Source organism: Marinobacter goseongensis (assembly GCF_023156235.1).
Classification (GTDB): domain Bacteria; phylum Pseudomonadota; class Gammaproteobacteria; order Pseudomonadales; family Oleiphilaceae; genus Marinobacter; species Marinobacter goseongensis.
The window spans coordinates 115,344-172,379 of sequence record NZ_JAKZAI010000003.1; the positions used below are offsets into that span (position 1 = coordinate 115,344).

At 61.0% G+C, this 57,036-nt stretch carries 55 protein-coding genes and 1 other RNA gene (2 of these 56 running past the window's edge); 41 read left to right on the plus strand and 15 right to left on the minus strand.

Annotated features, from left to right (window positions below; genetic code table 11):
• Window positions 1-358: the end of a DUF8198 family protein gene (locus tag MLC70_RS02420; protein ID WP_248181442.1), read on the plus strand. 392 nt of this gene lie to the left of the window's left edge; the window shows 358 of its 750 coding nt (coding positions 393-750); its start codon lies beyond the left edge, outside the window; it ends in the stop codon at window positions 356-358.
• A 24-nt stretch (window positions 359-382) separates the two neighbouring features.
• Here MLC70_RS02420 and MLC70_RS02425 read toward each other — a convergent pair whose 3' ends face one another.
• Window positions 383-661: a polyhydroxyalkanoic acid system family protein gene (locus MLC70_RS02425; RefSeq protein ID WP_248181443.1), complete on the minus strand. Its 279-nt coding sequence runs from the start codon at window positions 659-661 to the stop codon at window positions 383-385.
• A gap of 113 nt (window positions 662-774) precedes the next feature.
• Here MLC70_RS02425 and ubiE point away from each other — a divergent pair, with 113 nt between their 5' ends.
• The 9 genes from ubiE to MLC70_RS02470 all read left to right on the plus strand — a co-directional run bounded on the left by ubiE (window position 775) and on the right by MLC70_RS02470 (window position 6,925).
• On the plus strand, window positions 775-1,614 hold the full coding sequence (gene ubiE, locus MLC70_RS02430; protein WP_248181445.1) for a bifunctional demethylmenaquinone methyltransferase/2-methoxy-6-polyprenyl-1,4-benzoquinol methylase UbiE: 840 nt from the start codon (window positions 775-777) through the stop codon (window positions 1,612-1,614).
• On the plus strand, window positions 1,614-2,273 hold the full coding sequence (locus MLC70_RS02435; RefSeq protein ID WP_248181447.1) for a ubiquinone biosynthesis accessory factor UbiJ: 660 nt from the start codon (window positions 1,614-1,616) through the stop codon (window positions 2,271-2,273). The genes ubiE and MLC70_RS02435 overlap by 1 nt, the downstream gene beginning before the upstream one ends.
• On the plus strand, window positions 2,270-3,913 hold the full coding sequence (gene ubiB / locus MLC70_RS02440; RefSeq protein ID WP_248181448.1) for a ubiquinone biosynthesis regulatory protein kinase UbiB: 1,644 nt from the start codon (window positions 2,270-2,272) through the stop codon (window positions 3,911-3,913). Before MLC70_RS02435 ends, ubiB begins: the two co-directional genes overlap by 4 nt.
• 20 nt (window positions 3,914-3,933) lie before the next feature.
• Window positions 3,934-4,371: a phosphoribosyl-AMP cyclohydrolase gene (gene hisI, locus MLC70_RS02445; RefSeq protein WP_248181450.1), complete on the plus strand. Its 438-nt coding sequence runs from the start codon at window positions 3,934-3,936 to the stop codon at window positions 4,369-4,371.
• Complete coding sequence (locus tag MLC70_RS02450; RefSeq protein WP_248181452.1) at window positions 4,364-4,693, plus strand: phosphoribosyl-ATP diphosphatase; 330 nt, start codon at window positions 4,364-4,366, stop codon at window positions 4,691-4,693. The genes hisI and MLC70_RS02450 overlap by 8 nt, the downstream gene beginning before the upstream one ends.
• A gap of 90 nt (window positions 4,694-4,783) precedes the next feature.
• The gene (tatA, locus tag MLC70_RS02455) at window positions 4,784-5,020 is read left to right on the plus strand and encodes a twin-arginine translocase TatA/TatE family subunit (protein WP_248181454.1); all 237 of its coding nucleotides are present in this window, start codon (window positions 4,784-4,786) and stop codon (window positions 5,018-5,020) included.
• Between the two features lie 11 nt (window positions 5,021-5,031).
• Window positions 5,032-5,421: a Sec-independent protein translocase protein TatB gene (tatB, locus tag MLC70_RS02460; protein ID WP_248181456.1), complete on the plus strand. Its 390-nt coding sequence runs from the start codon at window positions 5,032-5,034 to the stop codon at window positions 5,419-5,421.
• Entirely contained in the window at window positions 5,418-6,209 is a 792-nt protein-coding gene (tatC, locus tag MLC70_RS02465; protein WP_248181457.1) for a twin-arginine translocase subunit TatC, read from the plus strand. Before tatB ends, tatC begins: the two co-directional genes overlap by 4 nt.
• A complete protein-coding gene (locus MLC70_RS02470; protein ID WP_248181459.1) occupies window positions 6,206-6,925 on the plus strand; it encodes a 16S rRNA (uracil(1498)-N(3))-methyltransferase in 720 nt (239 codons plus the stop codon). Before tatC ends, MLC70_RS02470 begins: the two co-directional genes overlap by 4 nt.
• Window positions 6,926-6,950: 25 nt before the next feature.
• Here MLC70_RS02470 and MLC70_RS02475 read toward each other — a convergent pair whose 3' ends face one another.
• From MLC70_RS02475 to MLC70_RS02490, 4 genes are read right to left on the minus strand one after another with little or no spacing between them, the layout of a single operon-like run.
• On the minus strand, window positions 6,951-8,183 hold the full coding sequence (locus tag MLC70_RS02475) for an FAD-dependent monooxygenase (protein WP_248181461.1): 1,233 nt from the start codon (window positions 8,181-8,183) through the stop codon (window positions 6,951-6,953).
• A complete protein-coding gene (ubiH, locus tag MLC70_RS02480; RefSeq protein WP_248181462.1) occupies window positions 8,176-9,456 on the minus strand; it encodes a 2-octaprenyl-6-methoxyphenyl hydroxylase in 1,281 nt (426 codons plus the stop codon). The genes MLC70_RS02475 and ubiH overlap by 8 nt, the downstream gene beginning before the upstream one ends.
• 4 nt (window positions 9,457-9,460) lie before the next feature.
• The gene (pepP, locus tag MLC70_RS02485) at window positions 9,461-10,780 is read right to left on the minus strand and encodes a Xaa-Pro aminopeptidase (RefSeq protein WP_248181463.1); all 1,320 of its coding nucleotides are present in this window, start codon (window positions 10,778-10,780) and stop codon (window positions 9,461-9,463) included.
• A gap of 26 nt (window positions 10,781-10,806) precedes the next feature.
• The gene (locus MLC70_RS02490; RefSeq protein WP_248181465.1) at window positions 10,807-11,406 is read right to left on the minus strand and encodes a UPF0149 family protein; all 600 of its coding nucleotides are present in this window, start codon (window positions 11,404-11,406) and stop codon (window positions 10,807-10,809) included.
• Between the two features lie 141 nt (window positions 11,407-11,547).
• Between MLC70_RS02490 and MLC70_RS02495 the strand changes: the two genes are divergently transcribed.
• Entirely contained in the window at window positions 11,548-12,144 is a 597-nt protein-coding gene (locus MLC70_RS02495) for a ZrgA family zinc uptake protein (RefSeq protein ID WP_248181467.1), read from the plus strand.
• Between the two features lie 17 nt (window positions 12,145-12,161).
• Here MLC70_RS02495 and MLC70_RS02500 read toward each other — a convergent pair whose 3' ends face one another.
• Window positions 12,162-12,698, minus strand: coding sequence for a DUF3299 domain-containing protein (locus MLC70_RS02500; RefSeq protein ID WP_345799527.1), 537 nt, complete (start codon window positions 12,696-12,698; stop codon window positions 12,162-12,164).
• 59 nt (window positions 12,699-12,757) lie between these two features.
• Between MLC70_RS02500 and MLC70_RS02505 the strand changes: the two genes are divergently transcribed.
• From MLC70_RS02505 to MLC70_RS02530, 6 genes are all read left to right on the plus strand, one after another.
• On the plus strand, window positions 12,758-13,459 hold the full coding sequence (locus tag MLC70_RS02505) for an ABC transporter ATP-binding protein (RefSeq protein WP_248181469.1): 702 nt from the start codon (window positions 12,758-12,760) through the stop codon (window positions 13,457-13,459).
• Window positions 13,456-14,730, plus strand: coding sequence for an ABC transporter permease (locus MLC70_RS02510; RefSeq protein ID WP_248181470.1), 1,275 nt, complete (start codon window positions 13,456-13,458; stop codon window positions 14,728-14,730). Before MLC70_RS02505 ends, MLC70_RS02510 begins: the two co-directional genes overlap by 4 nt.
• A 118-nt stretch (window positions 14,731-14,848) precedes the next feature.
• Entirely contained in the window at window positions 14,849-15,055 is a 207-nt protein-coding gene (locus MLC70_RS02515) for a TIGR02449 family protein (protein ID WP_012136985.1), read from the plus strand.
• Window positions 15,055-15,354: a cell division protein ZapA gene (locus MLC70_RS02520; protein ID WP_248181472.1), complete on the plus strand. Its 300-nt coding sequence runs from the start codon at window positions 15,055-15,057 to the stop codon at window positions 15,352-15,354. Before MLC70_RS02515 ends, MLC70_RS02520 begins: the two co-directional genes overlap by 1 nt.
• Window positions 15,355-15,419: 65 nt before the next feature.
• Window positions 15,420-15,599: non-coding RNA, 6S RNA (gene ssrS, locus MLC70_RS02525), on the plus strand.
• A gap of 4 nt (window positions 15,600-15,603) precedes the next feature.
• Complete coding sequence (locus MLC70_RS02530) at window positions 15,604-16,236, plus strand: 5-formyltetrahydrofolate cyclo-ligase (protein ID WP_248181474.1); 633 nt, start codon at window positions 15,604-15,606, stop codon at window positions 16,234-16,236.
• Here the strand turns inward: MLC70_RS02530 and MLC70_RS02535 are convergent.
• Window positions 16,233-16,409, minus strand: coding sequence for a hypothetical protein (locus MLC70_RS02535; RefSeq protein ID WP_248181477.1), 177 nt, complete (start codon window positions 16,407-16,409; stop codon window positions 16,233-16,235). The genes MLC70_RS02530 and MLC70_RS02535 overlap by 4 nt on opposite strands.
• A 244-nt stretch (window positions 16,410-16,653) precedes the next feature.
• Window positions 16,654-18,186, minus strand: a complete 1,533-nt coding sequence (ilvA, locus tag MLC70_RS02540; protein WP_248181479.1) for a threonine ammonia-lyase, biosynthetic — start codon at window positions 18,184-18,186, stop codon at window positions 16,654-16,656.
• 164 nt (window positions 18,187-18,350) lie between these two features.
• Here ilvA and rpiA point away from each other — a divergent pair, with 164 nt between their 5' ends.
• The 3 genes from rpiA (at window position 18,351) to ppa (ending at window position 20,935) form a co-directional block, all read left to right on the plus strand.
• A complete protein-coding gene (rpiA, locus tag MLC70_RS02545; protein ID WP_248181480.1) occupies window positions 18,351-19,031 on the plus strand; it encodes a ribose-5-phosphate isomerase RpiA in 681 nt (226 codons plus the stop codon).
• A 134-nt stretch (window positions 19,032-19,165) separates the two neighbouring features.
• On the plus strand, window positions 19,166-20,305 hold the full coding sequence (locus MLC70_RS02550) for an acyl-CoA dehydrogenase family protein (protein WP_410797533.1): 1,140 nt from the start codon (window positions 19,166-19,168) through the stop codon (window positions 20,303-20,305).
• A 102-nt stretch (window positions 20,306-20,407) separates the two neighbouring features.
• Window positions 20,408-20,935 carry an inorganic diphosphatase gene (gene ppa, locus MLC70_RS02555; RefSeq protein ID WP_248181483.1) on the plus strand — a complete coding sequence of 176 codons (528 nt, stop codon included), beginning with the start codon at window positions 20,408-20,410 and terminating at the stop codon, window positions 20,933-20,935.
• A gap of 83 nt (window positions 20,936-21,018) precedes the next feature.
• Here ppa and MLC70_RS02560 read toward each other — a convergent pair whose 3' ends face one another.
• Window positions 21,019-22,071 (minus strand): DUF2333 family protein, encoded by a 1,053-nt coding sequence (locus tag MLC70_RS02560; protein WP_248181484.1) that lies wholly within the window; start codon window positions 22,069-22,071, stop codon window positions 21,019-21,021.
• 3 nt (window positions 22,072-22,074) lie between these two features.
• Window positions 22,075-24,084, minus strand: a complete 2,010-nt coding sequence (locus MLC70_RS02565) for a bifunctional diguanylate cyclase/phosphodiesterase (RefSeq protein WP_248181486.1) — start codon at window positions 24,082-24,084, stop codon at window positions 22,075-22,077.
• Between the two features lie 216 nt (window positions 24,085-24,300).
• Between MLC70_RS02565 and MLC70_RS02570 the strand changes: the two genes are divergently transcribed.
• The 13 genes from MLC70_RS02570 to MLC70_RS02630 all read left to right on the plus strand — a co-directional run bounded on the left by MLC70_RS02570 (window position 24,301) and on the right by MLC70_RS02630 (window position 38,463).
• Entirely contained in the window at window positions 24,301-25,914 is a 1,614-nt protein-coding gene (locus tag MLC70_RS02570; protein ID WP_248181488.1) for a diguanylate cyclase, read from the plus strand.
• Window positions 25,915-26,177: 263 nt separating this feature from the next.
• Entirely contained in the window at window positions 26,178-26,618 is a 441-nt protein-coding gene (gene aroQ / locus MLC70_RS02575; RefSeq protein WP_248181489.1) for a type II 3-dehydroquinate dehydratase, read from the plus strand.
• A gap of 28 nt (window positions 26,619-26,646) precedes the next feature.
• Complete coding sequence (gene accB / locus MLC70_RS02580) at window positions 26,647-27,111, plus strand: acetyl-CoA carboxylase biotin carboxyl carrier protein (RefSeq protein WP_248181490.1); 465 nt, start codon at window positions 26,647-26,649, stop codon at window positions 27,109-27,111.
• Window positions 27,112-27,129: 18 nt separating this feature from the next.
• Window positions 27,130-28,476 carry an acetyl-CoA carboxylase biotin carboxylase subunit gene (gene accC / locus MLC70_RS02585; protein WP_248181491.1) on the plus strand — a complete coding sequence of 449 codons (1,347 nt, stop codon included), beginning with the start codon at window positions 27,130-27,132 and terminating at the stop codon, window positions 28,474-28,476.
• 7 nt (window positions 28,477-28,483) lie between these two features.
• On the plus strand, window positions 28,484-29,380 hold the full coding sequence (prmA, locus tag MLC70_RS02590; protein ID WP_248181492.1) for a 50S ribosomal protein L11 methyltransferase: 897 nt from the start codon (window positions 28,484-28,486) through the stop codon (window positions 29,378-29,380).
• Window positions 29,381-29,442: 62 nt separating this feature from the next.
• Window positions 29,443-30,714, plus strand: coding sequence for a DUF3426 domain-containing protein (locus tag MLC70_RS02595; RefSeq protein WP_248181493.1), 1,272 nt, complete (start codon window positions 29,443-29,445; stop codon window positions 30,712-30,714).
• Between the two features lie 219 nt (window positions 30,715-30,933).
• Window positions 30,934-31,929 carry a tRNA dihydrouridine synthase DusB gene (gene dusB / locus MLC70_RS02600; RefSeq protein WP_248181716.1) on the plus strand — a complete coding sequence of 332 codons (996 nt, stop codon included), beginning with the start codon at window positions 30,934-30,936 and terminating at the stop codon, window positions 31,927-31,929.
• Window positions 31,926-32,243 (plus strand): DNA-binding transcriptional regulator Fis, encoded by a 318-nt coding sequence (gene fis / locus MLC70_RS02605; protein WP_248181494.1) that lies wholly within the window; start codon window positions 31,926-31,928, stop codon window positions 32,241-32,243. The genes dusB and fis overlap by 4 nt, the downstream gene beginning before the upstream one ends.
• Before the next feature lie 86 nt (window positions 32,244-32,329).
• Window positions 32,330-33,910, plus strand: coding sequence for a bifunctional phosphoribosylaminoimidazolecarboxamide formyltransferase/IMP cyclohydrolase (purH, locus tag MLC70_RS02610; protein WP_248181497.1), 1,581 nt, complete (start codon window positions 32,330-32,332; stop codon window positions 33,908-33,910).
• 12 nt (window positions 33,911-33,922) lie between these two features.
• The gene (purD, locus tag MLC70_RS02615; protein ID WP_248181498.1) at window positions 33,923-35,209 is read left to right on the plus strand and encodes a phosphoribosylamine--glycine ligase; all 1,287 of its coding nucleotides are present in this window, start codon (window positions 33,923-33,925) and stop codon (window positions 35,207-35,209) included.
• 23 nt (window positions 35,210-35,232) lie between these two features.
• A complete protein-coding gene (locus MLC70_RS02620) occupies window positions 35,233-36,171 on the plus strand; it encodes an alpha/beta fold hydrolase (protein WP_248181500.1) in 939 nt (312 codons plus the stop codon).
• A gap of 77 nt (window positions 36,172-36,248) precedes the next feature.
• Window positions 36,249-37,829 (plus strand): cation:proton antiporter family protein, encoded by a 1,581-nt coding sequence (locus MLC70_RS02625; protein WP_248181502.1) that lies wholly within the window; start codon window positions 36,249-36,251, stop codon window positions 37,827-37,829.
• Entirely contained in the window at window positions 37,822-38,463 is a 642-nt protein-coding gene (locus MLC70_RS02630; protein WP_248181503.1) for a methyltransferase domain-containing protein, read from the plus strand. Before MLC70_RS02625 ends, MLC70_RS02630 begins: the two co-directional genes overlap by 8 nt.
• Window position 38,464: 1 nt before the next feature.
• On the opposite strand, the gene MLC70_RS02635 is transcribed toward MLC70_RS02630, so the two are convergent.
• The gene (locus tag MLC70_RS02635) at window positions 38,465-39,208 is read right to left on the minus strand and encodes a putative 4-mercaptohistidine N1-methyltransferase (RefSeq protein WP_248181504.1); all 744 of its coding nucleotides are present in this window, start codon (window positions 39,206-39,208) and stop codon (window positions 38,465-38,467) included.
• Between the two features lie 24 nt (window positions 39,209-39,232).
• The gene (senA, locus tag MLC70_RS02640) at window positions 39,233-40,576 is read right to left on the minus strand and encodes a selenoneine synthase SenA (protein ID WP_248181505.1); all 1,344 of its coding nucleotides are present in this window, start codon (window positions 40,574-40,576) and stop codon (window positions 39,233-39,235) included.
• Between the two features lie 184 nt (window positions 40,577-40,760).
• Between senA and MLC70_RS02645 the strand changes: the two genes are divergently transcribed.
• From MLC70_RS02645 to MLC70_RS02655, 3 genes are all read left to right on the plus strand, one after another.
• On the plus strand, window positions 40,761-42,722 hold the full coding sequence (locus MLC70_RS02645) for a hypothetical protein (RefSeq protein ID WP_248181506.1): 1,962 nt from the start codon (window positions 40,761-40,763) through the stop codon (window positions 42,720-42,722).
• Window positions 42,723-42,845: 123 nt separating this feature from the next.
• On the plus strand, window positions 42,846-45,047 hold the full coding sequence (locus MLC70_RS02650; protein ID WP_248181508.1) for an ATP-binding protein: 2,202 nt from the start codon (window positions 42,846-42,848) through the stop codon (window positions 45,045-45,047).
• Window positions 45,044-45,709: a response regulator transcription factor gene (locus MLC70_RS02655; RefSeq protein ID WP_248181509.1), complete on the plus strand. Its 666-nt coding sequence runs from the start codon at window positions 45,044-45,046 to the stop codon at window positions 45,707-45,709. Before MLC70_RS02650 ends, MLC70_RS02655 begins: the two co-directional genes overlap by 4 nt.
• 3 nt (window positions 45,710-45,712) lie before the next feature.
• Here the strand turns inward: MLC70_RS02655 and MLC70_RS02660 are convergent, their stop codons facing one another.
• Complete coding sequence (locus MLC70_RS02660; RefSeq protein ID WP_248181510.1) at window positions 45,713-47,491, minus strand: SLC13 family permease; 1,779 nt, start codon at window positions 47,489-47,491, stop codon at window positions 45,713-45,715.
• Window positions 47,492-47,691: 200 nt separating this feature from the next.
• On the opposite strand from MLC70_RS02660, the gene MLC70_RS02665 reads away from it, so the two are divergent.
• From MLC70_RS02665 to MLC70_RS02675, 3 genes are all read left to right on the plus strand, one after another.
• Window positions 47,692-48,990: a YjgN family protein gene (locus MLC70_RS02665; RefSeq protein ID WP_248181511.1), complete on the plus strand. Its 1,299-nt coding sequence runs from the start codon at window positions 47,692-47,694 to the stop codon at window positions 48,988-48,990.
• Window positions 48,959-50,038: a M48 family metallopeptidase gene (locus MLC70_RS02670; protein ID WP_248181512.1), complete on the plus strand. Its 1,080-nt coding sequence runs from the start codon at window positions 48,959-48,961 to the stop codon at window positions 50,036-50,038. The genes MLC70_RS02665 and MLC70_RS02670 overlap by 32 nt, the downstream gene beginning before the upstream one ends.
• Before the next feature lie 151 nt (window positions 50,039-50,189).
• Entirely contained in the window at window positions 50,190-51,572 is a 1,383-nt protein-coding gene (locus MLC70_RS02675; RefSeq protein ID WP_248181514.1) for a sigma-54 dependent transcriptional regulator, read from the plus strand.
• A 93-nt stretch (window positions 51,573-51,665) separates the two neighbouring features.
• Here MLC70_RS02675 and MLC70_RS02680 read toward each other — a convergent pair whose 3' ends face one another.
• Both MLC70_RS02680 and MLC70_RS02685 read right to left on the minus strand, forming a co-directional pair.
• Window positions 51,666-53,258 carry an isocitrate lyase gene (locus MLC70_RS02680; protein ID WP_248181516.1) on the minus strand — a complete coding sequence of 531 codons (1,593 nt, stop codon included), beginning with the start codon at window positions 53,256-53,258 and terminating at the stop codon, window positions 51,666-51,668.
• Between the two features lie 252 nt (window positions 53,259-53,510).
• Window positions 53,511-55,457, minus strand: coding sequence for a CASTOR/POLLUX-related putative ion channel (locus MLC70_RS02685; protein WP_248181518.1), 1,947 nt, complete (start codon window positions 55,455-55,457; stop codon window positions 53,511-53,513).
• 74 nt (window positions 55,458-55,531) lie between these two features.
• Between MLC70_RS02685 and MLC70_RS02690 the strand changes: the two genes are divergently transcribed.
• Window positions 55,532-56,776, plus strand: coding sequence for a hypothetical protein (locus MLC70_RS02690; protein ID WP_248181520.1), 1,245 nt, complete (start codon window positions 55,532-55,534; stop codon window positions 56,774-56,776).
• An 85-nt stretch (window positions 56,777-56,861) separates the two neighbouring features.
• Window positions 56,862-57,036, plus strand: the 5' portion of a protein-coding gene (locus MLC70_RS02695; protein WP_248181522.1) for a ChaN family lipoprotein. The gene runs 824 nt beyond the window's last position; only the first 175 of its 999 coding nucleotides appear in the window; it begins with the start codon at window positions 56,862-56,864; its stop codon lies beyond the right edge, outside the window.

Genomic DNA, 57,036 nt, shown 5'->3' on the forward strand with positions numbered 1-57,036 from the left:
TGTGCGCGGCATTGTCATCGAGCGGATGTCGGACGCCGATTACTGCGCCGCGTTCTGTGCCAGCGCACAACTGGCCCGCCGTGAACGCCAGATCCTGCTGGTTGCCGATGTCGGCCGGCAGTTGGATCGCTACGTTCGCAACCGCACGCTGGGCTGGCTTCTGAGCATGACCCGCGGGCCGGCCGAGATTGCAGACCTCAGCGATCTGCACAGTTTCCTGCATCGGGGCTATTCCGCGTTCCGGCAGATGGATGAGGTGGAGGCACTGATCGAGCGACTGGTCACCCGTGAGCAGCAGGTGATGGAGAACATTCTGCAGGGACACCCGCAGCCGTTCCGGCTCCCCGATCACCTGTGACCGGGCGCGGCCGGCACTGGCCAATCAGGCCGAAATGATCTGATCCAGTTGTGAATGAATTTCCTGCTCAATGCGGGATTTGAACGGCCGCAGAAGCATCCCCAGCTCCAGCCGGATATGCAGGTCGTTGTGGGTGATATTGAGCTGTCCTTTTACGCCACTGCGCTTGAAGCGCAGCACGTCGCCCTCCCACTGATAGTTCACATCGAACTGTTTTGACAGGTCTTCGGCCAGTGTTTCAGCCGCCTGGCGAGCGTGTGCCTTATCCATGGAATGGGCGCGATGAACGTCGATGACAGACATGAATCAGCTTTCTCTGAAAAATTGAAAGGTTTTATAGTTTAAGGGGGTAATAAACTTGTAGCTACCCCCCTAACCGTTAGAATACGGGGTTCAGATTCTGACAGGACATCCCCATGAGCGAGCAACCAACGCCGGCCAGCGAGACCATCGCGAGCAGCGATGCCAACACGTCGACCAGCCCGTCGGTCAACAACGCCGCCGGCACCCCGCAGGACGACGTCACTCATTTTGGCTTCCGCAACGTGCCGAAAAGCCAGAAAGCCGGGCAGGTGGCGGAGGTATTCCACAGCGTCGCCGGCAAGTACGACATGATGAACGACCTCATGTCCATGGGCATTCACCGGCTCTGGAAGCGCTTTACCATCGAGCTCAGTGGCGTGCGACCGGGCCATCAGGTGCTGGATATCGCCGGCGGTACCGGCGACCTGACCATGAAATTCTTCGATCTGGTGGGCGCCAGCGGCAAAGTGGTACTGGCGGACATCAACGCCTCCATGCTGCAGGTTGGCCGGGGCCGGCTGGTCGATCGCGGCTACGCCGGCAATATCGAGTACGTTCAGGCCGACGCCGAACACCTGCCGTTTCCGGACAACACCTTCAATGCCGTCTCCATCGCTTTCGGCCTGCGTAACGTCACCGACAAGGATCAGGCGCTGCGGGACATGGAGCGTGTTCTCAAGCCGGGTGGCAAGCTGATGGTGCTGGAATTCTCCAAGCCGACCAATCCGCTGCTGAACAAGGCCTACGACATGTATTCCTTCAACGCGCTGCCATTGATGGGCCAGTTGATCGCAGGCGACAGCGAGAGCTACAAGTACCTGGCCGAGTCCATCCGCATGCACCCGGACCAGGACACCCTCAAGGGTATGATGGAGCAGGCCGGGCTGGTGAACTGCAAGTACTACAACATGACCGGCGGCATCGTTGCCCTGCACGTGGGAATCAAGCCCTGATGTTTCCGGGCCCTACGCTGCTTTCCGCCACGACAGCGGTGATCGAGGCTGCGCTCAACCGCGCCCTCGAGCTCGACCCGGCTGGCCGGAAAGCACTGCTGGGTGCCCTGACCGGGCCGGTGCAGTTCGTCCTGACAGCACCGCTGCCACTGACGTTCACGCTGTTTCCCTGCGGTGAGCGTGTCCAGGTGAGCAGTCAGCCGGCGGATAGCCCGGCCCTGGCGCTGGCCGGCAAACCCATGGCCTTTGCGGCGTTGGCCAGCGGCGACGACCATGTCTTCAAACTGGGGCGCATTGAGGTCACCGGCGACACCGCCCTCGCCCACCAGTTCCAGCGCGCGCTGAACCAGTTACAACCGGACTGGGAAGCCGCTCTGGCCAACCACCTCGGCGATGTGCCGGCGCACTTCCTCGGCCAGCGTATCCGCGGTGCGGTGAGGTGGAGCCGCCAGGCGTTTGCCGCCCTTAACGCCAACATCGAAGAATACGTGCACGAGGAAAGCCGCGCCCTGCCCGGACGCCGCGAGCTGGAGGCCACCTTCGAAGACATCGACCAGCTGAGCCTGCGCACCGAGCGCCTGGCGGCTCGCCTCGCGCAACTGCAGCACGACACTGCCCCCACCCCTGACACCCGACACGAGCCACCGGAGACACCGTGACCCGCCTGCAACGCCTGTTTCGAATTGCCTGGGTATTCTGTCGCTACCGGCTCGACACATTTTTGCCACTGGCCGAGCTGCCCGTCGCCCTCAAGGTGTTGTTCCTGCTGGCACCCTGGCATCTGTTTCCACAACCGAAACTGAGCCGCGGCGATCGCCTGCGTCTGGCGATGGAAGAGCTGGGGCCGGTGTTTGTAAAGTTCGGCCAGATACTGTCCACCCGCCGCGACCTGCTGCCCGATGACATGGCCGAGTCACTCAAGCACCTGCAGGACCGGGTACCGCCGTTCCCCAGCGAGTCCGCGCGGGAGATCATTGAACGCTCCCTGGGCGCGCCGGTCTCCGAGCTGTTCGCCGAGTTTTCCGCCGACCCGATGGCGTCGGCGTCAGTGGCGCAGGTTCACGCCGCCACCCTGGCCAACGGCCAGAGTGTGGTGGTGAAGGTACTGCGCCCGGGCATTGAGCGGGTGATCAAACAGGATCTCTCGTTGATGTACCTGATGGCGGGACTGCTGGAGAAATACTGGGCCGAGGGCAAGCGCCTGCACCCCCTGGAAGTGGTCGAGGACTACGACGCCACCATTCACGACGAGCTGGACCTGCAACGGGAAGCCGCCAACGCCAGCCAGCTGCGACGAAACTTCGACAACTCATCGCTGATCTACATCCCGTTCATTGACTGGGATTACACCCGCAAGACGGTACTGGTGATGGAGCGCATTCACGGCATTCCCATCGCCGACGTGCCGGCGCTGCAGGCCGCCGGTGTCGACATGAAGGTGCTGGCGGAAAAAGGCGTCGAGATCTTTTTCACCCAGGTGTTCCGTGACAGCTTTTTTCACGCCGACATGCACCCTGGCAACATCTTCGTGGACGTCAGCAATCCGGCGGACCCGAAGTACATTGCGATCGATTTCGGGATTGTCGGCACGCTGGCGCCGGACGACCAGAGTTACCTGGCCCGCAACCTGCTGGCGTTCTTCCGCCGCGACTACCGCCAGGTGGCGCAACTGCACATCCAGTCCGGCTGGGTGCCGCCGGACACCCGGGTCAACGAATTCGAGGCCGCCATTCGAACCGTGTGCGAGCCCATTTTCGAAAAGCCGCTGAAAGACATCTCGTTCGGACACTTCCTGCTGCGTCTGTTCCAGACTGCCCGCCGTTTCAATATGGAAGTGCAGCCGCAGCTGGTGTTGCTGCAGAAAACCCTGCTGAACGTCGAGGGCCTGGGCCGCCAGCTCTACCCGGACCTGGATCTGTGGAGCACCGCCCAGCCGTTCCTCGAGTCCTGGATGCGCAAGCGTATTGGTCCCGCGGGTCTGATCAAGTCATTGCAGACCCACCTGCCGGCCTGGCTGGAGCAGTCGCCGGAAATGCCACAACTGGTGCACGACACCCTGGTCCAGTTGCGCAGTGCCGGCCCCACGGAAGCACAGAATCGCGCTACACTGGAGCTGCTGCGGGAAAACCAGAAACGGGCGGAGAGACGCTGGCGCCGAACCCTGGTCGCCGTGCTTCTGGTGGGCGGAGCCTGGGCCAGCGCCCATTACGAACTTCCGGCCGTGGCGCAATCCATGCCGCCTCTGGGCTGGGCCATGCTCGCGGTCGCCGCCGGGCTGGTCGCCCGGGGCAGCCGGTAACATTTTCAGGATTCACAGAAATGCAAGATTCATCACCTAGAGTCGACAGCCCTGCCTGGTTGAACGCCATCCGCTGGAACGCCGACGGCCTGGTCCCTGCCATTGCCCAGGACGCCACCACCGGCGACATCCTGATGATGGCCTGGATGAACGCCGAATCCCTGCAACTTACTGCGCAGGAAGGCCAGGCGGTGTATTGGTCCCGCTCCCGCGGCCAACTCTGGCGCAAAGGCGAAACCTCCGGCCACCAGCAGGTGGTGTCCGAGATCCGTCTCGACTGCGACGAAGACGTCATCCTGCTGAAGGTGGAGCAAAAAGGCGGCATTGCCTGCCATACCGGCAGGCGCAGCTGCTTTTATCGCAAACTGGAGGACGGGGAGTGGGTGACCACCGCATCGGTGATCAAGGACCCGGAAAGCATCTACGGAAAGACCAAAGGGAGCACACACGGTGAGTGACGTACTCGAACAGCTTGCGCAGGTTCTGGAAGCCCGAAAAGACGCAGACCCCGACAACTCCTACGTTGCCAGCCTGCACGCCAAGGGTCTGAACAAGATTCTCGAGAAGGTGGGCGAGGAGTGCACCGAGACCCTGCTGGCAGCGAAAGATGCAGAGCACAATGGCGATACCCGGGAAGTGGTTTATGAAACCGCCGACCTGTGGTTCCACACCATGGTGATGCTCTCACGCCTGGGCCTGGGCCCGAAAGACGTCGTCGACGAACTGGCCCGCCGCTTCGACCTGTCCGGTCTGGAAGAGAAGGCATCCCGGGGCGAATAATTAGCGGCTACCCCCGAGGGGAATTTCCGCTAGACTGACCCGGTAACGTACAATGGCATGTGACAGAAACATTTAAACGAGGACCCCGTCATGGGCATCAGTATCTGGCAACTTCTTATCGTGCTCGGCATTGTCATCCTGTTGTTCGGAACCAAGAAACTCCGCAACATCGGCACGGACCTCGGCGGCGCCATTCGCGGCTTCAAGAAATCCATGAGCGACGACGACAGCAAGCCCGCCGAGCAGGATTCTCTGGAAGGCAAGGACGAGCCCGCGGCCTACAAGGCCGAGGCAGAAGAGAAGCCCCGGGACAAGACCACTGGCTGAGACCAAGCTGAATGTTTGATATCGGCTTTCTCGAGCTCCTGATCTGCGGCGTGATTGCGCTGCTTGTGCTTGGCCCCGAACGTCTGCCTACGGCCGCTCGCGCGGCTGGGCGGTGGATCGGCGGTGCCCGCCGCATGGTCACTCAGTTCACCACGGAACTCGATCGCCAGCTGAAAGCCGAAGAAATCCGGGAAGAGTTGCGCAAGGCCGGAGACGTGGGGCTTGAGGATGTCGAGAAGAGCGTTCGCGGTGCGCTCGACGAGGCCAAGAAGTACGAGCACATGATTCTGCCGGACGATCAGACCACGCGGCCAAAACCGGCACCCGCCAGCCGGGCGCCGGCCAACGAAGCTGATAAGGCTGACACCCCGGCCAACGACGCCTCGGATACCCGTTCATGACCCAGAAGACTGACGGCCAGACCCCGGACGCCTCCAACTCGCAGCCGGAAATGCCGCTGATCGAGCATTTGCTGGAACTGCGCAACCGGTTGCTGAAAATGGTGCTGGCGGTCATCGTCTGTTTTGCCGCCATCTATCCGTTTGCCAACGAGCTCTATCTGCTGCTGTCCCAGCCATTGCGGGAGCTGTTGCCGGTGGGCCAGACCATGATCGCCACCGACATCACCTCACCCTTCTTCGCTCCCCTGAAACTGGCCCTGGTACTGGCCGTGTTCGTCGCTATCCCGGTGATCCTTTACCAGCTCTGGAGCTTTGTTGCACCGGGCCTGTACGCCCATGAAAAACGTCTGGCGTTTCCGCTGCTGTTCACCTCGGTGATCCTGTTCTATCTCGGTGCCGCGTTTGCGTATTTTGTGGTGTTTCCCCTGGTGTTCGGGTTTTTCACGGCCATCGGGCCAGAGGGCATTGTGGAACTGCCGGACATTTCCAGTTATCTGAATTTCGTGCTGAAGATGTTCTTTGCCTTCGGTGTGGCGTTTGAAATACCCATCGCCACCATCCTGCTGGTGCTCACCGGCGCCACGACTCCGGACGATCTCGCCGCCAAGCGCCCCTATATCGTGGTGGGCTGTTTTGTGATTGGCATGCTGCTGACACCGCCGGACATCATCTCCCAGACTCTGCTGGCGGTACCCATGTGGCTGCTGTTCGAGATGGGCATCATCTTCAGCCGGCTTGCGGTTCGCAAACCGGACACCGCAGAATCGAGCGAAGCAGCCGGCGAATGAATCTGGCCTTACTGTTCACCGAAGACTTTGTGGCCGCTGACCGGGCGGTACTGACCGGCCGCCGCCTGACCCACCTCCACCAGGTACTGAAAGTCGCCGAGGGCGACCTGATCCCCGTAGGCCGGGCCGGCGGCAACATCGGCAGCGGTCGGGTGCTGGAACTGACAGACACCCGTGCCGAGATTCAGGTGGAACTGACGGCAGCACCACCCCCGCCACTGCCCCTGACCCTGATTCTCGCCATGCCCCGGCCGAAGATGTTTCGCCGCGTCCTGCAGACCTGCGCCACCCTTGGGGTCAAGGACATCTGGCTGATCAACAGCTACAAGGTGGAAAAAAGCTTCTGGCAGACGCCCTGGCTGTCTGCCGAACACCTGCGCGAAAACCTGACCCTGGGCCTGGAGCAGGCGCGGGACACATTAGTGCCGGAAGTTCACATCCGTAAGCTGTTCAAGCCGTTTGTGGAAGATGAGCTGCCGGCGTTGCTGGCGGGGAAGCGGGCGTTGGTCGCCCATCCCGGCACTGCAGTAGCCTGCCCCGTTCATCTGGATCAGCCAGCCGCACTCTGCGTCGGCCCGGAAGGCGGGTTCACCCCTTATGAGGTTGGCAAACTGGAAGAAGCCGGCTGCCAGGGCGTCCATCTCGGCCCCAGGATTCTGCGGGTGGAAACGGCGGTACCGGTGCTGGTCAGCCGCCTGTTCGATGCCTGTGGATAAATCACGCCGCTGAATTCGATTTGTTCTAATCCAGCCCCATGGCTTCGGCGGCAATGCGGTTCTTTACCGGCCCCAGCTGGTTAAGCCAGCGCATGCCGGTGTTGCGCAGCCAGCGCAGAGGCAGCTCGTCGCGGGCGAAGAGCTGCTTGAAGCCTTCCATGGCCGCCATCATGGTGAGATTCTCACCCTTGCGCCGGCGCTGGTAGCGGGCCAGCACAAACTCATCCGCAGCCCCAAGACCGGCCTTTCTGGCCCGCGACAGCTCATCCAACAAGGCCCGTACATCGCCGTAACCCAGGTTGGCGCCCTGCCCTGCCAGCGGGTGAATGGTGTGCGCCGCATCCCCTACCAGCGCAAACCCCGGGGCTACGTAATCCTTGGCGTGGCGCTGGCGTAGTGGGAAAGCCAAGCGTCGGGAGACGGATTCGACCGCACCCAACTCACGCTCGATCGCCCGCTCCAGCTCGCCGGCGAAGGCCGAATCATCCAATGCCATCAGGCGGCGGGCCTCTTCGGTATCCTGGGACCAGACGATGGAGCAGTAATGTTCATCGCCGTTCTCAGGCAGCAGCGGCAGAAACGCCAGAGGGCCGGTGGGAGAAAACCGCTGCCAGGCGGTAAAGCGGTGACTCTGGACAGTCCGGACCGTGCAGACGATGGCCTGCTGATCATAATCCCATTCACGGGTTGGCAGACCCACCCATTGCCGCAGCCGGGAGTGGGCGCCATCAGCCGCCACGACCAGGTGTGCCGCCAACACGTGGCCGTCCTCCAGAGTGATGCCACGCGGACCCTGAGCACGCGCGTCATCCTGCCACCAGCCAGTCACCTTGACGCCATCGAACAGCTCGACATCGCTGTCCGCGAGGGCCGCAAACAGGCCCCGTACAATATGGCGGTTCTCGATGATGGTACCGAGGGAGCGCGCCTGCAGCTCCGCCGCCTCAAACTGGATGCGGCCGGTGCCGTCACCGTCCCACACCGTCATGGTCTGGTACGGACAATGGCGGCCCGCGGTAATCTCACCCCATACTCCCAACTGTTCCAGCAGGCGCTGACTGGCAGCGGAAATGGCGCTGACCCGCGGTTCGAAATCCTCAACTCCCTGTGCTGCCGCCGGCGCCTGCAACAGCTTCCGGCCCTCACTGCCTTCCACCAGTGCTACCCGCCAGCCTTGGCGGGACAGCCCCAGCGCCAGCGCCGAGCCCACCATGCCGCCGCCGACCACGAGAATGTCGAAGGTTTGTGATTCAGTCATGGTTCGTCGGTTCCCGGTGAGTGGCGGAAGGATGATCAATCATCGCGCGACGGCCACCGATGCCCATGGCCTTGCGGGCAAACCAGCGCTTGGCGCCCGGCACCAGATCCAGGCCCACCAGGCCGGCATCGCGGGCCAACGCCAGAGGTGGCAGGGATTGCCCGAAAATCCGGATCAGCGAGTCCGAGAACTGAACGGTTTGCTGCCAGTCCTGCTGGTGCAGCGTCTGGTAACGGCGGAGTACAGCCAGGTCGCCGATCGACGCACCCTGAGCCACGGCCAGACGGAACTGCTCCACCAAAGTCATCAATCCACGCAGGGCAAGATTGAACCCTTGCCCGGCCACCGGGTGCAGGGCATGGGCGGCATTGCCCACCAACGCGACCCCGGTGCGCACCGGCTCGTCGACCGTGGTCAGTTTCAGGGGGTAATGATTGCACGCACCGATGCGGGTAAAGCGCCCGAGCCGCCAGCCAAAGCGCTCCTGCAGCCGCCGGCACTTGTCGTCGTCAGGCAGAGCAAGCAGCTCGTCCAGGACTTCGTCGGTCAGGGTCCATACCAGGGCCGACTGGTGGCCGGGACGGCTGGCAGAACCGTGCGGCAGCAGCGCCATCGGGCCCGCGTCGGTGAAGCGCTCGAACGCATGGAACCGATGACTGTCTGCGGTGGACACATTAGCGATCAGCGCATGCTGGCCGTAGTCGTGGGTCCGGGTCTGGAAGCCGAGGGTGTCGCGCAGGCCGGAGCGGCCGCCGTCCGCCACCACCAGGCACTGAGCGGTCAGCTCCCGGGTTGCCTCGCCGGACCGCACTGACACCCTGACGCCTTCCGCCAGCGGCGTCATATCCACCACCTCGGCAGGGGCTTCCCACTGTACTCCGGTGTCCAGCAGCTCTCGCATCAGGCACAGCCCCATCCAGCGGTTGTCGGCCACATAGCCCAGCGCCGCCTGACCGTGTTCCGCCGCGTGCAGACGCGTGGCACCGAAGCGACCGCGGTCAGATACGTGAATATGTTCAATCGGGGTGGCGTGCGCCGACAGCCTCGACCAGAGCCCCAGTTGCTCGAAGATCAGCCGTGAGCCCCAGGCCAGGGCCGTGGACCGGGCGTCGTAGCTGGGCTGGTAGCTCTCCGGCAGGGCGTCGGGCGACAACGGGAACGCCTCGACCACGGTCACCCGCAACGAAGGCACCACTTTCGCCAGGGCCAGCGCCAGGGTTGCGCCGGCCAGACCGCCCCCGGCAATGACAAGATCGGTATCGGTTCGGGTCACCGGGTCAGTCCGCCATCAGGGTTTCAATCTCGGCGACGGTCTTGGGCACGGCCTCGGTCAGAACCCGGCAGCCGTCTTTGGTCACCACCACATCGTCTTCTATGCGAATGCCGATGCCGCGCCACTTCTCATCCACGCTGGTGTTGTCCGGCGCAATGTAAAGACCCGGCTCCACCGTGAGCGCCATGCCCGGCTCCAGCTGCCGCCAGGCGTCGCCTACCTTGTAGTCGCCCACATCATGAACATCCAGCCCCAGCCAATGACCGGTGCGATGCATGAAGAAGGGTTTGTACGCCTCACTGGCAATCGCGTCATCCACGGTGCCGGACAGCAACCCCAGATCAATCAGGCCCTGGGTCAGTACCCGCAGGGCCGCCTCGTGGGGGTGGTTCCAGTGGTTGCCGGGGCGCACGGCATCAATGGCCGCGTACTGGGCCGACAGCACCACTTCGTACAGCGCTTTCTGCTCCGCACTGAACCGCCCGCTGACCGGGAAAGTGCGGGTGATGTCGGAGGCATAGCATTCCAGCTCACAGCCCGCATCAATCAGCACCAGGTCGCCCGTTTTCAGCGGCGCGCTGTTTTCGATGTAGTGCAGGATACAGCCGTTGGCGCCGGAACCCACGATGGAGGGGTACGCCGTAGTGCGGGCACCGTGCGCCATGAACGTATGGATCAGTTCGGCTTCCAGGTTGTATTCGTGACCGCCCTTACGGGCGCGCTGCATCGCGCGGCAATGAGCCTCGGCACTGATTTCGCCGGCTTTCGCCATCACTTTGACTTCGCTCGCGCTTTTATAAAGCCGCAGGTCGTGGAGCAGGTGTTCCAGGGCCACAAATTCCCCCGGCGGATGGGCACCCGCCCGTACCTTGCTGCGGATCACTTTGACCCAGTCCATGACCCGGGCGTCAAAGTTGTGGTCCTTGCCCAGCGGGTAATAGACCCGGCTGCGACCCTCAATCATGCCCGGCAGAATGTCGTCAATGTCGGCAATGGGAAAGGCGTCGTCCAGCCCGAACGTCTCGATAGCGCCCTCCGGGCCGGCCAGGAAACCGTCCCAGAGCTCTTTCTCCGGGTTGCGCTCCTTACAGAACAGTACCGATTCGCCGTGTTCACGGCCGGGAATCAGTACCAGCACGGCCTCAGGTTCGCCGAACCCTGACAGGTACTGGAAATCGCTGTCCTGACGGAACGGATGCAGTACATCGCGGTTGCGCACGCATTCCGGCGCTGCCGGGACGATGGCAATGCTGTCCGGTGCCATCCGCTCCATCAGTCGGCGACGGCGATCGGCAAATTCTTTAACGGGTATCATTGACGGCATAATGTCTCCCGCAGGCAGGTACCTGCTCAGTGCAGTGTCGGAGTATCGGTGGCCGGTCTCTCTGGCGGATTGAATTCGGTAAACACCGCCAGCGCGCCCAGGCGCACGTATTCCACTATCTCGATCAGCTGGTGTTCGCTTTCGTCGTCCGGTTCCTCGTCTTCGGACACCTGGCTGATGGCAACCATATCCTCGATCAGCTCACGAATCTCGTCCGGGGCCTGACCCAGGGACTCGCCCGCCGACAGTGCCATACCTTCGAGAAACCCGCGCACCCAGGAGGTTAACGCTTCCAGACGCTGGTCGATGGCGTAATCGTCATCCGGCAGCAGCGGGTGGAAACTCATGTCGGCGGCTTTCAGCAACGCCAGGGTCTGGTCGTAGGCGGCCTGCATGAATTCCTTGAGATCGTCGGACTCCCCGGTCGCGGTCTCCGGCAGGCCCATGTGCTCGCACACCATGGCGAGCCATTCTGATTCATCTATACGTGCACCGGCGGCAAGCCGCCCACACAAAACACCGTGCAACTCGGACGGGTGACTGAAGGCTTTGTGGGCGGTGAACATATTGGCCCAACGCTCAAAAGCGGCGGCGCGGGCGGCACCGGTTGTGTCGGTTTCTGACATGAGAAAGGCGCTTACCTGTTTCACTGAATTTAGGGGACTATCGTAGCATCGGGGCGGATCGAAGGCACTCGCCCTCTTGATTCCCGACCCGATCTGATCAATTATGTTATAACATATCAAAATATCCCGGACGGACTTGCCATGAACACCAAGCATCCCCTGCGCCGCACCCTGCCCGCCTGCCTCAGCCTGACGGTGGCTGTACTGGGTGCCAACGCCCTCGCGACCGAGAACCCCGGCGCCCACCGCCACGGCCACGCTCAACTGCAGGTAGCGGTTGAGGCCAATCGAGTGGACCTGATCTTCACCTCACCGGCTCACAACCTCGCCGGTTTCGAGCGCGACGCGCGAACCCCCGAGGAAGAACAGCGCCTCGAGGACATCGCGGAATGGCTGAGCTCACAGCCACTGGTGGACGTGAACGCAGGCTCGTGCACGGTGGCCGCGGCCGAGGTTCACGCTTCCGGTGCCCCCCATGACCGGCACCACCAAGACCATCACGACCATCACGACCATCACGACCATGACGATGACGGTCACGGACAGGAAGGTCATCGGGAGTACGAGGTAACGCAACAACTCGACTGCAGCGACATGAGCGCAGATCAGACATTCACGGCCGAGGTGATGGCCAGATTCCCGGAGATCGAGGTGCTGTCGGTGCAGTGGGTAAGCGAAACCGCACAGGGCAGCGCGCGACTGGAGGGCGGTCAGACCGGCTTTAGCCTGGGAGACTGAAGCCGGGGCCAGCTGCCTTATTCCTGGTAGCGTTCGACCTTACTGGCAACCACGGAATAGGAGGACTTGGCAACGTCGTTCTCGGTATTCTCCACCACCAGTTCGCCCTCAATCCAGACCGGATCGTAGAGTGCCTCGAGGGTAAAGCCTTCCTTGTACTCCACGTGGATAATCTGGTTGGGCGGTGGTGGCGGAACATGGATACAGGCGCCGTAATAAGGCACCAGGAAGAACTCCAGAATGCGCATGTCATCAGTGGTTTTCAGCGGTACCACAAAACCGGGAATCCGGCCGGTAACGCCGTCCATTTCCGGCACCACGCGACCGGTCATGATTTCATCCGGCAGCGTCACCGGACCGTCTCCATCATGCTCAATTTCTGGCATACTCTCGAGCAGATTAAGGTCCTCTTCCGGCATCAGTTCCAGCCAGTCTATTTCACGATCGGCCGCATTCGCGATACCCAGGGCACCGGCCAGCACTATCGCCAACAGACCTTGCGCGAGTCGAGTACCACGACCGGAAGAAGTAAGCGTCAACATTGCCAGAAACATAAAAACCGCCTGCCTGTGAATACATGGGCAGATCATACACCGAATGAGCGCATGCGCACATGACGTCCGAGACATCCATGCCGCCCGACGGTTCCGCCGCGGTACGCACCCGTGACCTGATCTATCGGTGGCCCAAAAGCCACACCAGCCTGCACTTTCCCGATCTGGAACTGAACGCCGGCAGCCACCTGTTCATCAAGGGCGCCAGCGGCAGTGGCAAAAGCACCCTGCTGAGCCTTCTCGGCGGCATGCTGCGTCCGGCATCCGGTTCCATTTCACTGCTGGGCCGGGATCTTGGCCCGCTGAGCAACGGTCAGCGGGATCGTTTCCGCGCCGACCACATGGGCGTGATCTTCCAGCAGTTCAACCTGGTGCCTTACCTCTCGACCCTGGCCAATGTCACCCTGCCCTGCCGGCTGTCACCCCAACGCCAGCAGCGGACCCACCCCAGTGCCCGCGCAGAGGCCACCGCCCTGCTGCGGGATCTGGCGATTCCCGAGAGCCACTGGCAACAGCCGGTCGGCCGTCTCAGCGTTGGCCAGCAACAACGGGTTGCCGCTGCGCGAGCATTAATCGGGCAACCGGAGCTTATTCTGGCGGACGAGCCTACGTCCGCCCTGGACGCAGACAACCGTGACCGTTTCATTGACGTGCTGCTGACTCTGGCGCACCGGTCGGCGTCGTCGGTGATTTTTGTCAGTCACGACCGGAGCCTGGCACGCCATTTTGACCAGGAGCTGGTGCTGGAGGTATGCCCATGAGACTTCGCCTCGCCCTGTCACTGGCATGGGCCAGCCTGTGGCATCGCCGCCGGGTGCTGGCGCTGGTCACCCTGACCCTCACCCTCAGCGTTACCCTGCTGCTCGGCGTGCAATACCTGCGCACCGAAGTGCGGCAATCCTTCTCCAACACCATTTCCGGAACCGACCTGATTGTCGGCGCCCGCAGTGGCCAACTGAACCTGCTGCTGTACACCGTGTTCCACATCGGCGACGCCACCAACAACATCCGCTGGTCAACCTATCAGGGCCTGACCGACGATGCGCGAATTGACTGGGTGGTGCCGCTGTCTCTCGGGGACAGCTACCGCGGGCACCGTGTGGTGGGCACCGACCGGGGCTTTGTCGAGCATTTCCGCTTTGGCCGGGAGGAAGCCCTGAGCCTGAGCCAGGGTGAATGGTTCGGGGACGTGTTCGACGTGGTGCTGGGTGCCGATGTTGCTCGCCAGCATCAACACGCACTGGAAGACGAGCTCATCCTGTCCCATGGCGGCGGCCGCACCAGCTTCTCCAATCATAAAGACACCCCGTTCACGGTGACCGGCATATTGGCGCCCACCGGCACACCGGTGGATCAGGCGGTTTACATCAGTCTGGAAGGCATGGAAGCCATGCACATTGGCTGGCAATCCGGCGTTGCCATCCCGGGTCGCACCGTGACCCGGGAGGAGGCGCGGAAACGGGATCTGACGCCCTCCTCCATCACCGCAGCGCTGGTGGGCATCGAGCGCAAAGTGATGACATTCCAGGTTCAGCGCCAGATCAACGAGTTCCGTGACGAGCCGCTGTCCGCCGTGTTGCCGGGCGTCGCCCTCAGTGAGCTCTGGCGCATCATGGGACAGTTCGAGCGGGCCCTGCTGGGGATCACCGGTTTTGTCGTCGTGACCAGCCTGATCGGCCTGATCGCGGTGCTGCTCACCCTGCAGGCCCAGCGCGGGAGGGAAATTGCCATCCTCCGCGCCACCGGGGCATCACCGTCACTGGTGGCGGCACTGCACGTAATCGAGTGCGTCACCCTGGCGGCGATCGCCTGCCTGCTGGCACTGGCGCTCAGTGCTGGCGGCCTGGCCCTGATCAGCCCCTGGCTGCTGGAAAACCATGGCATTCAGATCGGTTTGCGCCCACTCGCGCCCACCGAGTGGCTGATCCTGGCCACCGTACCTGCCACGGCGGCGCTGGTGGGACTGATTCCGGCGCTGCAGGCCTGGCGGCAAAGCCGCCATCACGGACTCAGTCATGGCAGCGACGGATAATCACCGCCTGAGGTGACATCGGTCACGCATCCGGGGCCATGACATCCCTGTAAATTGACCGACTTGCAGTCCACACTTATAGTTGTTGGCACCAATCACAACAGGCGTTGACCTAATCATGGAACAGTCCGAACTACAGGCATTGGCGGACAAACTGGACAAGCTCATCGAGCGCTGTCGCAAACTGGAACGCGATAACGCCGCGCTCAGAGAGCTGCAGGATGACTGGAACCGGGAACGAGCCCAACTGATGCACAAGAACGATCTGGCGAAAAACAAGATCGAAGCCATGATAGGTCGCCTGCGGGCCCTGGAGCACCACTGATGGCCAAACAGCAGCCCACCACCGTTGAGGTGAAAATCCTCGATAAGGAATACCTGGTCGCCTGTCCGGACGAAGCGCGGGACGCCTTGCTGCAGTCCGCCCGGCACTTGGACAGCAAAATGCGGGAGATCCGCGCCAGCGGCAAAGTCTTCGGAACCGAACGCATTGCGGTGATGGCCGCCCTGAACATCACCCATGATCTGCTCGAGCAGGACACCATGTCAGGCGCCGCCAGCGCTATCCTCGAGGCTATGGACGACAAGCTTGATGACGCCCTCGGAGAAAGCTCCGGCCAATAATTCGTTACATTCCGACAGGATTCAGGTGTTGCAATGGGCCCCGTCCGTACCCTTATAATGGGAACAACTTCCTGGGCTGTTCGCTGGTCGGGTACGTCCTCGAGCCGATGCGCATTACCCAGGTGGCTACTCTAGGGCATTGTGAGCACGTCCCCCGCGGGGGAAAGCCTAATATGTCACAGCGGCCACCGACCTTGAACTTTGGGTTCAAGGGCCACATCCGATAACGGCAGCCCGGGAAGCTTTATTTTGAGCCAGTTTATCGCCCCCGATCCCTTCGATTCAGACCCCGACAAACCTTCCCGCACCCGCCTTCGCAGGCAACTCAGGCAGCAACGCCGGTCGCTGACTGCGGAACAGCAACAACGTGCCGCCGAAAATCTTGCTCTGAATCTGCTGGGCAACCCGGATTTGCATCGCGCGAGACATATTGCCGTGTACCTGCCCAACGATGGCGAAATCGACCCGCACACCTACCTGACGGTGGCCCGACGCAAGGGCGTTCAGTTCTATCTGCCAGTGCTTCACCCGATTCATCCGGGCCGTCTGGTGTTCAGTCCCTACCACGATGGCATGGCACTGTTCAGTAACCGCTTTGGCATCCCCGAACCTGCATTTCGCCACGGCCTGAGACGACCGCCCTGGGCGTTGGATGCCGTGCTGTTTCCGCTGGTGGGGTTCGACGAATCAGGAGGAAGGCTGGGAATGGGGGGAGGTTTCTACGACCGGACGTTTGCTTTTACCCGGGTTCGGCCGAGGCTGGCGCCCAAGCTGATCGGCCTTGCCCATGATTTTCAGAAGGTGTCTGCGCTGCCCGTTGAGCCCTGGGATGTTCCACTGCACAGCGTGGTCACTGACCGTTGCTGCTACCGAGTCCGCTAGCGATTTTCCGGCCGCACAACGGGGGCTGTGTCCGCGCTGCTGACCAGCACGCCTGCTGCGGACGTCGTGCTGCGCTTGTCTTCAGAAGCCTGCAATGACGTAAATGCGGTGATCGCCAAACCAATCGCGAAAACCAGCAAAATGGCCCGAATGCTGTCAGGCTTGTGTTCCATGGTGCGCTTCTCCAAATCCCAGCAGGGTAAAGACTCGATAAATCAGCGGACTATTGTAGTTTTTTAACAATTTGACGAAAGATTAACACGCATCCTGATATATACAATTCCACACAGATTAAAATTTTGTAAGGCAATCTGCCAGTTGGCCTTCGGCAAACCGGACAGCCCCAAACCTTGCGACGGATGATATCGCCCGTCCGGGGCGCACGGGGCCTGCCCCGCACACTCTTACTCCGCACTATCAGGCCTGACCGTTGCCGGCACCCAGAAACAGCTGATACGCCTCGTTATCCGTCATGTTCTCGTAACGGAAGCCTACCTTGTCGAGCATCGCCTCGAAATCCGTCAGGTCCTCATCGTCCACCTGGGCGCCCAGCAACACTCGGCTGTAGGCCGCGCCATGGTTGCGGTAGTGGAACATGGAGATGTTCCAGCGGGTGCCCAGAGACATCAGGAACTTGAGCAACGCGCCCGGGCGCTCCGGGAATTCGAACTGGAACACTTTCTCATTGGAAATGGATGGCGCGTGGCCGCCCACCATGTGACGGACGTGTTGCTTGGCAAATTCGCTGTCAGTGAGGTCCACCACTGAATAACCGGATTCACGCAGATCCTGAACCAGCTCGTCGCGGCCCAGACCGCCCGCCTGGATCTGGATGCCCACGAAAATAGTGGCGTTCTTGCTGTCCGCGTAGCGGTAATTGAATTCGGTGATGCTGCGCTTGTGCAGGGCGTTGATGAACGTTTTGAACGCGCCCGGCTTTTCCGGGATGGTCACGGCCAGAATCGCCTCCCGCTTCTCACCGATTTCGGTGCGCTCGGAAATGTAGCGCAAGCGGTCGAAATTCATGTTGGCGCCGCTCAGGGTGACCGCGAGATTCTCACCCTCAATCTGCTCCCGCTCGATGTACTTTTTCACTCCGGCAACGCCGAGCGCGCCCGCCGGTTCGGCGATGGAACGGGTGTCCTCGAAGATGTCCTTGATGGCGGCGCAGATCTCGTCAGTGGAGACCGTGATCACTTCGTCCACATAATCCTTGCAGATTTCCCACGGATGCTCACCGATCTGCCTGACCGCCACGCCATCGGCAAAAATACCCACCTCGTCCAGCACCACACGCTCACCGGCTTTCATGGCGGCTTGCAGACAGTTGGAATCATCCGGCTCCACACCGATGACCTTGATTTCCGGGCGCAGATACTTGATGTAGGCGGCCATGCCGGCGATCAGACCGCCGCCGCCCACACAGATAAACACCGCATGCAGCGGCTTGGTGAACTGCCACATCAGTTCCATAGCAACGGTGCCCTGACCGGCAATCACGTCCGGGTCGTCGTAGGGCGGAATGTAGGTGTAGCCGTGTTTCTGAATCAGCTCCTGGGCGTGTGCCGCGGCCTCATCGAAGGCATCGCCCTTGAGCACAACCTTGGCACCGTGATCCCGCACCGAGCGCACCTTGATATCCGGCGTGGTTTGCGGCATCACAATCACTGCCTTGATACCCAGATTCTTCGCCGCCAATGCCACGCCCTGGGCGTGGTTGCCCGCGGACGCACAGATCACGCCTTTCGCTTTCTGCTCTTCCGAGAGCTGCACAATCCGGTTGTAGGCGCCGCGAATCTTGAAAGAAAATACCGGCTGAAGGTCCTCGCGCTTGAGAAAAATCTGATTATTGAAGCGTTTGGAGAGGCTGCGAGCCTCGGTCAGCGGTGTTTCGATGGCCACGTCGTAAACCCGGGCATCGAGAATTTTCTTGATATAGCGTTGCGGCATGGGTCCGTCCGGAAATTGGATTGAATGTGAGTCGGGTTAAAACCGGGAAGTGCGCTGGAAAAACGCACAGTGTAGAAACTTAAGCGGTGCTTCGTCTATAAGCAGCTGTGCCGGAGAGGCTATAATGGTGACAAACCTGACCATTTCCCCAACCGGAGCTCCCCATGACCCAGGACGAACTGAAAAACGCCGTTGCCAAGGCTGCGCTGGATTACATTGCACCTCACCTTGAACGCAACAGCATCGTTGGTGTGGGCACCGGCAGCACCGCGAACTTTTTCATCGACCTGCTCGGGGGCATCCGTAACGAGTTTGACGGCGCCGTAGCCAGCTCCGACGCCACCGCGGAGCGCCTGAAAAGCCATGGTATTCCGGTGTATGACCTGAACAGCGTGGGCGAAATCGAGTTCTACGTGGACGGCGCTGACGAAACCAACGAACACCTGGAACTGATCAAGGGTGGAGGCGGCGCACTGACCCGCGAGAAAATCGTGGCCGCCGTGGCCAAAACCTTTATTTGCATCGCCGACGAGTCAAAGCTGGTGGGCACCCTGGGTGACTTCCCGCTGCCGGTAGAAGTCATCCCCATGGCCCGCAGCCACGTGGGCCGCGAGATCGTTCGCCTGGGCGGCGATCCGGTTTACCGCGACGGTTTCACCACCGACAATGGCAACATCATTCTGGACATTCACAACATGGACATATCGCGCCCGATTCAGGTTGAGGAAAAGCTCAACCAGATCGTCGGCGTGGTCACCAACGGCTTGTTCGCGCGGCGCTCGGCGGACCTGCTCCTGCTGGGTACTGCCGACGGTGTGAAAAGCATTCCCCGCAAGGGCCGTTAAGCCGGCGCACAGGCGCCGACCGGCAGATCAGGCCAGCAGGGGTGGTTTGGCAAACAGCTCAAACCAAGCGCTTGCTTGGTGCCAGAATTTACGCGACACTGCTGGCCATGCCTTTTGACCCAGGGAGAACCGCCGTGTCCGACTATTTCAACGACATCCACGACCAGGCCCGCCTGAGTGCCCGCAAATTTGTGGCCACACACGTGCTGCCCTTTATCGACGACTGGGAGGAGGCTGGCGAGTTTCCCCGTGACCTCTACCGCAAAGCTGGCGATGCTGGCCTGCTCGGCATCGGCTTTCCGGAGGCGCTGGGGGGCACAGGCGAAGGCGACATCTTCCTAAAGGTAGCCGTCTCCGAAGAACTGATGCGCTCCACCTCCGGTGGCCTGGTCGCCGGCCTGGGCTCCCTCGATATCGGCCTGCCACCCGTTGCCAAGTGGGCGAAACCGGAAGTGCGCAACGCGATCGTTCCACCCGTGCTGCGGGGCGAGAAAATAGCCGCCCTGGCCATCACCGAACCCGGCGGCGGCTCGGACGTGGCGAACCTGAGAACCCGGGCGGTGCGGGACGGGGATCACTACATCGTCAATGGCAGCAAGACCTTCATCACCAGTGGCATCCGCGCCGACCACTACACCGTCGCCGTGCGCACCGGAGGAGAAGGTCACAGCGGCATCAGCCTGTTATTGATCGACCGCGACATGCCTGGATTTGCCACCGGCAAGAAGCTGCGCAAGATGGGCTGGTGGGCCAGCGATACCGCCGAGCTGTTCTTTGAGGACTGCCGCGTGCCCGCCGACCGCCTGATCGGTGCAGAAAATGCCGGCTTCATCGCCATCATGAGCAACTTTCTGGCAGAGCGACTGATGCTGGCCATCATGGCCTACATGACCGCCGAGATCGCGCTCGAAGCCTCCCTCGCCTATGCCAACGAACGCAAAGCCTTCGGCCGCAATATTGCCGGCTTTCAGGTCACCCGCCACAAGCTGGTGGACATGGCGACCCAGGTCGACGTGGCGCGGGAATACACCTACCGCTGCGCCGCCCTGATGCAGGCGGGCAAGAACCCCGTCAAGCAAGTGGCGATGGCCAAGAACTTCGCTGTTGACGTGTGTGAGCAGGTCACCCGGGAAGCGGTTCAGATTCATGGTGGCATGGGCTACATGCGGGAATCGGTGGTTGAGCGGCTCTACCGTGACGCCAAGATCCTGTCCATTGGCGGCGGCACCACCGAGATCATGAAAGAGCTGATTGCCAAGCAGCTCAAACTGTAATTGCGGGGCCGACCAAGGTTTAGTTTCGAACTGCACCAGACTTCCGTATAATTGCGCCCACTTTTTAACCGCAGTTAAACGCACTCTCAGGAAGGATCGCTCATGCACTTCGATAACATCCCCTCAGGCAAGAATCCGCCGGAAGACATTTACGTGGCCATCGAAATCCCGGCCAACAGCTCACCGGTCAAGTACGAACTGGACAAAGACATGGGCGCGCTGCTGGTTGACCGTTTCATGGCAACCCCGATGTTCTACCCGGCCAACTACGGCTTCATCCCCCATACCCTGGCCGATGACGGCGACCCCATCGACGTACTGGTGGTGACTCCATACCCGATCCAGGCCGGCTCCGTGATTCGCTGCCGCCCCGTGGGTGTTCTGAACATGGAAGATGAGGCCGGCGGCGATGCCAAACTGGTTGCTGTTCCCCATGACAAGCTGACCCAGTCCTACCACAACATCCAGGAAGTCGATGATCTGCCCGAACTGCTGCGCGACCAGATCCGTCACTTCTTCGAGAACTACAAGACCCTGGAACCCGGCAAATGGGTCAAGGTTCAGGGCTGGGGTAACGCGGCCGAAGCCAAGCAGGCCATCCAGGACGCGGTAAACGCCTACAAAGGCTGATCCCCGCGCTTCTGGTACAAAAAAACCGGGCCATACCAGCCCGGTTTTTTTGTATCTCGGGAAAGCCGTTGCCCGGCTCGCGTTCAACCCCGCGAGAGCAGGTCCCGCATGTCACTGATGGCGGCATTCGCCCGCGACAGATAAGCGGCCATGGTCAGGGAGTGGTTGGCCAGCACCCCGAAACCACTGCCGTTAAGAATCACCGGGCTCCACATTTCGCCTTGGGCGCCTTCCAGCTCGATTATGATCTGTTTAACGCTGGCCATGGCATTCTTGTCCGTCAGCACCTTGCGAAAATCCACCTCAATAGCCCTGAAGATGTGCAACAGCGCCCAGGAACTGCCCCGCGCTTCATAGAACGCGTCGTCGATCTTGGTCCAGGACGTTTTTACTTCTTCCCCGGACCGCTCTTCCGCCAGCGGGTCGTCTGGGTTAATCATGGACACCGCATCCGACACCGAGGCCTTACCGACACTCTCACCGAGGGTGCGCGACAGGCTGCCGAGTCGGGTTTCCAGGTCCGCCAGCCAGTTATTCAGGTTGTCAGCACGGGCGAAAAACTGGGCAGAAGGCTGGTCGCGGCGTGACAGCCGGTCCAGGTAACGGTGCAACGCGTTGATGCCGTTACGGTACTCGGCTTCGGTGGACGGGATGGCCCAGCTATCGCTGTCAAAATGAAACTGCGGTTCCGCCACAATCAGATCAGGATCTTCCGCCGACTGACTCTGGGAGCGGCTGATATCCTTTCGCATGGCGCGAGACAGGTCCCGTAACTGCACCAGTACACCGTATTCCCAGTTCGGCATGTTATCCAGCCACAGCCCGGGCGGAAAGATATCGTTGGTGATGTAGCCGCCCGGCTTGTCCAGGAGGGTTTCAGCAATACGGATCATCGTTGCCGTCGTGGCAAAGCCGGCAACCGGCTCACGGTCCATACTGGTGGATACACTGCGGGTATGCTCACGCACCGAGAATGTATCCGGCTCACTGCTCCAGATCATTCCCAATATCACCGCGACCAGCAGATAGATGCCAAGAACGATCAGAATGAATTTACCGACCACACCGCTGCCATCGGCGTAATCCTGCACATCTTCTTTGCGATCCCTGAAATATTGCTTGATTCTGCCCGGCATCGGTTATTGATCCCCCTGTCCGTTTTCGTTGTCAGCCTTGAATGGCCGTCCCAGATGGTAGCCCATTGCACCGTCAACACCCAACTTACGCAACACGTCGTGCTCCGCGGCGGTTTCCACGCCGGTGGCGAACACCTTCACGCCACGACTGTGCGCGATGGCCACCACGGATTCCAGATAAAACCGGTTTTCCTGATGGGTATCAATGCTATGAATAAAGCTATTATCGATACGAAGCCCCTGGAACCTCAGATTTCTCAGGTAACTGAAGGGAACGCCGCCAACCCCGAAACGATCTACCAATACCGCGACCCGAAGCCGATTCAGCGCCCGCACCAGCAGCCCGACAGCGGTGCGATGGTGGTGCACGGTCTGCTCGGAGATCCCGATCCACAAGCGCTCACGCACATCGGCCGCGGCTTCCAGTCGCTGAAGCAGATCGCTCCGGAATGCCTCACTGGCCACCGATGAGGCACTCAGCGTCAGCGCCAGGTGCCCTCCCGGCCTGCGGCGAAGCAACTCGATTGCTTCACGGGAAACCCGTCGGTCAATGTCCTCGATCAACCCGAAGCGCTCAGCCATGGGCACAAATACACTGGCCTTGAGCTCGCCCTCGTCTGTGGTGATGCGGGAAAACACTTGTTGATAGACCAGCTCTCCACCTCCGTTAAGCACCATCGGTTGCAGCCACAGTGAAACCCGGTCGTCGCGGATGGCTTCGGCGATGATGGCTCGCCACGTCTCGCGGTTGTGATGGCCATCCCGGCCCGGGTCTGCGGCATGACATCCGGTATTGGAGCTGGCCTGAGCCTGCCGCAGGGCTTCATCGGCCGCTGCCATAAGCTCCCGGGCGTTGCGATCTCCCAGCGCCTGGGCCACACCGCCATGGACCATGACCTCCACCGGCGCGGCAAGATCGGAATAGATGCCGTCCAGCTCCTCCACCAGCTGCTGACACCAGACGATGCCGTCCGCCTGGGTAACGCCAGGCAGGAACAGGGCAAATTCAGCTCCGGTCCGGCGGCCGGCGAAAGCGTCCGTGTGGGCGCGCACGAACACGGTCATGGCACCGGCGATCCGCAGCAGCAGGCGGTCCGCCTCGCTGCGGCCGTATGTCTGGTTGTAAACCGAGAACCCTTCCAGCTGGATCAGAAACAGCACACCCGGTGCGGCGCGCTCTTCCGACTCCACCTCCACTTTCAGGCGCTGATCGAAGGCACTGCGACTGGCCAGCCCGGTCACCGGATCCTCATTGCTGACCCGCCGCAGATGCTGGATCAGCTTCGCCTGCCCTTCGAACAGCGCACCCAGGTCATCCGCCATCTGGTTCATCGCCCGGGTGACCTGATTCAGGTCGCGGGTGGACTGGACGTCTATGCGCTTGCGGAAATCCCGCCGGCCGAGGGCTTCGGCCTGTTTTTCCATGGCTTTCAGAGGCTGCAGAGTGCGGCGCACGATCCAGAACAACATACCCAGCCCCAGGCCGCCAATGAATAACGTCCCCACGATCATACCCACCGCGACCTGCCAGAGGTCTTGGTACGCGCGCCCAGGATGGCTGACCACTTCCACACTGCCAAGCCGTGACCAGCCGCGCACCACCTCGGCCCGGCCCACCGGCAGGGACAGATCCGCCAATGACACAAACCAGGTGGGCACACCGCCCGCCGTGACCACCGTTTCGCGTCCCGCCACCCGCTGCCCCTGAAGATTCAGGTAGACCACCGACAGATAGCGACCGCTGTCGAACACCGAATCGATGAGTGATGCCGAAGCCACGGGATCGCGACCATCGATGGCATTGGAGAGTGACAGCCCCACAGCGGTTGCGCCATCACGCGCATGGCCGGCGAGCTGGTCCGATACATAGTCCCGGAAACGGTCAAAACTGAAGGCAAGACTGGCCAGCAACAGCAAGAGCACCAGGCTGCCGGTGTACAACAACAGCAGGGATCGAAGCGAGATCACTCCCTTCTGGCGAAACGGCAATGTGTGAGTCTGCATCCGTGCCATCACTGGCGGCCTCCGGGCCCCTCTGGCCCCTGGAAATTTGGCTCGCTTGCGGGTGCCGGTGTGATCTGCCCCGCAGAGTTGACAAACATTTACATAGCGTCACCTACGCCGACAACACTAAACACTATAGACTCTGCAAAAGGACTAAGGTTGAAAAATCTGCCTGTAGCGGAGACGGGCGGACCATAACGAAGAAAAAAAGCAGGCCGGAGCACGATGAACGACGAAAGCCAGAAAGAGAAGCTCAGACAGCACTTTGCCCGTCGCGTCACCACCCAGGCACGGGTTGTGCTCGACACCTGGCAGAAGATTCATGAGACCCCTCAGCAGTCGGCCGCTTTTCGTGATGATTTTGCCACCGCCACTGACAAACTGGTTCGCTACGCCCAGCGCTTCGACATGGCCAGTCACGCCGATGCCGGCAAGAAAACCCTCGATCTGCTGCATCAATGGGCGCCCGGTGAGAACCTGCCCGATGGCCTCGAGCGGCAACTGCGGGACACCATTGAGCTGCTCTCCCGCAGCACCTTGCGGCGCACCGACCAGGACACCCCCGAGGCGCCCCAGCAATTCCGCCGCACCCCGGTCTATATCGCCCTAGCCAACGCCGAGATGGCGGCGCGACTGATCCGGCAACTGGAGTTTTTCGGGTTTCGCGCGTCCGCGTTCAGCACCGCGGAGCGACTGATCGAAGCCTGTGCCCTGCACAAGCCGGAAACCATTCTGATGGACGTCAATTTTGGAGGCGACACCAACACCGGCATCGGTGCCATTGAACGCCTGCAGGAGCGGCACGACACCCCCATACCAATCATCTTCATGAGCGATGAAGACGGCACCATCGAAACCCGTCTGCGGGCGTCCCGCTGCGGGGGTGAGGAATTTTTCTATCCGGCGGTGGATCCGGGGCAACTGATCGAGAAGATCGAGAGCTACACCCACGGCAATACGATTGAACCTTACAAAGTGCTGGTGCTGGATGATTCCCGCGCCCAGGCGAAGTTCATGGAAACGGTGCTGAAAAAAGCCGGCATGAACGCCCACATCATTACCGATCCGATGCAGATCATTCATGCCCTGGAGGAGTTCTCTCCGGAAATCATCATTCTCGACATGTACATGCCCGGCTGCACCGGCATGGAGATCGCCCGGGTGATTCGCCAGCAGGACCGTTTCCACAGCGTACCGATCATCTACCTGTCTGCGGAAGAGGATGTCAGCAAGCAACTGCACGCCATGAGCCTGGGCGGCGACGACTTCCTCACCAAACCGATCGACCCCAAGCACCTGATCGCCACCATCCACAACCGGGGCCGGCGCGCTCGATCGCTGTTGGCGCTGATGATACGCGACAGCCTGACCGGACTGTTCAATCACACTCACACCCTGTACCTGCTGGATCAGGAAATTGTTCGCGCCCGACAGAAAGAACACCCGCTTTGCTTCGCGATGATCGACATTGATTACTTCAAGAAGGTTAACGACACTTTCGGGCACCCCATCGGAGACCGGGTGCTGCGCAGCCTGTCGATGTTCCTGAAGCAGCGGCTGCGCAAGACCGATCACATCGGTCGTTACGGCGGAGAGGAGTTCGCCATCATCCTGCCCGATACCCGGGAAAGTGATGCCCGCAACGTATTCAACGAAATTCGTGAGCGGTTTTCAGAACTCCTGCAGCCCGCCGGCGACCGGGAGTTCAACGTTACCTTCAGCTGCGGCGTGGCCGCCTGGAACGGCGATAATTCCCAGTCCCTGTGCGAACGCGCCGACCGGGCGCTTTACCGCTCCAAGGAGCACGGCCGCAACTGCGTAACCGCTGCCAGCGACTGACAGAGCTGCCCACCTGCCCGGCCCGCCTGCGGCCGGGCTTATGAAACCAACGTCTTATAGAACTCGCTTCCCGGCTTAACGACAATGTCCCTCAGTGAACGGCGCCCCCGCGATCGGCCCGGATCGTGCTTTTTTTAGACCAATTGACGACCGCCCGCATTGTCAAAAAGTGTTGATCTCAGGCCAATTAGCACGCACCATTGTTGGAAAATGTCGGTAATTTCGGCGATCCTGTAAAAAAACGGTAAGGCAGAGAAGCAATCATGTCGACAATTCTGGTCCTCCACGGCCCCAACCTGAACATGCTCGGCACCCGTGAGCCCGAGGTGTACGGTTACGAGACCCTGACGGACATCGACAAACGGCTGCACAGCAAGGCTGCCGAACAGGGCCACCACCTGCTGCACCTGCAATCAAACGCCGAATACGAATTGATTGAACGCATCCATGAAGCACGAACCGAAGGCGTCGACTACATCATCATGAACCCCGCGGCCTTCACGCACACCAGCGTGGCGCTGCGCGATGCCATGCTGGCTTCAGGCATACCGTTTATTGAAGTGCATCTTTCCAACGTGCATGCGCGGGAGGCCTTCCGCCATCACTCCTATTTTTCCGATATCGCCGACGGCGTTATCTGCGGGTTGGGCAGTCAGGGCTATGACCTGGCCCTGACGGCTGCCCTGCAACGAATTCACCGATAGACCAGATCAACACGGGACCGGACCTACTATGGATATTCGCAAAATCAAGAAACTGATCGAACTGCTCGAGGAATCCGACGTCGAGGAACTGGAGATTCACGAAGGTGATGACTCCGTTCGTATCTCCCGCCGTCGGGAACAGGTCGCCGGCACCCAGTACATGGCCCATTACCCGGCGCCGGCACCCCAACCGGCAGCACCGGCCGCTGACAACCCCGGCACCGACCCGGGCGAGAGCGCAGCACCGCCGGCGCCCACCGGACACACGCTCAACTCACCCATGGTCGGCACCTTCTACCGTTCACCGTCACCCACGGCGAAAGCGTTTGTGGAAGTCGGCCAGAAGGTCAATGTGGGCGACGTTGTCTGCATCGTTGAAGCCATGAAGATGATGAACCAGATCGAGGCGGACAAGAGCGGCACCGTCACCGAAATCCTGGTTGAAAATGGCCAGCCGGTAGAGTTTGACCAGCCCCTGGTCGTCATTTCCTGAACTCGGTGATCGCACATCATGGCTATGTTAGAAAAAGTTCTGATCGCAAACCGGGGCGAAATTGCACTCCGCATACTGCGAGCCTGTAAAGAGCTCGGCATTAAAACGGTGGCCGTCCACTCCCAGGTAGATCGTGATCTGATGCACGTGCGCCTGGCGGATGAATCCGTCTGCATCGGTCCGAACAGCCCGACCGAGAGCTACCTGAACATCCCCACCATCATCAGCGCAGCGGAAGTCACCGACTCGGTGGCCATCCATCCCGGTTACGGTTTCCTGGCGGAGAATGCCGACTTCGCGGAACAGGTCGAGAAGAGCGGTTTCCGCTTTATCGGCCCGCGAGCCGAAACCATTCGCCTGATGGGCAACAAGGTGTCTGCCATCAACGCCATGATCAAGGCCGGCGTTCCCACTGTACCCGGCTCCGATGGCCCGCTGACCGACGACGACGAGCGCACACTGCGCATCGCGCGGGAAATCGGCTATCCGGTCATGATCAAGGCCGCGTCCGGCGGCGGTGGCCGGGGTATGCAGGTGATTCATTCGGAAGCCTCATTGCTCAAGGGCGTACAGATTACCCAGAGTGAGGCGCGCAACGCCTTTGGCGACCCCACGGTGTACCTGGAGAAGTTCCTGGAAAAACCGCGTCACGTGGAAGTTCAGGTGCTGGCCGACATGCACGGCAACTGCATTCATCTGGGTGACCGCGACTGCTCCATGCAGCGCCGCAACCAGAAGGTCATCGAGGAAGCGCCTGCGCCGAACATCAACCCCGAATCCCGCGCCCGCACCCTGAAAGCCTGTACCGATGCCTGCAAGGAAATCGGCTACGTAGGCGCCGGCACCTTCGAGTTCCTGTATCAGGACGGCGAGTTCTATTTCATCGAAATGAACACCCGGGTTCAGGTTGAGCACCCGGTGTCCGAGATGGTCACCGGTGTCGACATCGTGCGGGAGCAGCTGCGGATCGCCAGCGGCCTGCCGCTGCAGTACACCCAGGACGACATCCGCATTTCCGGCCACGCCCTGGAGTGTCGCATCAACGCGGAAGATCCGAAAACGTTCGTACCCAGCCCCGGCAAGGTCAAGCACTTCCATGCCCCCGGCGGTAACGGCATCCGCGTGGATTCGCACCTGTACAGTGGTTACACGGTTCCGCCCTACTACGATTCCCTGGTGGCCAAGCTGATCACCTGGGGCGATGATCGCGAAATCGCCCGGCGCCGCATGAAGAACGCTCTCGACGAGCTGCTCGTTGAAGGCATCAAGACCAATCAATCCCTGCATCGAAAACTGGTGCGCGATGGTGGCTTCAAACAGGTAGACTTCACCATCCATTACCTGGAAAAACTGATACGGGATTGAAACAACCATGCCCTGGATACAACTACAGATCCCGGCTGATCCGGACAACGCGGACCAGCTGGAGGATCTGCTCATGGAGATGGGCGCAGAGGCCGTCTCCATGGAGGACGCCGCAGACCAACCGCTCTACGAGCCGGATCCCGGCACCACGCCCTTGTGGCACCACACCAGCGTGACCGGCCTGTTCGACTCCGAGCGCGACATCGACCAGCTCTGCTCTGCGATCACCGACGCCTGGCATCAGCAGACCCAGCAATCCCTGCAAGGCATTGAGGTTACCCTGGTTGAGGACAAGGATTGGGAACGGGCCTGGATGGACGACTTCAAACCCCTGCAATTTGGGGAGCGGCTGTGGATCGTGCCCAGCTGGCACGACGCACCGGACCCCGAGGCCGCCAATCTGATGCTGGATCCGGGCCTGGCGTTCGGCACCGGCACCCACCCCACGACCGCGCTGTGTCTGCAGTGGCTGGACGGGCAACCGGTGCAGGGCAAACAGGTGATCGATTACGGCTGTGGCTCGGGTATTCTCGGCCTGGCGGCTTTGCTGCTGGGTGCCGATCACGTGATCGGTGTGGACACCGACCCACAGGCACTGGAGGCCAGCCGCGACAACGCCCAGCGCAACGGCGTTGACCCCGCCCGCCTGGACCTGTACCTGCCGGACAACGAACCGGACACCCGCGCAGACATCATGCTCGCCAATATCCTGGCCCAGCCGCTCATCGGTCTGGCGCCGCACCTGGCGGCGAGAGTCAAACCCGGTGGCGACCTGGTGCTTTCAGGCATTCTGTCCAACCAGGCCCGGGACGTGATGGCGGCCTACGAGCCCTGGTTCGTGATGGACGAGCCCGAGCAGAAAGAAGAGTGGATACGCCTCACAGGACGGCGCAACGACAGGTGACGAAACCTCGGTGACCGACTAAACTCCGTGACTCGTAGCGAAGTCGCTTACAGGAACGAAGCATGACCCAGAGCAGCCTGCAGACACGATGTCCCAAATGCGATACCCGTTTCCGGGTAACGGATGAGCAACTCAGCATTGCCAAAGGCAAGGTGCGCTGCGGGAACTGCATGGAGGTGTTTAACGCCATCGATCATCAGATGGCTTCACCCGGTCAGGCAAAGCCGGCAGCACCGGAATCCACCAGATTCGTCGAGGCGGGAGAAGCCGCCAGCGGATTTTCAGCCGATGACGATTTTGTGTTCGCTGACAATCCGGAAGAAGACGCCGCCGAAGGCAAATACGCCGGCACCAACCTGACCTTTTCCGACGAAGAGCTCAGTGACAGCTTTCGCTCATTTGACGAGAAATCACCGGCCGGCGGCCATGAGGATGACGGCCGCCCAACCAAGGAGCTCGATGAGAGCTGGGCCGAGGCCATGTTGTCGGATGACGACTCCGACAGGGATAACAGCCACCCTGCAACGCCCCAGGGCAGTAAACCGGCTGCGCCTGCCACGGAGCAATCCGAGGCGGCGCCGGAACCCAGGCCCGCTATTGCACCCTCCGTAACACCGGCCGCCAGACCACAACCGACGACGCCTGCGACCCAGTCTGACGAGACGAGCGCCGACACCCGGCAGGAGCCACCCCTGTCCCTGGAGCCAACAGCCGAGCCCACAACAGCCCCGGCTTTCACCGAGGCTCCGGCAGCACCGCCTGAGCCCGAGCCGTATGAACCTCTGAGCGCCCGCTTCCCTTACCACGATCTTCGGAGGGAACCGGTGTCAGTGGGTGGCGGTTCCGGCGGCACCGTGCGCCGTATTCTCTGGACGCTGGTGGTACTGGCGCTCACAGGCTTGCTGTTGGCCCAGGTGACCTGGTTCCAGTTTGACCGACTCTCGGCTATTCCGGAGCTGCGCCCGTTTTATGAGCAGGGCTGTGAGCTGGCCGGCTGCGAACTCAAGCCGCTGATCGATGTGGATGCCATCCAAAGCCGTAAACTGGTCGTGCGCACTGATCCCGAGAGCCGCAGCCAGTTGCTGGTGGAGGCGGTTATCATCAACCGCGCCGCCTTCGAGCAGCCTTTCCCGGCCATTGCGCTGACCTTCTCGAACCTCAATGGCGATGTGGTAGCCCAAAGCGTGTTCATGCCGGACGAGTACATCGCCGGAGACGGCCGCGATCTGGCCGCCATGCCCACCGAAACGCCGGTCAGGATCGCCATCGGCATTCGCGACCCCGGCCGTGATGCGGTCAACTACAACATCGCGTTCCGGGCCCACAGCCAGTAAGCAATTTTTTAGTCATGGATCATGGCGGGCCGCCATCGAACAGACTAAAAGTCAACCAGAAAGAACGAAAAATAATCAATTTTTTCACTGCTTTGCCCCTTCAATCGTCGGCCCCCCGACGGTATCATTAGCGCCTTTCGGATCTGGATCGGTTACTTATTGAGCAACCTTTCCACTCCGGCCCTTGCTGATTCTGCTGTAACACGGACTGAAACCATGCTGCCGACGGCGAAGATCGGGCCCTATACCCTGCCCAACCCGCTGATTGTCGCACCCATGGCGGGCGTGACAGACCGACCCTTCCGGCTGCTGTGCCGGGACATGGGCGCGGGTCTGGCGGTGTCAGAAATGGTTATCGCAGACAGCAAGCTCTGGCACACCCGTAAATCCCGGTTCCGCATGAACCACACCGGCGAGCCGGAACCCAGATCGGTACAGATTGCCGGCGGAGATCCGGACATGCTGGCCGAGGCAGCGCGGTTGAACGCCGAATTCGGCGCCCAGATCATCGATATCAACATGGGTTGCCCGGCCAAGAAGGTATGCAATAAGGCCGCGGGTTCGGCGTTGATGAAAGATGAGGGGCTGGTTCGCGACATCCTCGAGGCCGTGGTCGCCGCGGTCGACATTCCGGTAACCCTGAAAATGCGCACCGGGTGGGATCGCGAGCATCGCAACGCCCCGCTGATTGCCCGTATGGCCGAAGATGCCGGCATCCAGGCGCTGGCCATCCATGGCCGTACTCGGGCCGACGCCTACAAGGGCGACGCGGAATACGACACCATTGCGGAAGTGAAATCCCGGGTCGGTATCCCGGTGTTTGCTAACGGTGATATCACCTCACCGGAAAAAGCGAAGCGGGTGCTCGAGTACACCGGAGCGGATGGCCTGCTGATCGGCCGAGCTGCCCAGGGCCGGCCCTGGATCTTCCGGGAGATCCTGCACTACCTCGAGACCGGCAAGCGGCTGTGTGCCCCGCCTCTGAACGAGGTAGAGCGTATTCTGATCGGGCATCTTGACGCCCTGCACGCCTTTTATGGCGAAATCATGGGCGTGCGTATCGCCAGAAAACACGTGGGGTGGTATCTGCAATCTCACGATGAGAGCAAACAGTTTCGCAAATGCTTCAACGCCCTGAACGAGGCGATGGCGCAGAGAGACAGCATTCAACAGTACTTTGCAGGCTTACGAAATGGAGAGGTATTCGCAGCATGACCGCTGAGACTTTGGCAAATGAGAACATCAACACATCGGCCAACGATGACACCCATCAGTTGCAAACGGTGAACAGCAGCGGCAACAGCGTCACCCTGCGCGACAGCGTGGAAGTGGCCCTGAAGAACTACTTTGCGCAGCTTGATGGCGCGCCGGTGACCGAGGTGTATCAGCTGGTACTCTCCGAGGTAGAAGCCCCCCTGCTTGAACAGGTGATGAAGTACACCCGCAACAACCAGACCAAGGCGTCCACCATGCTTGGACTGAATCGCGGTACGCTTCGCAAGAAGCTCAAGCAGTACGGTCTGCTATAATTCAGACACCCCGAATAAACGAGGGCCTCCCGGACACCATTCGCGAGGCCCTTATTCGTTCATCTCCAGCAGAAATTATGTGACCCATGGCAAATCAGGCTAATACTCCCGTCCGTCGCGCGCTGATCAGCGTGTCCGATAAAACCGGCATTGTCGACTTCGGCCATGCCCTGACCGAGCGCGGTGTCGAGCTGCTCTCCACCGGCGGCACCTTCCGTCTGCTCAAGGAAAACAACGTTCCGGTGACGGAAGTCAGTGATTACACCGGCTTCCCGGAAATGATGGATGGCCGGGTCAAAACCCTGCACCCGAAAATCCACGGCGGCATACTCGGCCGTCGCGGTACCGACGACGCCATCATGGGCCAGCACGGGATCAACCCCATCGACATGGTGGTGGTCAACCTCTACCCCTTCGAAGACACCGTCGCCAACCCGGACTGTGATCTGGCGACCGCCATCGAGAACATCGACATCGGGGGCCCGACCATGGTGCGTGCCGCCGCCAAGAACCACAACGACGTAACCATCGTGGTCAACGCGGCGGATTACCGCCGCATTCTCAAGGAGCTCGACACCAACGATGGCGAACTGAGCTACCACACCCGCTTCGATCTGGCGGTCAAAGCGTTCGAACACACTGCCGGCTACGATGGCGCCATCGCCAATTACCTGGGCGGCCGCACGCCGGACAACGACAACGCCGACTTCCCACGCACCTTCAATGCCCAGTTTGTGAAAGTGCAGGACATGCGATACGGCGAAAATCCCCATCAACGGGCCGCTTTCTACGCTGAACGCAACCCGAAAGAAGCCTGCGTCGCCACCGCCAGGCAGTTGCAGGGCAAAGAGCTGTCCTACAACAACGTGGCTGACACCGATGCCGCTCTGGAGTGCGTCAAGCCCTTCGCCGATCCGGCCTGCGTGATCGTCAAGCACGCCAATCCCTGCGGCGTGGCCATCGGCGCAGACATCCACCAGGCCTACGATCTGGCCTTCGCCACCGACCCCACGTCGGCGTTCGGCGGCATCATTGCCTTCAACCGTGAGCTGGACGCCGAGACCGCAAAAGCCATCATCGACCGTCAGTTCGTGGAAGTGATTATCGCGCCCACGATAGCGCCGGAAGCGGTGGAGCTGGTGGCCGCCAAGAAGAACGTACGCCTGCTGGCCTGCGGCGAGTTCAACGGCGAACGTGCGAAATCGCTGGATTACAAGCGCGTGACCGGCGGCCTGCTGGTCCAGGATCGCGACCTGGGCATGGTGGCGATGGAAGACGTGAAAGTGGTCACCGAACGCCAGCCGTCCGAGGCCGAACTGAATGATCTGCTGTTCGCCTGGGAGGTGGCCAAGTATGTGAAATCGAATGCCATCGTCTACGCCAAGGCCGGACGCACCATCGGGGTTGGCGCCGGCCAGATGAGCCGCGTCTACAGCGCCAGAATCGCCGGTATCAAGGCCGCCGATGAAGGCCTGGAGGTGAAAGGCTCGGTGATGGCATCGGATGCCTTCTTCCCGTTCCGCGACGGCATCGACGCCGCTGCCCAGGCCGGAATCACCGCGGTGATTCAGCCCGGCGGTTCCATGCGCGACCAGGAAGTGATCGATGCCGCCAACGAGCATGGCATTGCCATGGTGTTCACCGGCATGCGCCACTTCCGACATTAATAGGAGACAACCATGAACATTCTCGTCATTGGCTCAGGTGGTCGTGAGCACGCGCTGGCGTGGAAGGCTGCCCAGTCTCCGGATGCGGACCGTGTGTTTGTCGCGCCCGGCAACGCCGGCACCGCAACAGAGCCCGGCCTGGAAAACATCAACATCGACACAATGGATTTGAATGGTCTGGCGGATTTTGCCGCCGCCAACAATGTGGGCCTGACCATCGTGGGCCCCGAAGCCCCCCTGGTGGCCGGCATTTGCGACCTGTTCGAAGAACGCGGCCTGCGGGTGTTCGGCCCCAGCGCCGGTGCAGCGCAACTGGAAGGCTCCAAAGCTTTTACCAAGGACTTCCTGGCGCGCCAGAACATCCCTACCGCCGGGTATGGCAATTTTACCGAGGTGGACAAAGCCCTCGCCTACGTCCGTGAGCAGGGTGCGCCCATCGTGGTCAAGGCCGACGGCCTGGCGGCCGGCAAAGGCGTGATTGTCGCCATGACCCTGGCAGAAGCCGAAGACGCCATTCGCGACATGCTCGCCGGTAATGCCTTCGGTGAAGCCGGCAGCCGCGTGGTGATCGAGGAGTTCCTCGACGGCGAGGAAGCCAGCTTTATTGTCATGGTCGACGGCGAACACGTGCTGCCGATGGCCACGTCCCAGGACCACAAGCGGGTTGGTGACGGCGATACCGGGCCCAACACCGGCGGTATGGGCGCTTACTCACCCGCGCCGGTGGTTACTGCGGACGTGCACCAGCGCATCATGGACGAAGTGATCTATCCTACCGTGCGTGGCATGGCAGCCGAAGGCCACCCCTACAAAGGCTTCCTGTACGCCGGCCTGATGATCGACGGCAACGGTGCCCCCAAGGTGATTGAGTTCAACTGCCGCTTCGGGGATCCCGAAACCCAGCCCATCATGTTGCGGATGAAATCCGACCTGGTCGAGCTGTGCGGCGCTGCCATCGACAGCAAGCTGGACCAGTGCACCTCGGACTGGGACGAGCGCGCGTCCGTGGGCATTGTGTTGGCGGCCGGGGGTTACCCGGGCAGCTATAACAAGGGTGATGTGATTGCCGGCCTGCCGGAATCAGAAACCGAAGGCGAGAAGGTGTTCCACGCCGGCACCCGCCTCAACGGGGACCAGGTGGTCACCAATGGCGGCCGCGTACTGTGCGCGACGGCCCTGGGGCACACGGTCACCGAGGCCCAGCAACGGGCCTACGACGTCGCCGCCCGCATCTGCTGGGACGGTGTGTTTTATCGCAATGACATCGCCTATCGGGCGATTGCGCGGGAAAATTCCTGACACGTGAACGGAGCTGACGAGTCATGACATCCACGAGCCGCCTGCCGGTTGTGCTGTTTCTGCTGATCACTGCAATCCTCTCGGGCTGCTCGCGTCAGGCCATTTACGATACCGCCATCGACTGGGAGCGTTCCGCGGCCGGCCTGGAGCCAGACCGGATCGCTGTCGGCAAACTGGACATCGCCTACCTTCGCAACAAGGAGACGGTGGACGGTGACACTATCGTGCTGATCCACGGTTTCGGTGCCAACAAGGACAACTGGACCCGTCTTGCCCGTGAGCTGACCGACGAATTCAACGTCTACGCCATCGACCTGCCCGGTCATGGTGACAGCAGCAAGGAACTGGATCTGGGCTACCGCTTCGAGGATCAGGTACAGCACGTTGCCCGCATCCTTGACGCGCTCAACATTGATCAGGCCCACCTGATGGGTAACTCTATGGGCGGCGCCATCACAGCGCTCTACTCCGCGACCTTTCCCGAGCAGGTTCGCTCGGCGGTGCTGTTCAACCCCGCGGGGATATTCGAGTACGAGAGCGAGCTGGTGGAGCTGGTCACCGAGGGAGACAACCCGCTGATTCCAAAGGAATCGGGTGATTTTGACAGGCTGTTGGATTTTGCCCTGGAAAAACGCCCGTTCGTGCCCTGGCCGATCCTCGGGGTGATGGAGGAGAAGGCCATCGCCAACCGTGAAGTCAACCAGGTGATCTTTGCCGCCATCCGCGACACCGGTTTCGAATCCGACTTCCGCACCGCCATCCGGGAGGTCACGGTGCCGGTGCTGGTGGTGTGGGGCAAGGAGGACCGGGTCATCAACTATCGCAACGCCGACCTGTTCGTTGAAGCCATCCCGCGCTCAACGAAAGTCATTCTGGACGACATCGGCCACGCCCCCATGGTTGAGGCACCGAAAAGATCGGCCCAGCTGTTCCGTGATTTCATTGGCGACAGCAAGCGCTGACCTGCTGGTCGACTACAGTTTGCGCCTGAAAACCAGTAAGCTTCAGGGCAGGATTACCCTGTCTCCCGAGCGGTTCAATGCCTGAAGCTATCTGGATCACTTTCGCGTTTGGCCTCGGCCTGATTGTCAAAGCAATCGGGCTGCCCCCACTGGTCGGCTACCTTGCCGCCGGCTTTGCCCTGAGCGGACTCGCTGCGACCACCGGCATCGAGATCGAGGAGACGGCGGCACTCAAGCATATCGCCCACCTCGGCGTTCTGTTGCTGCTGTTCACCGTTGGCCTGAAACTGAAACTGCGCTCGATCATCAGCCCCGAGGTCATTGGCGGCAGCCTGCTGCATTTCGGCATCACCTGCGCGGTATTCGCGCCCGGGCTTTACCTGATGATGGACCTGGATTGGTCCACTGCACTGCTGCTCGCCATTGCCCTGTCGTTTTCCAGCACGGTGCTGGCGGCCAAAGTTCTGGAAAGCAAACGGGAACTGCGGGCCTTTCACGGCCGCGTCGCCATCGGCATCCTGATCATGCAGGATCTCATTGCCCTGGTGGTGATGAGTGTAGCTGCGGGTAAAACGCCGTCGCAGTGGGCGCTGCTGGTGTTCGGGCTGCCACTGCTCCGCCCGCTTCTCTTCCGGTTGCTTGACGCCAGCGGGCACGACGAGCTGTTGGTTCTGCTGGGACTACTGCTCGCCCTGGTACTGGGTGGCCTGGGGTTCGAAGCCGCCGGCCTGAGCTCGGAGCTTGGCGCTCTGGTGTTCGGTGCCATGCTCGCCAACCACCCCCGCGCCCAGGAACTGGCGAAATCATTGTGGAGCGTGAAAGAGGTCTTCCTGGTCGGCTTTTTCCTGCAGATCGGGATCGGCGGGCTCCCTGATCAGCAGGCCATCATCTTCGCCGTAATTGCCGCCCTGGTGCTACCCCTGAAGGGCATCCTGTTTTTCTTCCTGCTGATACTCTTCCGGCTACGGGCACGAAGCAGTTTTCTGTCGGCCCTGTCCCTGACCAACTACAGTGAATTCGGGCTGATTGTGGCCAGCGTGGCGTTACCGGAATGGCTGATCCCTCTGGCGATCACCGTCTCACTCTCATTTGTTATTTCCGCGCCACTGAACCGCTTTGCCCACGGCCTTTACGAACGTTACAACCGATCACTGATAGGTTACGAACGACATAAACGACACCCCGACGAACAGCCGATTTCTCTTGGCGATACCCGCATACTCGTCATGGGCATGGGGCGCACCGGCACGGCGGCCTATGACTGGCTGCACGCGAAAGACAACCGCGTCATGGGGCTGGATTCAGACCCGGCAAAAACGTCTACTCATCAGGCCGAGGGCCGCAATGTGGTTTTTGCGGACGCGGAAGACAACACATTCTGGGAAAGCCTGCACATGCCCGACCTGCAATCGGTCATCCTTGCCATGAACGATATCGAGGGCAAACTGATCGCCGCCCGCATGCTCCGTAAACTGGGTTTCACCGGTCGTATTGTCGCCCACACCATGTACCAGGATGAGGCCGAGAAAATCCGCGAAGCCGGTGCCGACGAGGCCTACCTGACCATGAGCGAAACCGGCGTTGCGCTGGCCAGTCATCTTCAGGAGCACCTTGTCCGCAACTACGCCGACCCCGCCAGAGGCACGGGCCATGTATGAATTTGAAGAACCCACCCGTGGCAACATGACCCAGATGACGTCCCTCCATGAGGAGCGTCTGGACTTCGTGGCCCGCACGCTGCAGCGCACCGGCGCGAAGACCGTGCTCGACCTCGGCTGTGGCTCGGGGTCTCTGCTTTACCGCCTGGCGGCGTTTCCGGAATTTGAGCACATCGTCGGGCTGGAGCAGTCCGGCGTGTCCATCCGGCAGGCACGCCTCAACCTCGAACCCTGGCTGGCCCTGGCGCCGGAACGCATCCGCCTGGTGAGAGGCTCCTACGCCGAGAGCAACTCCGAGCTGGCCGGGTTCGATGCCGCGGCCATGGTGGAAACCATCGAGCACGTCTACCCGGGAGAGCTGTCCCGGGTGGAGCTGGCGGTGTTCGGGGAATACCGACCGCGGGTGCTGTTCATGACCACCCCCAACCGGGAGTACAACCCGCTGTTCGATCTCGAGCCCGGGGAGTTTCGCGAGGAAGACCACAAGTTCGAGTGGGACCGCACCAAGTTCCGCCGCTGGGCCCTGGGCGTGGCCGACCGCAACAGCTACCGGGTGGAATTCGGTGGTATCGGCGACTTTCATCAGGAGCTGGGGCATCCCACCCAGACCGCCCTGTTCAGCCGCCGGGCATGATTCAGCGAGTGCGTCGCCAGGCCGACAGCTCGGCAATGGTGTGCTGGAACTTGCGGCGGGTCTCGCGAATCACAAACGGCACATCTACAGGGGCCTGCACCGGCTCGAAATGACTTGCGAGAACATCCCGCATTCCGTCAAGCACCGTGCGGGGCTGGCCGTTGTGAGTAAGACCGCCGATCCAGTTGGCGCGCGGCGTGAACTCTTCCAGTAGTGTATAAGGCGAACTGATGACCAGCGTACCGCCAACCGCCAGACGCTGGTGAATGTCCCCCAGGAACGCTCCGGGGTCCTGCAGCCGGTCGATCAGGTTGCCGGCGAAAATCAGGTCGTAGTCGGCGTGTTCCGCCCCCAGATTGCAAGCGTCGCCGGTGGCAAAGCGCACTCGTGGGGCCGCCCGCGCCAGGTCCAGCGCCTGCAGGCTGACCGTAACGCGCTCACCCAGCTCGCCCTCGTCACGGCGAAAATAATCAATCGCTCCGGCCTCTTTCAGGGTGGTGGCAGCGTCGACAAAGCGCTTTGACAGATCCACCCCGATAACCTGGTCAAACAGCCGCCCGAGCTCGAATGCGGTGCGGCCCACGGCGCAGCCCAGATCGAGCGCTTTGCGCTTGTCACGGCCGGCCATCAATTCCTGGCAGATGCCGGCGCACCGGGCCGGATAGTTGCTGACCCCGAAGTGGGGCTCGCCGAAATGAAAACCCAGGTACTGGCTGAGCAGTTCGTCGGTTTCGTACACGTTCATGGCGGTTCCTTTGAAGAGGTCTGATCAGGTGGCGGGGAGTGCGCAGGTGCGGAACCCCGTGTACACATCGTTTCTCAGCGGCAGATAGGCCTGGCGATAGGTCCCGCGAATCAGGTTGGACGACGTGGCACAGCTTCCGCCCCGGGTCACCTTGTGATCACCGAACTGCAGGGTCGACATGAACGGATACATGTCGATACGGAAGCCGTCGTAGGGGAAGAACTGGCTGCTGGTCCACTCCCAGACACCGCCGATCATCTGACGACAACCAAAGGGGCTGTCGCCTTCAGGATAATCCCAGACCGGGTGCTGCGCCATGGTCCGGCCGTCCATATCCGCCTGCGCCGGGGTTGGCGGCTCATTGCCCCAGGGGCGGCGTCGGAAGGTCTCACCGGGCTGGTTGCCGAGAGCGGCTACCTCCCACTCATGCTCTGTGGGTAGCCGGCGCCCGGCCCAGTGGCACCAGGCTTCCGCTTCCCAGTAGGTGATATGGGTCACCGGCGCATCGGGATTCAGTGCCTGCCAGCGGTCAAACAGGCGCTCCTGCCATTGTTCATCGTGCCAGCGCCAGTAGAGCGGGTGTTTCGGTTCACTCATCAGCGGCCCGGCACAGCCATGCACCAGCGCCACATCGATCTCGGTCTGCAGCCATTTACGGCCGCCAAAGGACCAGAGCTCCGGGCGGCGGTAGCCCCCATCCTCCACGAACGCCTGAAACTCGCGGTTGGACACCGGAACACGGGATATGGCGAACGCCGGCAACTCCACCTCGAAACGGGGCTTTTCATTATCAAAGCCGAAATCGGTATCCGCGAATGCCGCGGAATCCCCCGGGATACCGATGAGCCAGCGCCCGGCCGGGATGACGGCATCGCCGTCGATGCGTTCCCCGGGTGCCGGGCGCTCGGAGTTCACGTCAGGCGGGGCGGGATAGCCGACGGTCTGACGGCACCAGATCAGCGATTCGATGTGCATGTTCTGGTGATAGATGGCGTAGCGATAAAGGTACTGATCCCGGTCCGTCATCGGCCGGGAGCGGATGCGATCAGCCATACGGTCATAAATGGTATCGAAGTACGCCAGCGTTTCTTCACGGCCGGGAAACAGATCCCGGCACCAGCGGTCCCGGTGGTCCACATGGAAGGAGTCCCACAGGTCGTCCATGGCCGGGTTGTAGCTGGGCGTGCCGTCCAGCAGGTTGAACACAAACACTTCGTAGAAGAAGGCCGCGTGCCCCATTTCCCACAACGGCGGATTGACGCCCGGATGATAGGGCACATCCAGAGCGGCTTCCGGTAACGAGGTGATCAATGCCCGCGTGCGCTGCCGGGTACGTTCCAGATCCGCCAGAATGATTGCCTTGTCCACGCTCTTGCTCCCAGAAACCAACAGTGCAATGAGTACGATAACAAACTGCCTGGCGGATGAGTGCGGGTATGGCCGAATTTACGTTATTTCTTTCGCCCTATCCCCAATTCAGGGGATTCCCGAACCCAGTCCCTTTGCAATAGTGGTTTCGCACCATCAAAAGTCAAAAAAAAGGATGTCATCCATGTTATCCCTGAAAAAACTCTCATTGGCTTCGGCCATTGCCGCTAGCGTGGCTCTCTCTGGTTGCAGTAACTCCTCCTCCAGCAACTCCGACGATCCCGTAGCGGGTGATGTCGCAATCAGCGGCACCGCCAGTGCACCTGGCGGTCAGATTGCCTATTACCAGGAAAAAAGTCTGCTTGAGATTGCCAGTGGCTTCCTGATTCCCCGGGCCGTGGCGGCAATCAGCGGCCTGCAACCGGTGCAAGGCGCCGATGTGGAACTCATTCGGGTGGATGATGACGGCGAGCAAATTGGTGACGTATTGGCCACTGCGCGCACCTCCGTGACCGGTGATTACTCCCTGACCCTGCCCCAGGGGGTGAACCTGGCGGGCAACCTGGTGGTACGCATCACCGGCAGCAACAACGCCCAGATTCGCTCACAGGTGGTCGAACAGGATGTGGATATCGACCCGGCCTCAGAGTTCATTCTGCAAAAATTCGTGCAGAGCGGCGCCTCCCTGGAGAACCTCGAAGTCACCGACGTGGTGAGGATCAAGAGCCGGGTGGCGGAATTTGATCTGACCGCGTCACCGGACTTCCAGCTGGCTGACATGTTGGCCGAGCTGGACAAGGTAGTGGGTGAGGACCTGGAGGGCCAGATCGAACTGGCCACCACCGAAGACGGCGATGTGGCAACCATTGCCGGTGACTACCGCTCCTCAGCCATCGAACTGGGGCTGTACGATTCGGACAACAACAGCGGCGGCACCTGGGCCTCTGAAATCTTTACCGCAAACTTTACCTTCGCGTCGGACGCGGACGGCGACCTGCAAATCACCCTGACCTCCGAGGAGGGCCTCGACAGCCTGTTGAGCGGGCCGAGTCTTGCCAACACCAGCCTGTTCACCTTTGGCGACATCAATGACGAGGCGGAATCTTTCCCGGGTATCTTCAAGGACAACAACACCATAACGCTGGACGTGCCGTTTGAGGAGGAAGTTGACGGTGATGTCGGCTTCCGCTCCCCGCCCGCCACGCTGCGGCTGCAAAAAGCGCTGAACAGTAACGTGTTCGTGCTGGCAAACACCGAGACCGTCCTCCGATACGGCACCACCATGGAGGGTGATCTGGATCCCAACGCGAAAGAGGGCGATGAACTCTCCAAGACCCTGGAGGTCTTTGCGCAAACGCCGTCGGGCGATAGCCCGATTGATCTGAACGGTGCTTTCGGTCGGGTTTATTTGGAAAACGATCAGGTCGCTGGCATGAGCATTACCATGACCACCGAACAGAATATCGTTAATTTCAGGAGCACCGTACTGGACGCAACAGCCGGGACACTGCAGGACCTGACCCTGACTCCCGCAGGTGTTGAATACTTTACCGAGTCTGCCGGCGTGGAGGAAACCGATCTCCCCTTTGAACTGACTGACAACGGCGACTTTGTCACCATCGGTGGAGACCCGGAGGATGGCTTCATCAACGCGGATCTCGATTTCATCGCCTTGTTCTCGGCCGATGATTCAGTATCGGACGAATCCGAATTCAGCAAAACGCTGATGGTTCGCCTTCCTGGCAGCACCCCGACCATTGCGGGCAACAGCTACCGCGTATTTGGTATCTCGACCGGATTCACTGGCGGTGAAGCTATCGAACTCGGCGGTCCGCGCTTCAACACATTGCTGAATATGAGCTCCGATACTGAGGGAGCCCTGGAGGGCACAGTTGTCACGCTAGACCGTGCAGACTTCACCAGTCAGGTCGAGCGCTCAGCAACAGCGATCGATGGCAATGCCAGCGTAACTGTCGGGGAAAATGGCCAGACCACGGTGACCATCACGGAATCCGGCGGAACCACGGAACTGAGCGGCTTCTTCAATGAAGATGCCAGCATCGGTATCTTCACCAACAACTTCACACCGACTGACGGCACAACCGACAGCCTGGGCCTGACCATCCTCATGCAGGTCAACCCGTAAATCCACAAACTGAAAGCCCGCCAGCCACTCAGGCCTGGCGGGCCATTTACCCCTGAAACCTTGAACCTTCCCCCGGTTCCGCTATAACAGAGTATTCCGAATCGGATTGCCGCAAGGAGCGACATGTCCAAGCAGTGGGCACCATCCAAGATTCTTTCTGCGGGCATGGCCATCGGACTGGGGCTGTTTCTCCTTGCCCTGTATTTTGCCACCGGCGTTCCGCGCCTGGGTCTGTCCACCGAACCGGGGGTGGATGGCCTGCGGGTGGTCAGCGTGGATACAGACGGCCCGTTTGCCGGCATTGTCAGCCCCGGCGACGAACTGATCGCGATCCACAACGAGGGTGCGGTCTTCACTTTCGAGCCCTTTGATGCCATCGCCGAACCCGACGACGCCGCCACCTACGATCCCTACAACCGTTTCTTTGAACGTCAGAATGTCATCTGGTCCATTCTGCAGGCGGAGCGCATCAGCCTGGGCACTCGCTTGGCCCAAGAGATACCGGGGTCGGACACCCGGGCGCTGCTGCCTCCTGTGGACTGGGTCACCGTGACCCTGACAACCGACATCGGCCCCACGGATCTGCCAGCGGCGTTCTGGTACCAGGTCGCCTGCGGCCTGATGATTTTCTGGATGGGAGTTGCTGCCTGGGCCTTCGTGCAAAGCGAGCGCGGCCCGTTTTTCTACGCTCTTGCCGGTTTCGGCATTGCCGTGGCCATCATCGCCAGTGCTGTGTACACCACCCGCGAACTGAGCCTGCCGGGTGATCTAATGCTGATCCTGTCCCGCTGCAACCAGTTCGGGGCCATGCTGTTTGCCGGAGCCGGAACCACCCTGCTCTGGCACTACCCCACCACCGTATCCCGTTTCCGTTTCGAGTGGCTGATGCTGGCGCTGGTGGTGCTGATCCTGTGCGCCAACTGGGGCCAATGGGTCAACAGCCTGGATATCACTGCGCGGTACACGCTGCTGGCATGGGCCGTGGCGGATGTCGTACTGGCAGTGATCCAGTGGCGCCGGACCCGACGGGAGCCGGTTGCCCGGGCGCGGCTGAAATGGTTTGTCTATTCCTGGTTCGGTGGCGTTATCAGTTATCTGGCGCTGGTGGTGGTGCCCCAGGTAGTGGGTCACGACTCCCTGATTCATCAGAAGTACGCCTGGCTGCTGTTTGTGCTGTCCTACCTGGGCATCGCCCTGGGCATTGTCCGATACCGGCTGTTTGACCTGGATCGCTGGATTCTGGCTGCCTGGTTCTGGTTTCTGTGCGGCATCCTGGTTATCGCCATCGACAGTCTGCTGGTGCTGTGGCTCGGACTGCAGTATTCCCTGGGCCTGGTGATCAGCCTGGCGCTGGTCGGTTGGGTCTACTTTCCCCTGCGCCAGATGCTGCTGCGGCGTTTCATGCCCTCGTCCACCCGGGACGACCTGTGGGAGCGCCTGCCCACCATGATCAGCGACGCGTTCGAGATTGGCGGCAGCATCGATCGGCAATGGCAGCGGGCGTTGCAACGCTCCTTCCATCCGCTCCAGATTGATCGGCGGGAGCAGCACTGCGACCGACCGGTGGTCCTGGACAGCGGCCTGCGGCTCCGCGCGCCCCTGATGGGTGAGTCGGCCTGCCTGGAGTTGAGCTACGCGGAACAGGGCCACCGGCTGTTCGATCAACAGGACACCCAGTTCGCGGCCCAGGCCATGGAGCTGTTCCGCTTTGCCCGCCAGTACCGGGATTCATTTGAAGACGGCGTGCGTGCCGAGCGCGCCCGCGTGGCCCGAGATCTGCACGACGACGTGGGCGCCCGCCTGTTGTCGATCATCTACCGCGCTGACACCACCGAACTCAGCAACCTTGCGCGGGACTGCCTGAAGGAACTGCGCGGGGTGATTCAGGGCCTGCAAAAACAGACTGTACCGCTGGACCAGAGCTTTTCCCGCTGGCACTTCGAGTCACGTCAGCGGTGCGAGCTTTTTGATGTGGATCTGACCATGACCCTGGCGCCGGCGGCAGCCGACATCACCCTGACGCCGCGGATCGAGCGCAACCTGATGAGCATCATCCGCGAGCTGCTGACCAACACCATCAAACACTCGGAAGCCACCGAAACTCGACTGCGTATCGATTTCCTGGACGGACATCTGCAGGTGGATGCCAGTGATAACGGCGTCGGCTGGGGTACCGTGCCGGCCGGGAATTCCAGCGGCATCGGCCTTCACAGTATTCGCGAGCGGTGCGACGAACTGGGCGGCCACGTGCGCCATTACAGCCGGGTTGGCGGCGGCGCGGGGATGATCTGTACCGTCCCGATCACAGGAGCGGCAGCGGGATGAAACAGGTGCTGATTCTCGAAGATCTCAAAGACGCCCAACGCTGGTTGCGGGAAGCGGTACTGGCATCGTTCCCGGAGGCCCACATCGAATGCTGTGACACCCTGGGCCAGGCATTGGGCTGGCTGGAAAGTCGGGTACCCGACCTGTGCCTGGTGGATCTGCGCCTGCCTGACGGTTCCGGTCTCGACTTTATCCGCCAGTGCAAGTCGGTCGCACCACTGGCCCAACAGGTGGTGACCACCATCTACGACGACGACATCCACCTGTTCCCGGCCATTCAGGCCGGAGCACACGGCTATCTGCTGAAAGATCAGCCGCGCCAGGTCATCGCCGACGCGCTGAAAAATCTCACCATGGGCACCCCGGCGCTGTCCCCCCAGATCACCCAACGAATGATCAGTTATTTGCGGCAGGAGCGCTCAACCACCTGGGAATCCGAAACCGCGCCATCCGACACGCACCTGCTGAGCACGCGGGAGCAGGAAATGCTCGGGGTCATCGCCCGCGGCTTCAAAACCGCGGAAGCCGCAGAGCTGTTGGGTGTGAGCTACCACACCGCCGCCCGGCACATCAAAAACATCTACGCCAAGCTCGGCATCAATAGCCGCGCAGAGGCCGTGCAGGTGGCGATCCGCTTGGGGCTCTACGACCCGCGCCTGTAGGCCCTAGCTCCACACCATTAGTATAACCGGCACCGCCACCACCGTCACCAGTACTGACAACGGTAAGCCCAACCGCCAGTAGTCTCCGAAACGGTAACCGCCCGGCTCCATCACCAGGGCGTTGGACTGATGACCAATGGGGGTAAGAAACGCACAGGAGGCGCCCACGGCCACCGCCATCAGCACCGCATCGGGGGCCATATCCAGTTCCGTGGCCATACTGAGGGCAATGGGCGCGACCAGGATCGCGGCGGCGGCGTTGTTCGCCACGTTGGACAGCAGCATGGTGCCCACCAGCAGCACTCCCAACACCAACGCCGGGGCCAGCCCCTCACTGATCATCAACATCTGGGCGGCGATCAGCTCGGCGCCGCCGGTCGCCTCCAAAGCCCCGCCGACCGGAATCATCGCAGCCAGCAGCACAATCACCGACCAGTCGATGGCCTTGTAGGCATCGCTGGGGTTGAGCAACCCGGTGAGCACCATAGCAACGGCGCAGCCAACCAGCGCCACCGGCGGCGCCAGCCAGCCCGCGACAATGGACACAATCGCTGCGATGAACAGCCCACCGGCAAGCAGGGTCCGGCGATCCCGGCCCAGTCGCAAACCACGCTCGGCCAGTGGCAGGCAGCCTAACTGCTGCAACTCGGTGCCCAGGGACTCTTCATGCCCCTGCACCAACAGGATATCACCAACCTGGAAACGCACATCGCCGATACGCCGTTTCAGCCTGTGCCCCTGGCGGGCCAGAGCCACCACGTTCAGCCCGTGCCGTTCCCGCAGGTTGAGTCGGTTCGCGGTCTGGTTCTGCAGGCTGGACTCGGGGGTGATGACCACCTCGGTGAGCAGGATGTCGCCGGCGTCGATCTCCGGCGGCGTCTCATCCGATTCCTCCGATGCACTGGCCAGTTCCAGGCCGGTGTTGTCCAGAAATGCCTGCAAGCTGTCGGTGTCGGCCTCCACCAGCAATACATCCCCTTCCTGCAGCACCTTGAAGGTGGAGGGTGCCAGCGACCGCTCCTCGTTGCGGATCAGGGCCAGAACCACCACGTCTTCTTCGCTCTCTGCCCGGGTCAGCAGGTTGTGCAGCGTACCCCCGGCAAAGGATGAGTCTTCTGGTACTTTCAGCTCGGTGACGTAGTCACCCACACTGAACAGCTTACCGCCATCGTCGCTGTCTTGCCGCCGCGGCGTCAGCCGCCAGCCCACCAGGGTGATAAAAGCGATGCCCGCGAGGGTAATCGCCGCGCCCACCGGCGCAAAGTCAAACAGCCCGAAACTGTCACCCTCACGGTAACTGGCAATAATGATATTGGGGGGTGTTCCGATCAGGGTCATGGTGCCACCCAGCAGCGAGCCGAAAGCCAGCGGCATCAACAGCAGTGAAGGCGAGCGACCGGCCTCACGGGACATCCACACGGCTACGGGCATCAGCAGTGCCAGCGCCCCCACGTTGTTGATAAAGCCCGAACACAGCGCGACCACCGCGGTGAGCATCAGCACCTGCAATGTGGGCCGATGCCCGACCTTGCCCAGCAGCTTGGCGAGATTATCCACCACGCCACCGTTCACCAGCCCCTGACTGATGACCAGTACCGCCGCGACCGTCACCACGGCGGGATGACCAAAGCCGGCGAACAGCTCGTCCGAGGGCACCAGACCCGCTACCGCAATGGCCAGCAGTGCCAGCATGGACACCACATCAAACCGCAAACGGTTCCATACAAACAGGCCGAGGGTGGTGCCCAGTACGGCAAATACGATTCCCTGCTCAAGCGTCAAAACGTGTCTCCCGAAGTGCAACAGCCAACAGAGGCGTCAGATTCCTGTCAGTTGAACATACAATAGTTGTGGCTGGAATCACGCACTGAACATGAATTTCTGTTAACTTACCTCGGGTTAACGCTCTTAGCGGGCAGAGAGACGCGTTCACACCGTTGACGGTAGCGCGTATGACAGGGAACACAGACACAGGGAATGGCATGACCACCGACCTTTATCAGATTACGTTTGCAGGCAAGATTCTGGAAGGATTCAGCGAAGCGCAAGTCAGGGAAAATATGAAAGCCCTGTTCCGCACCTCAGACGACCGCACCGAACGGCTCTTTTCCACCACCCGAAAGACCCTCAGGTCCGGCCTCAGCCATGCCGACGCCCTGGTGTACTACGACCGCCTCACCGAGGCCGGTGCGGAAGTGCAGATATCGGCACAGGCAGCCACGACGCCAAACCCGACGGTGCGCAAATCCGCCGCAGTGCCCCCGGAAGAGCCGCCCCATCAGGACTCCGACGGCCTCCAGCGCCGGCGTTCAGGTCTGGAGTTCACCGGCAACGGCAAAGAGTACTTTGGCATCTGGATTGTCAACATCCTGCTGACCATCGTCACCCTGGGTATCTACTCCGCCTGGGCGACCGTACGGAACAATCAATATTTCTACGGCAATACCCGGCTCGACGGCGCCAGCTTCCAGTACCTGGCGAGCCCGATCACCATTCTCAAGGGCCGCCTGATCGCACTGGCGGTACTGGTCGCTTACGTGGTGCTGTCGGAATTGTTCGTGGAGGCCGCGGTGATGTTTGCTCTCGCCTTCATTCCCCTGGTGCCCTGGATCATGATCCGCTCACTCCGCTTCAAGGCGATCAACAGCGCCTGGCGCAATATCCGTTTCGACTTTGAAGGAAAGTACGGGCAGGCGTTCATGGTAACTTTCGTATGGCCCTTGCTGAACCTGCTGACGTTGCTGCTGCTCACCCCGCTGGTCATCAAGAAAACGCATGAGTTCGTCGCCAACGGCAGTCGCTTTGGCACCACCGGTTTTGAATTCAAGGGCGCAACCGCTGAGTACTACCGATTTTTTGGAATCGGCCTGCTTATCGCTATTGGCTTCGGCCTGGTTGCGCTCCTGATTGCACGCTCCGGCGCCGTTGCGACGGCAGGCCTGGTCGCCGCTGTCGGCTACGCCACCCTGCTGGGGTACTTCATGGCCGGTATCACCAACCTCTTCATGAATTCTGTGACGCTGGACCAGCATGGCTTCCAGTCCGGGCTGCAGCCACTGCAGATGTTCTGGATTTTCCTGAGCAACTCGGTGCTGGTGGTGCTGACCCTCGGTCTGTTCACACCCTGGGCCAAGGTGCGCATGGCACGCTACCGCGCGGCTTGCACGGCCATGATGGTGAAAGGCGACCTGAACCACTTCGTGGCGGCCGAAAGGAATCGCACCAGCGCGCTCGGGCAGGAACTGGGAGATGCCTTCGATGTCGATTTCGCCGCCATCTGAAGTCACTATTGAAGGGCATTTCTACACCGGTAGCCACTCCAATCGCCAGAGTGCCATTCTGCGATCGGTAGCGGGCATCATCATGGTGGAGACCGGCGACAGCCGGCTTCGCCTGTCTCCGGCCGATGTCCGGATCTCTCCCCGCATCGGCAATACGCCCCGCTACCTGCACCTGCCCGACGACGGCGTATTTGAAACCGAAGACAACGATGGGGTCGACCTGCTGGACCGGCAATCCCGCCAGGGGCGTGGCCGGCAGCTTCTACACCGACTGGAAAGTCATCTGGGCCTGATCCTGGTGGCGGTGGTGGTGACGCTGGCCACCACCGCAGTGGCCTTCGTGTACGGCGTACCGTGGGCGGCCCACGTTGTTGCCAATGCCCTGCCGGCATCCGTGGCTGAACAGGCGGGGCGCTCCACATTGGCTACCCTTGACTCAACCTGGCTGGAACCTTCAACCCTGTCCACTGAACGTCAAGCTGAGTTACAGGCTCATTTCCGCTCGCTGTTGATGACGGCAGACACCCGGGAGCCTCTGCGGGTACTGTTTCGCCATTCCCCCGCCATTGGCGCCAACGCCATGGCTCTGCCAGACGGCACGATGATTTTTACCGACGATCTGGTAAACCTGGCGCAACACGACGACGAACTGTCGGCCATTCTTGCCCATGAAATCGGTCATGTCGCCCATCGGCACGGCTTGCAGGGCATGGTTCAGGGCTCGCTGACATTCTGGCTGATCGTGATGATGACCGGCGACCTATCGGCCTTCTCCGATGCCACAGTGGTGGTGCCCGCCGTACTCGTGAGCCTAGCCTATTCCAGGGAGATGGAGCGGGAGGCAGACACGTTTGCCCTGAATAACCTGCAGGAAAACGGTATCGATACCGGCCATTTCGCCAACATCATGACCCGGTTGATGGCCATAGCCGGCACAGAATCGTCTGAAGAACAGACCCGGGACAGCCGGTGGGATGCCGTGCTGGATATGCTCTCCAGCCACCCCGGTGGTGACGAGCGCATCGAGCGTTTTCGCCCTGGCCACTGACGTGACAGGCCTACAACTGTCGACAAACTTTACAGAATTTGACAATTGGCCTGTCGCGCCAGATGCAAGCCACTGAAAACAGGCCTGCCCGTTCAGATGGCACATTCCATGTATGAGTGTTTTCCGGAACGCGTTCTCCGGGAGATCCGTCATGAAGGAACAACGACCGCTCGTCTGGTTGTCAGCGGCTAACGCCAGAGACCAGCAGGACTCTCTTCTGTCAGCCCACTGGAACATCCATTCGTTTGATTTGACCGAACCGCCCCCCTTTGCGCTCGCGGGTGCCGGGCGAGCCCGTGTCGGCATTCTGGATCTCAGTGTCTACCCGGACGAAGGCACGCCCTATCTTGATCAGTGGATCGAGGCGTTCCGGCTGTCCTACTGGGTTGGGTTGCTGCCAGCCTCCCCGAGCGAGGACAGCCGTCTCGGCACCCTGATCTCAAGACACTGCACGGATTACCACCACCTGCCACTGGATGCCGATCGGCTCAATACCGTTCTGGGACACCTATGGGGTATGGCCCAATTGCATGCCCGCACCGATTTCGAGCCCCACGACAGTTATCAGGATGCCGCCCTGGAGGGAGGATCCCAGGCCATCCGCCAGGCCAGAGCCATGCTGCGGCGCTTTGCCAAAACCCACGAACCGGTGCTGATCTCGGGCGAAAGTGGCACCGGCAAGGACGCGGCCGCGCGCTTCATCCACCGCCACTCCTCCCGCAGAACCCAGCCGTTCGTCGCCGTCAATTGCGCGGCTTTACCGCTGCCGCTGACCCAGAGCGAGCTGTTTGGCCAGGAGGGAGACCCCCTTGGCGTCTCGGTTACCGCCCGCCGCGGGCGGGTCGACGCCGCCGATGGTGGCACCTTGTTGCTGTCTGGCATTGATGAGCTGCATCCGGACCAGCAATCGGCCATTCTGCGATTTCTTCAGGAGGGACAGATTGAACGGGTGGGCGCGACACGCCCCCACAAAGTGGACGTAAGGGTGATCGCAACCACCGCCCGCCCACTCAAGAACCTTGTCGAGACCGGCGCGTTTCGCAGCGACGTTTACTACCGCCTGGGCAGCCTGGAGGTGCAATTGCCGCCACTGCGTGACCGCCCCGAGGACATTCCGGTGATCGCCAACCACATACTGGCAAACACCCACACCACGTTCGGCGCTCGCAAATTGAGCACCCCCGCCCTGCAGAGCCTGGCGCAGTACCACTGGCCCGGCAACCTGAGGGAGTTGCAGAACCGCTTACGTCAGGCCATGTTGCTGAGCGAATCGTCGATGATCGAGCCGGCGGACCTCGGGCTCGCCGAGCTGGGCATGGCCGTACCCGGGCAGGCGGGGCTGACTCTCGAAGCCTTCCGAGCCCGGGCAGACCAGCAGGCATTATCGTGCAGCCTGGCGTTGTCGCATCAGAATGTGACTGCAGCGGCGCGGATCCTCAAGATTTCACGGGTATCCTTTTATCGCCTGATGGACAAATACGATCCCCACCACACCCGATCTCACGGCGGCAAGCACCACCGCAACCATCAATAACCGTGTCGCTGAAAACACAAAACCCCGCACCAGGCGGGGTTTTGTGTGTCAGGCAAGGCCAGCGGCCCTGCCCGGAGACAACGAGCCGTTCGATTAACCGAACTGGTTCATAGTGTTGTCTTTACCACCGGCTTTCAGCGCGGCTTCACCAGCGAAGAATTCCTTGTGGTCGTCACCGATGTTGGAACCAGCCATATCCTGGTGCTTAACGGTGGCGATACCCTGACGGATTTCCTTGCGCTGTACACCTGCCACGTAGGCCAGCATGCCTTCGTCACCGAAGTAGCCCTTGGCCAGGTTGTCGGTCGACAGGGCCGCAGTGTGGTATGTCGGCAGCGTGATCAGGTGGTGGAACACGCCTGCTTCACGAGCGGCGTCGCGCTGGAAGTTGGCAGTCCACTGATCCGCCAGCTGACCCAGCTCGGTGTTGTCGTACTCTTCGCTCATCAGCTTGGGACGGTCGTAGGCAGATACGTCCTTGCCTTCTTCCTGCCATGCGTCGAATACCTGCTGACGGAAGTTCAGAGTCCAGTTGAAAGACGGGCTGTTGTTGTAAACCAGCTTGGCGTCCGGCACCACTTCCTTGATGCGGTTAACCATGGCAGCGATCTGGCCAACGTGCGGCTTCTCGGTTTCGATCCACAGCAGGTCTGCGCCGTTCTGTAGGCTGGTGATACAGTCCAGAACAACACGATCTTCGCCAGTGCCGGCTTTGAACTGGAACAGGCCAGAAGCCAGACGCTTCGGACGAACCAGCTGACCGTTCTGCTTGATCACAACGTCGCCGTTGTTGATGTCTTCGGCTTTCTCGATCACCTCACCATCGATGAAACTGTTGTACTGGTCACCCAGATCGCCCGGCTCGTTGGTCACGGCGATTTTCTGAGTCAGGCCAGCGCCCAGGGAGTCAGTACGGGCAACGATAACGCCATCATCAACACCCAGCTCAAGGAACGCCAGACGCACGGCGTTGATCTTGGACAGGAAGTCGGCGTGGGGAACCGTAACCTTGCCATCCTGGTGACCACACTGCTTCTCGTCAGACACCTGGTTTTCGATCTGGATGCAGCAAGCACCGGCTTCGATCATCTGCTTGGCCAGCAGGTAAGTCGCTTCGGCGTTACCGAAACCAGCGTCGATGTCGGCGATGATCGGCACGATGTGGGTTTCGTGGCTGTCGATCTGCTTGATCAGGTCTTCCGCCTTGGCGTTGTCGCCGGCGTTCTCAGCTTCTTCCAGAGCACGGAACAGGTGGTTCAGTTCCCAGGCATCCGCCTGACGCAGGAAGGTGTAGAGCTCTTCGATCAGACCAGATACAGCGGTCTTTTCGTGCATGGACTGATCCGGCAGCGGACCGAACTCGGAGCGCAGAGCCGCAACCATCCAGCCAGACAGGTACAGGTAACGACGCTTGGTGGTACCGAAGTGCTTCTTGATGGACAGCAGCTTCTGCTGGCCGATGAAGCCGTGCCAGCAGCCCAGAGACTGGGTGTACTGAGCGGTGTCGTTGTCGTAGTTCGCCATGTCTTCGCGCATGATCTTGGCGGTGTACTTGGCGATGTCCAGACCGGTCTTGAACTTGTTCTGGGCGCGCATGCGGGCCGCGTGCTTCGGGTTGATGGCGTTCCAGGTCGGGTTTTGCTTCAGAATGGAAGCAATGGCGTCAACGTCTTTTGCGTATGGCATGATCTCAGTCCTGTGTTCTACGGTTTGAGGTGCTCTTCATCAGAAGCAGAAGGTCTACTCCGGCGAGCCGGCTATCCGCTCAAAAAATGTTCAGATAACCGACGATGGGTGCTACTTTAGTGCCTTTGAATTTATAATTGAAATTTATATTATCTATTCTCGGCATTTTTTTGATGAATACCTGAAATCCCCGCCGAAAACCCGCTCTCGCTTTGGCGGGCGCTGACCGGCAGCAGCCCTGCCCCGGACCGTTCAGGTATGGGCCATGACCACCAGCCGGTCGCCGGCCTGCAGGTCCAGATGAGTATCGCGGGGCGGATTCATCATCAGGTGCCGGCCCCGCTCGTCGGCCTGGTGGCGGAAAATGCCCAGTGCCAGCTCGCCCTCCGCCGACAACATTTTTTCCAACACCCGGAAATCGGCACTGGCAGGCAGCGGGTAGTCCTTGGGGTCACGGAACTGAATTTCGGCACCACTGGCAGTGAACAGCTCGTCCAGCACCACGCGCAGCTCACGGCGCAGAGCCACTTGTGCCAGCACATGGCTGAGGATCATCGGGCTGATCATCATTTCACTCTGGTGACCGTACATCAGGTAGCGGTTGTCGGGGTCACTCAGCTCCATGATCAGTTGGGGCCGGCGATGGCCCTCCGCCAGCAGGTCCTCAAGCTGCAGGTAACCCACCATGGCGCGGGCATCCGCTTCCTCACCCGACGCCAGGCGGTCGCTGCTCAGCAGGATCACCGCGTCGTAATCCGCTGGGCGCACCTTGCGCAGCTCGTCCTCAACCATGTAATCCGCTTCGATGTGACGGCAGGTCACGTCGTGATTCTCATGAATGTACCGGGTGATGTCACGCTCCCGCTCTGCCACCGGTACGACTGACACAATATCGATGTGAAAGCGCTGGTCCGTGTAACTGCCGAATTCGGCGATCAGACTCGGCACACGGCGATTCCAGCCCAGCACCAGAATGGTTTGCGGACGTTCTGCGTGCTTGCGCTGGTATTTTCGGATGTCGCCACGGATGTTCGGTGGCAAGAGCTCCAGTTTCGGGTTAGCTTCGGTCTCCGAGTAATCCCGGGCCATCATGACGACCCGGTCCCGGTTCTCGATCGTCGTGTCGGTCGGGGCAATCAGGTTAACGTCCCAGCCTTTGTCCCGGGGTTTCAGGATGCCCAGAACGATGGCGCAGGGCCGCTGCGTTGCCAGCTCTCCCAGGGTCATTCCAGCCAAACGCTCGCCACCTCGAATGTAAATTTCATTGCCGTCGCCCGCGGTCAGCAGTTCGTTGTAGATTTCCGACAACCCCGGATGCAGCACGTTCTGCACCATCAAACGGCTGATGGTGGCGTCGCCACCTACCACTTCCACTTCCCCGGGATACGCTCGCTCAATCACCGGATGCTTGCGAATATCCTGTATTTCCGCCACTACGTACGGCAACGGCAGGTTCAGATGCCTTGCCTGGGCGGCAATGGACAGCAACGCCTTGACCGTTTCCACGTCCGAGGTCATCAGGGTGCCCGCTTCATGGGCAGCGCTGGGCACGATCACCGCGGCCGCATCCAGACAGGCAACCCGGTGCAGGGCGTCCGGCTGGATCGCCATGCCCGAGCGCAGAATGATCTGCCTGGCCTTGCGGCCGATCCCGGGTTCGGTGCGCAGTTCATGCACCTGGGCGGCAGACGCATGCTCCGACAGCACCACCAGATTCAAGCGCTGGGTGTCGTGTTTTTCCAGAAACCGGCGCATGCGGCCCGAGGACCCGAGCAGCTCCGACAGCAGCGGCAAGGTCTGACTCGACCAGCCCAGCACAACGATATGATGTTTCAGGGTGACCGGCGTCAGACCCCGCTCCAGATCGCCCATCTTGGCGATCAACCAGCGTGTCAGGATCGCCACCAGCGTACCCATGAACACCACGTAGCCGCTGATGGTGAGCACCGTGGACACAAATCGCTGCCAGGTGCCGACGTCATCTCCCAGGTAGCCGGGGTCGGTCAGCCGCAGAAAAGCCCACCAGATGGCAGAGCCGGGGTCATCGAATGCATCCCCCTGGGGCAACACCAACAGACCGCCCACCAGCGAAATCAGCCCGATGAACACACCAACCACCAGTAACTGGAACCCCGCCCCTTTGACCAGCTGGCGTTCCAGCACAAATTTCACTCGATCAATGACCCTGAATGGCAACATTCGACTTCCCTTTGCGCTTCGCTACGAATTAGCCGTAGCATAGCCTAATAACGTTGATGAAGGCCCTGTACACCATGAACAGGCTACCTCCGCATCACCTCGCCCGGGTGGGCGCCATTGCGTTGACGCTTGGCCTGTCGCCCGCTTTCCTGTGGGCCGGCAGCCCCCACCTGCCGCAGCCCTGGCGCCAGGAGGCGGTTGTTGACGGTCGCGACGAGACCTACAACACCGAGCGCTTTCTGCACCTGCTGACATTTCGCCACAGCGAAGCCCTCCCCGGCCCCACCGACAACGGCATTCGCGGCACCGGTGGCAGCGTGAGTAGCCGCCGTCTCTACCTCGACTTCCGCTTCCGGCAGGACTTCGGGTTCAATCATGACCATCAGGGTTTTCTGCTCGACATTCAGCGTAGCGAAGATCTGGACGGTACCTACCAGCGCCAACTGGTGGGGTTCCGGCACAATCTGACGGATAATACCGAACTCTGGCTGCAAGGCGATGTTTTTTCTGATAAAGCGCAGTCTGATGTGTACTTCAGTGCCCGTCACTATCTGGATCGCGACCACTGGATACACGCCAGCTGGATACTCCCGGACGCCTATTTCAATAGCAAGACCGATTCCGGTGACGAGTTCATCCGCGAACCCCAGAGTTTTTTCGTCCAGTGGCACCTCGGCACGGAAGCGACCGCCCCGGCTGCTGGCACTCTGGTGTCCATCAATGTCTCGCCACCCTCCGAGTTCAGCAGTCGCACGAAAAACCTGGTGGTCGAAAGCAAAAGCCTGAACGCTGCCGTCCGCCACAGCCGCGCCACTGAGAACTGGCTCTGGCAGGTCGAGATCAGTGGCGAGCTCACACGACGGCACTATCAGCTCGGCGGTGAGACCTTGGCAGGGCGGGCCGACTTCGAGCGCGACCATGTCAAATTCGATGCCAGCGTCAGTGACAGCCACCGCCGGTTTCAGCCCCGGCTTGGCCTGTACTACCTGAGCCTGGAAGAGGACGGTTTTTTCGGCAGGGCACTCAACGACGTGGGGACGGTGAACCGGCGGGAGCCCACTCTTTACACCGACCTGACCCTGCCGCTGTCTGCTCGCACCACCCTCAGCCCCGGCGTATACCTGAGCAAGCCGGACATTGACGAGCACTACCTGCGCAACCGGGGCCGCCAGGAGAACGGGTTTACCGGCAAACTGACCCTGCCGTTCAAAACCGTTCTCTCGGCACAGGATGGCGCTGTGCTCACCCTGAATCCGACGTTTTACCTGCACAAATTCGGCTTCGGGGGTGGCAATCTGCAGCTACACTGGCCCATATGACGGGCATCCGGTTCCACCCGCCGGTTTGACGGACCATCACGGGGAGACCAACAACCCATTTCCAGCCGGGGGCGTATAACAAGCCATGACATCCTGTTCGCACACGCTCGTATTGCTCGCCTGCGTGACCCTCGCCGGTTGCGCCACCCGGGGCCCCGCCCCGCAGACCGCGGTGCTTCCGCCCCAGACCCAGTACGATGCGGTACTGACGGATAGCCGTGGTACCCGGCTGTCGATCAACCAGCTCGCCGGCGAACTGG

Excerpts from the sequence above, each read along its gene's own strand:
- fis (WP_248181494.1), top strand. The coding sequence starts at position 31,926 with ATGACCGCTGAGACTTTGGCAAATGAGAACATCAACACATCGGCCAAC.
- aroQ (WP_248181489.1), top strand. The coding sequence starts at position 26,178 with ATGTCGACAATTCTGGTCCTCCACGGCCCCAACCTGAACATGCTCGGC.
- MLC70_RS02560 (WP_248181484.1), bottom strand. The coding sequence starts at position 22,071 with ATGCCGGGCAGAATCAAGCAATATTTCAGGGATCGCAAAGAAGATGTG.
- accB (WP_248181490.1), top strand. The coding sequence starts at position 26,647 with ATGGATATTCGCAAAATCAAGAAACTGATCGAACTGCTCGAGGAATCC.
- rpiA (WP_248181480.1), top strand. The coding sequence starts at position 18,351 with ATGACCCAGGACGAACTGAAAAACGCCGTTGCCAAGGCTGCGCTGGAT.
- MLC70_RS02680 (WP_248181516.1), bottom strand. The coding sequence starts at position 53,258 with ATGCCATACGCAAAAGACGTTGACGCCATTGCTTCCATTCTGAAGCAA.
- MLC70_RS02685 (WP_248181518.1), bottom strand. The coding sequence starts at position 55,457 with ATGTTGCCATTCAGGGTCATTGATCGAGTGAAATTTGTGCTGGAACGC.
- MLC70_RS02515 (WP_012136985.1), top strand. The coding sequence starts at position 14,849 with ATGGAACAGTCCGAACTACAGGCATTGGCGGACAAACTGGACAAGCTC.
- MLC70_RS02475 (WP_248181461.1), bottom strand. The coding sequence starts at position 8,183 with ATGACTGAATCACAAACCTTCGACATTCTCGTGGTCGGCGGCGGCATG.
- tatA (WP_248181454.1), top strand. The coding sequence starts at position 4,784 with ATGGGCATCAGTATCTGGCAACTTCTTATCGTGCTCGGCATTGTCATC.
- MLC70_RS02665 (WP_248181511.1), top strand. The coding sequence starts at position 47,692 with ATGACCACCGACCTTTATCAGATTACGTTTGCAGGCAAGATTCTGGAA.
- MLC70_RS02675 (WP_248181514.1), top strand. The coding sequence starts at position 50,190 with ATGAAGGAACAACGACCGCTCGTCTGGTTGTCAGCGGCTAACGCCAGA.
- MLC70_RS02505 (WP_248181469.1), top strand. The coding sequence starts at position 12,758 with ATGACGTCCGAGACATCCATGCCGCCCGACGGTTCCGCCGCGGTACGC.
- MLC70_RS02510 (WP_248181470.1), top strand. The coding sequence starts at position 13,456 with ATGAGACTTCGCCTCGCCCTGTCACTGGCATGGGCCAGCCTGTGGCAT.
- MLC70_RS02655 (WP_248181509.1), top strand. The coding sequence starts at position 45,044 with ATGAAACAGGTGCTGATTCTCGAAGATCTCAAAGACGCCCAACGCTGG.
- ubiE (WP_248181445.1), top strand. The coding sequence starts at position 775 with ATGAGCGAGCAACCAACGCCGGCCAGCGAGACCATCGCGAGCAGCGAT.
- hisI (WP_248181450.1), top strand. The coding sequence starts at position 3,934 with ATGCAAGATTCATCACCTAGAGTCGACAGCCCTGCCTGGTTGAACGCC.
- pepP (WP_248181463.1), bottom strand. The coding sequence starts at position 10,780 with ATGCCGTCAATGATACCCGTTAAAGAATTTGCCGATCGCCGTCGCCGA.
- MLC70_RS02635 (WP_248181504.1), bottom strand. The coding sequence starts at position 39,208 with ATGAACGTGTACGAAACCGACGAACTGCTCAGCCAGTACCTGGGTTTT.
- MLC70_RS02490 (WP_248181465.1), bottom strand. The coding sequence starts at position 11,406 with ATGTCAGAAACCGACACAACCGGTGCCGCCCGCGCCGCCGCTTTTGAG.
- MLC70_RS02595 (WP_248181493.1), top strand. The coding sequence starts at position 29,443 with ATGACCCAGAGCAGCCTGCAGACACGATGTCCCAAATGCGATACCCGT.
- MLC70_RS02520 (WP_248181472.1), top strand. The coding sequence starts at position 15,055 with ATGGCCAAACAGCAGCCCACCACCGTTGAGGTGAAAATCCTCGATAAG.
- MLC70_RS02620 (WP_248181500.1), top strand. The coding sequence starts at position 35,233 with ATGACATCCACGAGCCGCCTGCCGGTTGTGCTGTTTCTGCTGATCACT.
- MLC70_RS02535 (WP_248181477.1), bottom strand. The coding sequence starts at position 16,409 with ATGGAACACAAGCCTGACAGCATTCGGGCCATTTTGCTGGTTTTCGCG.
- MLC70_RS02565 (WP_248181486.1), bottom strand. The coding sequence starts at position 24,084 with ATGGCACGGATGCAGACTCACACATTGCCGTTTCGCCAGAAGGGAGTG.
- MLC70_RS02650 (WP_248181508.1), top strand. The coding sequence starts at position 42,846 with ATGTCCAAGCAGTGGGCACCATCCAAGATTCTTTCTGCGGGCATGGCC.
- MLC70_RS02690 (WP_248181520.1), top strand. The coding sequence starts at position 55,532 with ATGAACAGGCTACCTCCGCATCACCTCGCCCGGGTGGGCGCCATTGCG.
- purD (WP_248181498.1), top strand. The coding sequence starts at position 33,923 with ATGAACATTCTCGTCATTGGCTCAGGTGGTCGTGAGCACGCGCTGGCG.
- MLC70_RS02630 (WP_248181503.1), top strand. The coding sequence starts at position 37,822 with ATGTATGAATTTGAAGAACCCACCCGTGGCAACATGACCCAGATGACG.
- MLC70_RS02435 (WP_248181447.1), top strand. The coding sequence starts at position 1,614 with ATGTTTCCGGGCCCTACGCTGCTTTCCGCCACGACAGCGGTGATCGAG.
- prmA (WP_248181492.1), top strand. The coding sequence starts at position 28,484 with ATGCCCTGGATACAACTACAGATCCCGGCTGATCCGGACAACGCGGAC.
- MLC70_RS02495 (WP_248181467.1), top strand. The coding sequence starts at position 11,548 with ATGAACACCAAGCATCCCCTGCGCCGCACCCTGCCCGCCTGCCTCAGC.
- accC (WP_248181491.1), top strand. The coding sequence starts at position 27,130 with ATGGCTATGTTAGAAAAAGTTCTGATCGCAAACCGGGGCGAAATTGCA.
- tatB (WP_248181456.1), top strand. The coding sequence starts at position 5,032 with ATGTTTGATATCGGCTTTCTCGAGCTCCTGATCTGCGGCGTGATTGCG.
- MLC70_RS02670 (WP_248181512.1), top strand. The coding sequence starts at position 48,959 with ATGCCTTCGATGTCGATTTCGCCGCCATCTGAAGTCACTATTGAAGGG.
- MLC70_RS02625 (WP_248181502.1), top strand. The coding sequence starts at position 36,249 with ATGCCTGAAGCTATCTGGATCACTTTCGCGTTTGGCCTCGGCCTGATT.
- ppa (WP_248181483.1), top strand. The coding sequence starts at position 20,408 with ATGCACTTCGATAACATCCCCTCAGGCAAGAATCCGCCGGAAGACATT.
- MLC70_RS02470 (WP_248181459.1), top strand. The coding sequence starts at position 6,206 with ATGAATCTGGCCTTACTGTTCACCGAAGACTTTGTGGCCGCTGACCGG.
- ilvA (WP_248181479.1), bottom strand. The coding sequence starts at position 18,186 with ATGCCGCAACGCTATATCAAGAAAATTCTCGATGCCCGGGTTTACGAC.
- MLC70_RS02570 (WP_248181488.1), top strand. The coding sequence starts at position 24,301 with ATGAACGACGAAAGCCAGAAAGAGAAGCTCAGACAGCACTTTGCCCGT.
- MLC70_RS02425 (WP_248181443.1), bottom strand. The coding sequence starts at position 661 with ATGTCTGTCATCGACGTTCATCGCGCCCATTCCATGGATAAGGCACAC.
- MLC70_RS02645 (WP_248181506.1), top strand. The coding sequence starts at position 40,761 with ATGTTATCCCTGAAAAAACTCTCATTGGCTTCGGCCATTGCCGCTAGC.
- MLC70_RS02500 (WP_345799527.1), bottom strand. The coding sequence starts at position 12,698 with ATGTTTCTGGCAATGTTGACGCTTACTTCTTCCGGTCGTGGTACTCGA.
- tatC (WP_248181457.1), top strand. The coding sequence starts at position 5,418 with ATGACCCAGAAGACTGACGGCCAGACCCCGGACGCCTCCAACTCGCAG.
- purH (WP_248181497.1), top strand. The coding sequence starts at position 32,330 with ATGGCAAATCAGGCTAATACTCCCGTCCGTCGCGCGCTGATCAGCGTG.